This window comes from Methylobacterium sp. 1030, from assembly GCF_040544715.1.
In the GTDB taxonomy this organism is placed as follows: domain Bacteria; phylum Pseudomonadota; class Alphaproteobacteria; order Rhizobiales; family Beijerinckiaceae; genus Methylobacterium.
Window position 1 is genome coordinate 56,476 of record NZ_JBEPKM010000021.1, and the last position, 47,943, is coordinate 104,418.

The 47,943-nt window shown below is 72.9% G+C and carries 44 protein-coding genes and 1 pseudogene (1 of these 45 only partly in view); 19 read left to right on the forward strand and 26 right to left on the reverse strand.

Translation table 11 applies throughout. The features are described from left to right. The 6 genes from ABIC30_RS25940 to ABIC30_RS25965 all read left to right on the forward strand — a co-directional run. Window positions 1-130, forward strand: the 3' end of a protein-coding gene (locus ABIC30_RS25940; protein WP_205833901.1) for a helix-turn-helix transcriptional regulator. It extends 1,331 nt beyond the left edge of the window; the window shows 130 of its 1,461 coding nt (coding positions 1,332-1,461); the start codon falls outside the window, past its left edge; the stop codon is at window positions 128-130. A 95-nt stretch (window positions 131-225) separates the two neighbouring features. Further along, window positions 226-396 (forward strand): CsbD family protein, encoded by a 171-nt coding sequence (locus tag ABIC30_RS25945; protein ID WP_020096302.1) that lies wholly within the window; start codon window positions 226-228, stop codon window positions 394-396. Between the two features lie 90 nt (window positions 397-486). Further along, the gene (locus tag ABIC30_RS25950; RefSeq protein WP_020096303.1) at window positions 487-990 is read left to right on the forward strand and encodes a CsbD family protein; all 504 of its coding nucleotides are present in this window, start codon (window positions 487-489) and stop codon (window positions 988-990) included. Window positions 991-1,067: 77 nt separating this feature from the next. Continuing rightward, on the forward strand, window positions 1,068-1,991 hold the full coding sequence (locus ABIC30_RS25955; protein ID WP_354456324.1) for a PhnA-like protein: 924 nt from the start codon (window positions 1,068-1,070) through the stop codon (window positions 1,989-1,991). Window positions 1,992-2,088: 97 nt separating this feature from the next. After that, complete coding sequence (locus tag ABIC30_RS25960; protein WP_020096305.1) at window positions 2,089-2,292, forward strand: CsbD family protein; 204 nt, start codon at window positions 2,089-2,091, stop codon at window positions 2,290-2,292. Window positions 2,293-2,371: 79 nt separating this feature from the next. After that, entirely contained in the window at window positions 2,372-2,767 is a 396-nt protein-coding gene (locus ABIC30_RS25965; RefSeq protein WP_020096306.1) for a CsbD family protein, read from the forward strand. Between the two features lie 138 nt (window positions 2,768-2,905). Here ABIC30_RS25965 and ABIC30_RS25970 read toward each other — a convergent pair whose 3' ends face one another. From ABIC30_RS25970 to ABIC30_RS25985, 4 genes are all read right to left on the reverse strand, one after another. Beyond that, window positions 2,906-3,235 carry a DUF6285 domain-containing protein gene (locus ABIC30_RS25970; protein WP_020096307.1) on the reverse strand — a complete coding sequence of 110 codons (330 nt, stop codon included), beginning with the start codon at window positions 3,233-3,235 and terminating at the stop codon, window positions 2,906-2,908. After that, window positions 3,232-4,272 (reverse strand): phosphotransferase family protein, encoded by a 1,041-nt coding sequence (locus tag ABIC30_RS25975; RefSeq protein WP_020096308.1) that lies wholly within the window; start codon window positions 4,270-4,272, stop codon window positions 3,232-3,234. Before ABIC30_RS25975 ends, ABIC30_RS25970 begins: the two co-directional genes overlap by 4 nt. Before the next feature lie 17 nt (window positions 4,273-4,289). Then, entirely contained in the window at window positions 4,290-5,468 is a 1,179-nt protein-coding gene (gene bktB / locus ABIC30_RS25980; RefSeq protein ID WP_020096309.1) for a beta-ketothiolase BktB, read from the reverse strand. A gap of 96 nt (window positions 5,469-5,564) precedes the next feature. Next, window positions 5,565-6,770, reverse strand: a complete 1,206-nt coding sequence (locus ABIC30_RS25985; RefSeq protein ID WP_020096310.1) for an acyl-CoA dehydrogenase family protein — start codon at window positions 6,768-6,770, stop codon at window positions 5,565-5,567. A 165-nt stretch (window positions 6,771-6,935) separates the two neighbouring features. Between ABIC30_RS25985 and ABIC30_RS25990 the strand changes: the two genes are divergently transcribed. From ABIC30_RS25990 to rclC, 4 genes are all read left to right on the forward strand, one after another. Beyond that, on the forward strand, window positions 6,936-7,649 hold the full coding sequence (locus ABIC30_RS25990) for a TetR/AcrR family transcriptional regulator (protein ID WP_051123804.1): 714 nt from the start codon (window positions 6,936-6,938) through the stop codon (window positions 7,647-7,649). Between the two features lie 86 nt (window positions 7,650-7,735). Continuing rightward, the gene (locus ABIC30_RS25995) at window positions 7,736-8,719 is read left to right on the forward strand and encodes a cupin domain-containing protein (RefSeq protein ID WP_020096312.1); all 984 of its coding nucleotides are present in this window, start codon (window positions 7,736-7,738) and stop codon (window positions 8,717-8,719) included. A gap of 87 nt (window positions 8,720-8,806) precedes the next feature. Further along, entirely contained in the window at window positions 8,807-9,154 is a 348-nt protein-coding gene (locus tag ABIC30_RS26000; protein ID WP_020096313.1) for a carboxymuconolactone decarboxylase family protein, read from the forward strand. 36 nt (window positions 9,155-9,190) lie between these two features. Then, window positions 9,191-9,814, forward strand: a complete 624-nt coding sequence (rclC, locus tag ABIC30_RS26005) for a reactive chlorine resistance membrane protein RclC (protein ID WP_020096314.1) — start codon at window positions 9,191-9,193, stop codon at window positions 9,812-9,814. A 7-nt stretch (window positions 9,815-9,821) separates the two neighbouring features. On the opposite strand, the gene gph is transcribed toward rclC, so the two are convergent. Next, window positions 9,822-10,520 carry a phosphoglycolate phosphatase gene (gene gph / locus ABIC30_RS26010; RefSeq protein WP_020096315.1) on the reverse strand — a complete coding sequence of 233 codons (699 nt, stop codon included), beginning with the start codon at window positions 10,518-10,520 and terminating at the stop codon, window positions 9,822-9,824. Between the two features lie 120 nt (window positions 10,521-10,640). After that, window positions 10,641-10,985 carry an MliC family protein gene (locus tag ABIC30_RS26015; protein ID WP_020096316.1) on the reverse strand — a complete coding sequence of 115 codons (345 nt, stop codon included), beginning with the start codon at window positions 10,983-10,985 and terminating at the stop codon, window positions 10,641-10,643. A gap of 446 nt (window positions 10,986-11,431) precedes the next feature. Here ABIC30_RS26015 and ABIC30_RS26020 point away from each other — a divergent pair, with 446 nt between their 5' ends. After that, complete coding sequence (locus ABIC30_RS26020) at window positions 11,432-13,351, forward strand: putative bifunctional diguanylate cyclase/phosphodiesterase (RefSeq protein WP_020096317.1); 1,920 nt, start codon at window positions 11,432-11,434, stop codon at window positions 13,349-13,351. Between the two features lie 28 nt (window positions 13,352-13,379). On the opposite strand, the gene ABIC30_RS26025 is transcribed toward ABIC30_RS26020, so the two are convergent. The 4 genes from ABIC30_RS26025 to ABIC30_RS26040 form a co-directional block, all read right to left on the reverse strand. Next, the gene (locus tag ABIC30_RS26025) at window positions 13,380-14,951 is read right to left on the reverse strand and encodes an ABC transporter substrate-binding protein (protein ID WP_020096318.1); all 1,572 of its coding nucleotides are present in this window, start codon (window positions 14,949-14,951) and stop codon (window positions 13,380-13,382) included. Between the two features lie 60 nt (window positions 14,952-15,011). Beyond that, window positions 15,012-15,632: a glutathione S-transferase N-terminal domain-containing protein gene (locus tag ABIC30_RS26030; protein ID WP_020096319.1), complete on the reverse strand. Its 621-nt coding sequence runs from the start codon at window positions 15,630-15,632 to the stop codon at window positions 15,012-15,014. 67 nt (window positions 15,633-15,699) lie between these two features. Then, entirely contained in the window at window positions 15,700-16,722 is a 1,023-nt protein-coding gene (ruvB, locus tag ABIC30_RS26035; RefSeq protein WP_205833905.1) for a Holliday junction branch migration DNA helicase RuvB, read from the reverse strand. Beyond that, complete coding sequence (locus ABIC30_RS26040; RefSeq protein ID WP_020096048.1) at window positions 16,723-16,977, reverse strand: DUF6894 family protein; 255 nt, start codon at window positions 16,975-16,977, stop codon at window positions 16,723-16,725. It abuts the gene before it with no gap. Between the two features lie 226 nt (window positions 16,978-17,203). On the opposite strand from ABIC30_RS26040, the gene ABIC30_RS26045 reads away from it, so the two are divergent. From ABIC30_RS26045 to ABIC30_RS26065, 5 genes are all read left to right on the forward strand, one after another. After that, a complete protein-coding gene (locus ABIC30_RS26045; protein WP_020096049.1) occupies window positions 17,204-18,304 on the forward strand; it encodes an SMP-30/gluconolactonase/LRE family protein in 1,101 nt (366 codons plus the stop codon). Between the two features lie 164 nt (window positions 18,305-18,468). Beyond that, on the forward strand, window positions 18,469-18,825 hold the full coding sequence (locus ABIC30_RS26050; protein WP_026605381.1) for a hypothetical protein: 357 nt from the start codon (window positions 18,469-18,471) through the stop codon (window positions 18,823-18,825). Window positions 18,826-19,060: 235 nt separating this feature from the next. Continuing rightward, a complete protein-coding gene (locus ABIC30_RS26055) occupies window positions 19,061-21,643 on the forward strand; it encodes a PAS domain-containing protein (protein ID WP_234081641.1) in 2,583 nt (860 codons plus the stop codon). 227 nt (window positions 21,644-21,870) lie between these two features. Next, entirely contained in the window at window positions 21,871-22,431 is a 561-nt protein-coding gene (locus ABIC30_RS26060; protein ID WP_020096052.1) for a PAS domain-containing protein, read from the forward strand. Beyond that, a complete protein-coding gene (locus tag ABIC30_RS26065) occupies window positions 22,412-25,888 on the forward strand; it encodes a CheR family methyltransferase (RefSeq protein ID WP_020096053.1) in 3,477 nt (1,158 codons plus the stop codon). The genes ABIC30_RS26060 and ABIC30_RS26065 overlap by 20 nt, the downstream gene beginning before the upstream one ends. A 203-nt stretch (window positions 25,889-26,091) precedes the next feature. Here the strand turns inward: ABIC30_RS26065 and ABIC30_RS26070 are convergent, their stop codons facing one another. From ABIC30_RS26070 to ABIC30_RS26135, 14 genes are all read right to left on the reverse strand, one after another. Beyond that, the gene (locus ABIC30_RS26070; protein ID WP_354456331.1) at window positions 26,092-26,508 is read right to left on the reverse strand and encodes a DUF1236 domain-containing protein; all 417 of its coding nucleotides are present in this window, start codon (window positions 26,506-26,508) and stop codon (window positions 26,092-26,094) included. Window positions 26,509-26,552: 44 nt separating this feature from the next. Continuing rightward, the gene (locus ABIC30_RS26075; RefSeq protein ID WP_020096055.1) at window positions 26,553-26,783 is read right to left on the reverse strand and encodes a hypothetical protein; all 231 of its coding nucleotides are present in this window, start codon (window positions 26,781-26,783) and stop codon (window positions 26,553-26,555) included. A 166-nt stretch (window positions 26,784-26,949) separates the two neighbouring features. Then, window positions 26,950-28,362, reverse strand: coding sequence for an amidase (locus tag ABIC30_RS26080; RefSeq protein ID WP_020096056.1), 1,413 nt, complete (start codon window positions 28,360-28,362; stop codon window positions 26,950-26,952). Beyond that, the gene (locus ABIC30_RS26085) at window positions 28,343-29,275 is read right to left on the reverse strand and encodes a DUF1028 domain-containing protein (protein WP_020096057.1); all 933 of its coding nucleotides are present in this window, start codon (window positions 29,273-29,275) and stop codon (window positions 28,343-28,345) included. The genes ABIC30_RS26080 and ABIC30_RS26085 overlap by 20 nt, the downstream gene beginning before the upstream one ends. A gap of 149 nt (window positions 29,276-29,424) precedes the next feature. After that, on the reverse strand, window positions 29,425-30,168 hold the full coding sequence (locus tag ABIC30_RS26090) for an ABC transporter ATP-binding protein (RefSeq protein WP_020096058.1): 744 nt from the start codon (window positions 30,166-30,168) through the stop codon (window positions 29,425-29,427). Further along, window positions 30,161-31,990, reverse strand: coding sequence for a branched-chain amino acid ABC transporter ATP-binding protein/permease (locus ABIC30_RS26095; protein ID WP_020096059.1), 1,830 nt, complete (start codon window positions 31,988-31,990; stop codon window positions 30,161-30,163). The genes ABIC30_RS26090 and ABIC30_RS26095 overlap by 8 nt, the downstream gene beginning before the upstream one ends. Continuing rightward, window positions 31,983-32,816, reverse strand: a complete 834-nt coding sequence (locus ABIC30_RS26100) for a branched-chain amino acid ABC transporter permease (protein ID WP_020096060.1) — start codon at window positions 32,814-32,816, stop codon at window positions 31,983-31,985. Before ABIC30_RS26100 ends, ABIC30_RS26095 begins: the two co-directional genes overlap by 8 nt. 357 nt (window positions 32,817-33,173) lie before the next feature. After that, window positions 33,174-34,340 (reverse strand): substrate-binding protein, encoded by a 1,167-nt coding sequence (locus tag ABIC30_RS26105; protein WP_020096061.1) that lies wholly within the window; start codon window positions 34,338-34,340, stop codon window positions 33,174-33,176. 37 nt (window positions 34,341-34,377) lie between these two features. Beyond that, window positions 34,378-35,223, reverse strand: coding sequence for a nitrilase family protein (locus ABIC30_RS26110; RefSeq protein WP_354456334.1), 846 nt, complete (start codon window positions 35,221-35,223; stop codon window positions 34,378-34,380). A 175-nt stretch (window positions 35,224-35,398) separates the two neighbouring features. Further along, window positions 35,399-36,025, reverse strand: coding sequence for an ANTAR domain-containing response regulator (locus tag ABIC30_RS26115; protein WP_020096063.1), 627 nt, complete (start codon window positions 36,023-36,025; stop codon window positions 35,399-35,401). Further along, window positions 36,022-37,176 (reverse strand): transporter substrate-binding domain-containing protein, encoded by a 1,155-nt coding sequence (locus tag ABIC30_RS26120; protein WP_020096064.1) that lies wholly within the window; start codon window positions 37,174-37,176, stop codon window positions 36,022-36,024. Before ABIC30_RS26120 ends, ABIC30_RS26115 begins: the two co-directional genes overlap by 4 nt. Window positions 37,177-37,286: 110 nt before the next feature. Then, complete coding sequence (locus tag ABIC30_RS26125) at window positions 37,287-37,781, reverse strand: hypothetical protein (RefSeq protein ID WP_020096065.1); 495 nt, start codon at window positions 37,779-37,781, stop codon at window positions 37,287-37,289. A gap of 10 nt (window positions 37,782-37,791) precedes the next feature. After that, window positions 37,792-38,946, reverse strand: a complete 1,155-nt coding sequence (locus ABIC30_RS26130; RefSeq protein WP_354456337.1) for a zinc-dependent alcohol dehydrogenase — start codon at window positions 38,944-38,946, stop codon at window positions 37,792-37,794. A 100-nt stretch (window positions 38,947-39,046) separates the two neighbouring features. After that, entirely contained in the window at window positions 39,047-39,625 is a 579-nt protein-coding gene (locus tag ABIC30_RS26135) for a DNA-3-methyladenine glycosylase (protein ID WP_234081637.1), read from the reverse strand. A gap of 153 nt (window positions 39,626-39,778) precedes the next feature. On the opposite strand from ABIC30_RS26135, the gene ABIC30_RS26140 reads away from it, so the two are divergent. Then, window positions 39,779-41,503 carry an adenylate/guanylate cyclase domain-containing protein gene (locus tag ABIC30_RS26140; protein ID WP_234081635.1) on the forward strand — a complete coding sequence of 575 codons (1,725 nt, stop codon included), beginning with the start codon at window positions 39,779-39,781 and terminating at the stop codon, window positions 41,501-41,503. A 123-nt stretch (window positions 41,504-41,626) separates the two neighbouring features. Here the strand turns inward: ABIC30_RS26140 and ABIC30_RS26145 are convergent, their stop codons facing one another. Beyond that, window positions 41,627-42,898, reverse strand: a complete 1,272-nt coding sequence (locus ABIC30_RS26145; protein WP_234081633.1) for an MFS transporter — start codon at window positions 42,896-42,898, stop codon at window positions 41,627-41,629. 93 nt (window positions 42,899-42,991) lie between these two features. Here ABIC30_RS26145 and gcvA point away from each other — a divergent pair, with 93 nt between their 5' ends. Both gcvA and ABIC30_RS26155 read left to right on the forward strand, forming a co-directional pair. After that, on the forward strand, window positions 42,992-43,879 hold the full coding sequence (gcvA, locus tag ABIC30_RS26150) for a transcriptional regulator GcvA (protein WP_234081632.1): 888 nt from the start codon (window positions 42,992-42,994) through the stop codon (window positions 43,877-43,879). 198 nt (window positions 43,880-44,077) lie between these two features. Then, a complete protein-coding gene (locus ABIC30_RS26155; RefSeq protein ID WP_354456339.1) occupies window positions 44,078-46,222 on the forward strand; it encodes a helicase-related protein in 2,145 nt (714 codons plus the stop codon). 279 nt (window positions 46,223-46,501) lie between these two features. Here ABIC30_RS26155 and ABIC30_RS26160 read toward each other — a convergent pair. Then, window positions 46,502-47,844: pseudogene (locus tag ABIC30_RS26160) on the reverse strand (ISL3 family transposase); the annotation flags it as partial. Window positions 47,845-47,943 lie beyond the last annotated feature (99 nt).

The following is a 47,943-nucleotide window of genomic DNA, read 5'->3' on the forward strand; positions in this document are numbered from 1 at the left end:
CGGGCTGTCGCGCAACACGGTGCGCAATCACGGCGCCGCCCTGTACCGCAAGATCGGCATCCACAAGCGCAGCGAGGCAGTCGTTTGGGGGCGCGAGAACGGCTTTCCCCTGAACATCTCTGACGGATGAATACCGCCATACTGGTACAACTAAACCATTGATCCGGCGCGCCCGGCGTACATCTTCCGCTCGGCAAGGGTTTTCTCACGCATGACGAGGCGCCCATGACCGAAGACAGGAAGACACCGTCCGCCGAGCACCTCAAGGGCTCGGTGAAGGAGGCCATCGGCAAGCTGACCGGCGATGCCCGGACGGAGACCGAGGGCCGGCGCCAGAAGCGCGACGCGCCCGGATCGAAGGCCGGCTCCGGGCCCGCGGGCTCCGGCCCGCGCTGACGGACGTCACCCGGCGCCTCACGGTGAGGCGCCCCCACCACGAGCGCGATCGCGGAGGCGGTCGCCGACGCGACGACGAAGGAGAACGACATGGTCGATACCAATCGGATCACGGGCGCGGCCCGGGAACTCGGCGGCAAGGTGCAGGGCGCGTTCGGCGACCTGACCGGCTCGCGGCGGGACTCGGTCGAGGGCCGCGCCCGCGAGGCCGCCGGACAGGCCGAGACCCTCTACGGCCAGGCCAAGGACACCGTGCGCGACGCGGCCGACCACGTGGCCGACGCGGCCCGCGACTTCGGTGGTCGGGTTCGCGACGCCGTCGACGATCTCGGGGCCGACGACGTCGAGGCCCGCGCCCGCCGCGCCCAGGGCGCCGCGCAGGACCAGTACGCCCGCGCCGAGCGCGGCGTCCGCCACGCCGCCGAGGAGGCGTACGACTACGCCGAGGACGCCTACGCGCGCGGCAGCCACGCCCTGCGCCGCGGCACCCGCGAGGTCGGCCAGCAGGTCGCCGAGTACCCGCTCGCCGCCCTGCTCATCGCCGGCATCGCGGGCTTCGGCCTCGGCCTGCTCGTCAGCGCCCGCCGCGACTGAGCCGCGTCCCGGCCGCCCCTGGGCCGTCCGGGCCGGCGGCCCCACGAATTTCAGCGATCCACCACCGGAGTGACAGCGTGACCACCATCCAGACCGTTGCAACGCCCTTCGCGCCGGACGCGCACGCCGACACGCGCGCCGTCCTGCTCAACCAAGTCTCCTGGGGCGCCATCTTCGCCGGCGCCGTGACCGCGCTGGTCACCCAGGTGATCATCAACCTCGTCGGCGTCGGCGTCGGGCTGGCCTCGGTCGGCACGACCGCCGCCGACAATCCCTCCGCCTCCACCGTCTCGATGGGTGCGGGCGCGTGGTTCGTCGCCTCGGGCCTCGTCGCCTCGCTGGCCGGCGGCCTCATTGCCGGGCGGCTCTCGGGCAAGGCCCTTCCGGGTGCGGCCGCCCTGCACGGGCTGGTCTCCTGGGCGGTCACCACCCTGGTGGTGCTGTACATGCTGACCTCGGCCGCCAGCGGCCTGGTCGGCGGCACGCTCGGCACCGTCTCGAGCGCGCTCGGCGGCGCCGGCAACCTCGTCGGCGGCACGGTGCAGACCGCCGCCCAGGCGGCGGCGCCGTCGCTGTCGAAGATCTCGAACCCGCTCGACGGCATCGAGGACAAGGTCCGCCAGCAGGCCGCCGGCCAGGACCCGCAGGCCGCCAAGGACGCGGCCGTGGCGGCGGTGAAGGCGGTCCTGACCGGTGACCCGGCCCAGAAGGAGCAGGCCAAGACCCGCGCCGCCGACGCCCTGGCCAAGGCGCAGGGCATCACGCCGGATCAGGCCAAGGCGCAGATCGACGACTACCAGAAGCAGTACGAGCAGGCGGTGGCCAGCGCCAAGCAGAAGGCCGAGGCCGCTGCCGTGACGGCGAAGTCGGCGGCCACGCAGGGCGCGTTCTACGCCGCGCTGGCGCTGATCCTGGGTGCGCTGGCGGCGTATGTCGGCGGCCGGATGGGCGCGCCCAAGCCCGCGACCCTGCTCGGCGCCTACGAGACCCGGCGCGTCTGACACCTCCCTCTGACACCTTCACCGGCCCCCGCGTCGATCGCGGGGGCCACCACCGGCCGGGGAGACCGGCCTCACCAGCGAAGCAGGAGCACACGCGATGAGCAGCACGACCGACAAGATCAAGGGCCTGGCCAACGAGGCGGTGGGCAACGTCAAGCAGGCGGCCGGCAAGGCGACGGGCAACGACAAGCTGGTGGCCGAGGGCAAGGCGCAGGAGCTGAAGGGCGAGGCGCAGAAGACCGTCGGCGACGTCAAGGACGGCGCCAAGTCCGTCGCCGACAAGATCACCGGCAAGCACTGATCCGTCCCGCGGCGCCGGCTCCCCGGCGCCGCCGCCCCCGCCGAGGCGGGGCTCCATTCCCCGACACCAGGAGAGCTGCATGAACCGCGACCAGATCCGCGGCGCGTCCCGCCACCTCAAGGGCCGCGCCCAGACCGCCCTGGGCGGCCTGACCGGTGACCCGGCCCGCCAAGTGCGCGGCGCCGTCAATCAGGTGGCCGGCGGCGCGCAGTACGCCTACGGCCGCGCCCGCGACCGCGCCGAGGACCTCGCGGAGGACCTGGCGGAGGACAGCCGCCATCTGGCCGAGGCCGCCCGGAGGCGGGCCGACCACCTGATCGACGAGGGCCGGGACCGCGCCCGGGACGCGCGCCGCCGCGGCGCCGATTACGGCCGGCAGGCGATCCGCACGGCCGACGCCAACCGCACCAACACCCTGCTGGGCCTGGCCGCCGTCGCTTTCGCGGCGGGATGGCTCGTCCGCCGCACCCGCTGACGGAGGGTTTACCGATGCTGCGCAAGCTCCTGACGGCCTTCATCGTGCCGAAGCTCATCGCCTATCTCGGGCGCCGCTACGACCGGCGCCGGGGCACCGGCCGCACCTACTGACGCCCGGATCCGGAGCCCGGGATCGCTAGCCCGGGGCCTTCCAGATGCCGGCGGCGATCCGTGTCGTCTCGACGAGCGCGGCGTGGAGCGCCGCGTCCCCGTCGCGCCGGCCGGCGCGGAGCGCCGCGACCAGCTCGGCCGGCGATCCGGCGCCGCCCAGCGCCCGCTCCCAGGCCCCGGCCGCCGCGCCGGCCTGCGCGATCTCCCGCATGACCACGCCCATCGCGTTGGCGGCCATCAGCAGGACGTAGCGCTGGCGCCCCGACAGGGCCGGCGCGACCTCGTCGAGGAGGCTCTGCCGGGCGACCGACAGGAGGGCGGCGCCCGCGGGCGCGTCCAGGAAGGATTCGCTCATCGGGCTCCCCACCGCTCGGGCGCGGTCTCGCGCAGGATCGCGGCCTCGAGTTCGGGCACCATCCGGCCGGTCAGCGCCAGCTCCAGCGACGTCTCCTGACCGGAGACGTGGCGGTGGCCCTGCTCCAGGGCGATCACCGCCCAGCGCAGATGCGCCATGACCTCCCAGTAGCGCACCGCCTCCGGCTCGATCGCGCGCCCGCTCTCGGCCTCGTAGCCGCGGTAGAAGGCGGCCCGCGGGGCGATGCCGCCGGCCTCCAGGTCGGGCCGGCCGAAGCGCCAGCAGGCGGCGCAGAACCAGCCGATATCCTGGACCGGGTCGCCCCAGCCGGCGAATTCCCAGTCGAGGATCGCCGTCAGGCCCTCGGCATCGACCATGTAGTTGCCGGTGCGGAAGTCGCGGTGGACCAGGACCGGCCGGGGACAGGGCGGCGCGTGGAGCTCGGCCCAGCGCAGGCCCCATTCGAGGGCCGGGCGCGCGGCGCCGATCCCGTCGAGACTCGCCCGGAGCGCGCGGATCTCGGCCAGGGCCGGCTCCGGCTCGGGCGCGCCGAGGAAGGCGAGGTCGTCCGCCGGGGCGGTGCCCGGGCCGGCCGCCGGCAGGATGCCGTGCGTCCGGGCGAGCTCGCGGCCGAGCCGCTCGGCCAAGGCCGCGCGGTCGCCGCCGAGGCTCGTGTCCTTGACCACCCGCGGCCCCAGCCCGATCCCGGAGACGAGGCCCATCAGCGCGAAGGGCGCCCCGACCACCCCCGGATCCGCGCAGAATCCGACCGGCTCCGGCACCCGCACGCCGGCCGCGAAGGCGGCGCGCAGGATCCGGAACTCCTCCGCCCGCGAGCGGCTCGACGCGATGGTGGCGGCCGCGTCCTTGCGCAGGACGAAGCTCCGGGGCGCGCCGTCGACCCGGCACGACAGCATCCAGTTCTCCTGGATCGAGCCGCCGGTCAGCGGCCGGGCGTCGTCGAGCGCGACCGACCCGGCCTCCAGGGTCCGGCCGATCCAGGCGCAGAGCGCCGTCCTCTGATCCACGTCCAGCATGGTGCCTCAGGGCCGCGTCACGGGACGCGCTCGAGGGCCATGGCGATCCCCTGGCCGCCGCCGATGCACATGGTCACGAGCCCGTAGCGGCCGCCGGTCCGGGCCAGCTCGTAGAGGGCCTTGACGGTGATGATCGCCCCCGTGGCGCCGATCGGGTGGCCGAGGGCGATGGCGCCGCCGTTCGGGTTGACCCTGTCGGGATCGAGGTCGAGGGCGCGGGAGACCGCGCAGGCCTGCGCCGCGAAGGCCTCGTTCGACTCGACGACGGCGAAATCCGCCGCCCGCAGGCCGGTCCGCTCCAGCAGCCGCCGCACCGCCGGCACCGGGCCCATGCCCATCTCGGACGGGTCCACGCCGGCGTGGGCGTAGCCGACGATGCGGGCGAGCGGCGTCGCGCCGTCGCGCGCGGCCCGCGCGGCGCTTGACAGGACGAGGGCCGCCGCGCCGTCGTTCAGCCCCGAGGCGTTGCCGGCCGTGACGCTGCCGGTCTTGGAGAAGGCCGGGCGCAGCTTGGCGAGGTCCTCGGCGGTCGTGGCCTTCGGGTGCTCGTCGGTGTCGAAGGCCACCGTCTCGCGCTTGCGCTGGACCTCGATCGGCAGGATCTGCTCCCGGAACCGGCCCTCGCGGATCGCCCGCGCGGCGCGGGCCTGGCTCTCGGCCGCGAAGGCGTCCTGCGCGTCGCGGGGGACGGCGTAGCGCGCGGCCACGTTCTCGGCGGTGACGCCCATGTGGCCGTTGCCGAACGGGTCGGTCAGCGCGCCGAGCATGTAGTCGACCAGCACGGCGTCGCCCATGCGCGACCCGGTCCGCCCGGTGGTCAGCAGGTGGGGGGCGCGGCTCATGCTCTCGGCGCCGCCGGCCACGGCCGTCTCGGCGTCGCCGAGCAGGATGGACTGCGCGGCCGAGACGATCGCCTGCAGGCCGCTGCCGCAGAGGCGGTTGACCGTCATGGCCGGCACCTCCGCGGGAATCCCGCCCTCCATCGCCGCGACGCGGGCGATGTAGGCGTCCCGGGGCTCGGTCGGGATGACGTTGCCGAGGACCACGTGCCCGACCGTCTCGGGCGCGGTCCCGGCGCGGCGCAGCGCCTCCGCGACGCAGCTTGCGGCGAGGACGGAGGGCGGCGTGCCGGCCAGCGCGCCGCCGAACGTGCCGATCGCGGTGCGCACCGCGCCTGTGATCACGACCTCGGTCATACTCTCGGCTTCCTCTCGGCTTCCCTGTCTGGCTCGGCCTGCCGACGCGCCCCGCGCGGCGGGCGGACGGTGTCGGCCCCGCTCAGGCCCCGACGCTCAGGCCCCGACGTCCCACGACCAGAAGGCGTCGCCCTCGGCCTCGAGATTGCGGTTCAGGACCATCTTGTGGACCTCGTCGGCCCCGTCCACGAGGCGCGCCTGCCGGGCGTAGCGGTAGATCCACTCGAGGGGCGTGTCGGTGGAGTAGCCCCGCGCGCCGTTGATCTGGATCGCCGTGTCGGCGGCCGCGTGCAGGAGGTTGGCCACGTGGACCTTGGCCATCGACACCTCCTTGCGGGCGAAGCTGCCCCGGTCGAGGGCCCAGGCAGCCTTCATCACCAGGAGGCGGCCGATCTCGATCCGCATCGCGAGGTCGCCCAGCATCAGCTGAATGCTCTCCCGGTCGGCCAGCCGGATCCCGAAGCCGTGCCGCTCGGCCGCGTAGGCCCGGGCGATCTCGACGCAGCGCTTCGACAGGCCGAGCCAGCGCATGCAGTGGGTCAGCCGCGCCGGCCCGAGGCGGATCTGGGTGAGCTTCAGGCCGTCGCCCTCGTTCATCAGGACGTTCTCGGCCGGGATCTCCAGGCCCTCGAACAGCAGCTCGCAATGGCCGCCGTGCTCCTCCGGCCCCATGATCGGGATGCGGCGCAGGATCCGCCAGCCGGGCTGGTCCCTGTGGAACAGGAAGGCGGTCAGCCCTTTCCGCGCGTCGTCGGAGGTGCGCGCCATCAGGATGAAGTGCTCGGCCTCCTCGGCGCCGGTGATGTACCACTTGCGGCCGGTGACCACGTAGCCGTCGCCCCGCCGCTCGGCCCGGGTCTGGATCATGCCGGGATCGGAGCCGCCGCCGGGATGCGGCTCGGTCATGGCGAAGGCCGAGCGGACCCGCCCCTCCACGATCGGCGCGAGCCAGCGCGCCTTCTGGTCCGGGGTCGCGACCTTCTCCAGCACCATCATGTTGCCGTCGTCGGGCGCGGCCGAGTTGAACACGACCGGGCCGAAGATCGAGCGGTTCATGGCCTCGTAGCAGACCGCCATGCCGACCTTGTCGAGCCCGGCGCCGCCGGTCTCGGGCCGCAATTGCAGGCACCACAGGCCCTCTGCGCGGGCGAGGCCGCGCAGCCGCGTCAGCTCGGCGAGGCTGATGTTGCCGTGGCCGTCATAGGCGGCCGGATCGGCCTCGAGCGGCAAGATGTGCGCGTCCACGAAGGCCGCGATCCGGGCGCGGTAATCCTCGACGCGCGGGGAGATGGTGAAATCCACGGGCCCACCTCCTGGGTCGGTGCCGACGACGAAAATCGAGCGAGCGCTCGCTTTTTATCGCCTGGATTCGCGCCTGGCAACGGGCTAGACCTCGGGAGCCGCTCCCGGTCGTGGCCACCGCGGGCTGGCGCGACGACGAAACGACGACGGCGCGACGATGGATCGATGAGCCCCGCAGACGCTCTTCCGGCGAACTTTCCGGCACACCTTCCGGTGAAGGACGCCTACGCCACCGAGGCGATCTGCGCGCGGATCCTGGCGCGGCACCGGGACCGGATCAGCGTCCGGAAGGACCATGTCGCCGTCGCCAACCTCGCGCGGATCATCGAGGCGGTGCTGAAGCTGTCGAGCCGGCAGGGCTTCCACGAGACGAGCCTGCGCGACCTCGCCCGGGCCTCGGGGCTCAGCATGGGCGGGCTCTACTCGTACTTCGACAACAAGAACACGCTGCTGGTCATGATCCTCACCGAGGTGGCCGAGACGGCCGAGGCGGTCCTGCGGCAGGCCCCGGCGGGGCTCGCGGCGGATCCGGCCGCGCATCTGCGCTGGCTGATCGAGACCCATATCCGCCTGACCGAGGCGATGCAGCCCTGGTTCGTCTTCGCCTTCATGGAGGCGAAGGGCTTCCCGGCCCCCGCCCGGACGATGGCGACGGAGAGCGAGGCCGCCACGGAGCGCATCTTCGCCGAAGTCCTCGCCCGCGGCGCGGCGGCGGGCGTCTTCGCGGTCGCCGACGTCGACCTCACCGCCGCGCTGATCAAGCCGCTCCTGCAGGACTGGTACGTGAAGCGGGCCAAGCACCGGAAGCGCGGGATCCCGATCCAGCGCTACATCGCCGGCGTGACCGCCTTCGTCGAGAAGGCCATCGCGGCGGGCTGAACCGGCGCGGCGGACGAACACCCCCTGGTCGGGGCCGCCGCGCGCCCTTATGCCGGGCCCGGAGGGCATTCCGGAGCGCGGGGAGCATGGCCGGACCGATCGGGCGCCGCGCGGACGCACACGGAACCGCCGGAATCGACGATCCGCTGAGCGGCCTCGCGCCGCTGCTGCGCGTGCGGCCGCACCTGGACGACGTCTGCCGGTTCGGCGGCGCCTGGGCCGCCCCGCACGCGCCGGAGCCGACGCGGCAGGCCTATTTCCACCTCGTGACGCGCGGCCGCGCCACGCTGCGGCGGCCTGGGGGTGCGCCGCTGCAGGTCGCGGCCGGGGACATCCTGCTCCTGCCGCGCGGCGACGCGCACCTGTTCCACGGCGCGGGGCCGCCGCCGTCGACGCCCCTGCCCGTCGCGGTCCGCCACGCGCACGATCTGCGGTTCAAGACCACCGTCGGGGCCGAGCCGGACGTCGAGCTGATCTGCGGCCGCCTGGCCTTCGAGGCGGCGCCCCAGACCCTGATCGTGACCGCCCTGCCCGACCTCCTCGTCCTGAGCGTCGGCACCGAGCCCCTGGCCACCCGCTTCGCGCCGCTCCTGGCGGGCATCCGCGAGGAGCTGAACGACCTCCGCGCCGGGTCGGTCGCGGTCGCCGAGAACCTCGCGAGCGCGCTGTTCATGATGATGCTCCGCGCGCATCTCGAGGCGTCGGCCCCGGCCGAGGGCCTGCTGCGCCTCCTGGGGCAGCCGCTCACCGCCCGGGCGGTGCTCGCGATGGTGCGCGACCCGGTGCATCCCTGGACGCTGGACGAACTGGCCGCGACGGCCGCCGCGTCGCGGGCGAGCCTCGTGCGCGCCTTCCGTGGGGCGGCGGGCGTCGCCCCGCTGGAATTCCTCACCGACCTGCGGCTCGGGCTCGCCCATCACCGCCTGCGCACCGAGACGGTCCCGCTGGACCGTCTCGCCGCGGAGGTCGGCTACCAGTCCGCGCCCGCCCTCAGCCGGGCGTTCCTGCGCAAGTACGGGATCCGCCCCGGACAGGCGCGGCAGGCCGAGGCGCCCCCGCAGGCGGTTTGATCCGCCCGGTCATCGGCCTGCGCCGCGCGGTCATCGAGGGCGCGGCCGGCCCCGACTACCTTCCTCGTCATCACGAAGGAGGTCGTCATGCACATGATCGATTGGAACAGCTACCGCCAGCAGGTCACCGCCGGCGTCGGACACTTCGCCAAGCTCAGCCCCGACACGGTGCGGGGCTACGGCACCCTCAGCACGGCGGGCCAGAAGACCGGCCAGCTCGACGCCAAGACCCGTGAGCTGATCGCGGTGGCGGTGGCGATCTCCCTGCGCTGCGACGGCTGTATCACGGTCCACACCGACGCCGCCCGCAAGCTCGGCGCCACCGAGGCCGAGCTGGCCGAGGCCCTCGGGGTCGCCACCAGCCTCAATGCCGGTGCCGCGGTCGTCTACGCGACCCGCGCGCTCGACGCCTTCGCGGCCTCCGCCGAGGCGTAGCCCCTCCCCCCATCCGATTGAGCAAGGAATCGTGCCATGAACACGCAGGTTCGCCGCGTCCTCGGCCTCGTCTCCGGGCCGGGCTCGAACCGCCTCGGCCTCCAGGCCATGCGGGTCGCCATCGCGGTCATCTTCCTCTGGATCGGCGCGCTCAAGTTCGTGCCCTACGAGGCCGACAGCATCACGCCCTTCGTCGCCAACAGCCCGGTGATGGCGTTCTTCTACGCCCACCCCGACCAGTACGCGCAGCACCTCACCCACGAGGGCGAGCTCAACCTCGCCGCCCGCGCGTGGCAGACGGCCAACCACACCTACGCGTTCTCCCGCGGACTCGGCACGGTCGAGCTGCTGATCGGCCTGCTCGTCCTCGTCGGGCTGGCGTCGCGGCGGCTGGGTCTGGCCGGCGCGGTGCTGGCCTTCCTCACCCCGGTGGTGACCCTGTCGTTCCTCGTGACCACCCCCGAGGCCTGGGTCGCCGCGCTCGGCGACGCCGAGCACGGCTTCCCCTACCTCTCGGGTGCCGGGCGCCTCGTCCTCAAGGACGTCACCCTCATGGCCGGCGCGTGGCTCGTCCTCGCCGACAGCGCCCGCGCCGTCCTCGAGCGGCAGGCCCGGGCGCCGGGCGCCCCCGCCCGCCTCGACCTCGCGGCAAGCCGCTAGGAGTCCCCTAGGAGGCCGGGGTGCCGCCCGCGGGCAGCGCCCCGATCATCGCCCGCAGGCCGCCGATGTCGTCGAGGACGGCGTCGGCGGTCCGCGCGTCGTCCGGGCGCCCGTAGCCGTAGCGGGCCAGGATGGCGGCGGTGCCGGCGGCGCGGGCGGCCGCGATATCGTGGTGCATGTCGCCGACCATGACGGCCCGCCCGGGCTCGACCCGCAGGCGACGCAGGGCCTCCCGCAGCGGCGCGGGATCGGGCTTGCGCTCGGGCAGCGTGTCGCCGCCCACGACCGTGTCGATCAGCGGCGCCAGCCCCACCGCGTCGAGGATCAGGCCGGTGGCGCGGGCCGGCTTGTTGGTGACGATCGCCAGCGCGTAGCCCGCCGCCCGGAGGTCGCGGACCGCCGCGGCGGCGTTGGGGAACAGGGCGGTACCGGCGGCCGCGAGCGGCTCGTACACGGCCAGGAAGGCCGGCAGCAGGTCCGGCGCCCGCTCCGGATCGCCGCCCGAGGCCCGCAGGGCGCGCCGCAGCAGCGCCACCGCGCCGTCGCCCACCATGGCCCGCATCGCGGCGGTCCCGACCGGCGGCAGGCCCTCCCGCGCCAGGGTGGCGTTCAGGGCCGTCCGGAGATCGGCCAGGCTGTCGACGAGGGTGCCGTCGAGGTCGAGGAGGACGGCGTCGAAGCGCGACGGGGGCGCGGGCGCGGGCAAGGAACGTCTCCGCGTCGCGGGCGACGCGCGGCGGGACGCCGACGCCTCAATCTCCGGGACGGGCGGTTCCTAGCGGGTCCGGCGCTGCCGGGCCAGGGTCCGGCACGCGCCCCGAGCAGCCTAGCGCGGCTTGGCGTCGGCCGGCGTCCGGTCGGTGCAGGTGACCGGCGTGCCGGCGCCGTCGGTCCACGTGACCGACCGCCCCTTGCCCCGCAGCTCGTGCGTGGCGTCGGCGTAGCGGAACCCCGACCCGCTCAGCTGCACCGGCAGGGTGACGGCGGCGCCGTTGTCCGGCCGGACAACCGCCCGCTCCGGCCCCGCGGCGTTCAGGAAGGTGACGGCCAGCGTCCGACCGTTCGGACAGGCGAAGGTCACGTCGATCGTCTCGGCCTGCGCGGGCGCGGCGGCCACGAGCAGCCCGCCGACGAGGATCGCCAGCCGGGCGACGTGGACACGGATTCTCATCGGCCTCTCCTGAGCCCCGCGGCCGCGGCCGCGACGACGATCATCGCCGGGATGTCCTGTCCGGGCAATCGGCGCCGACGGCACGCGAGGCGGTCGGCCGACCCCCATCCACCAGTCCCTGGAAGAGTAGATGGAGCAGCGAGGCAATTGTACGATCCTCGATACAAGTCGAACCGGGGCACTTCCCGCTCAACTTGGGACGGAATCGGTAAATCGTCGGCTCGGCCGCCCGGTGGATTGTCTCCCGAGCGCCGCGATGCGCCGGTCCGGCGCGGGGAATAGAGCCGTGGACGACCGCCGCGACAGCTCGCGGCTTAAATATCTCTTTAATGTTAGGAGTATAATAATACGGCAATCTCTCAGACGCAGCTTCGATGAACCGTCCGAAATATCCTTTCTCGATATTGATCGGGAGGTCGACCGCATCCGCCCCGGGTCTGACGGCCATGCGTCAGCTCGCGGAACTGCAGAAGCATATCCCGTCCCTCTACGGACTGCTCTCGGTCAATGCCGGCGCCCTCGCGGTGACGCATTACGGTCTGGCGCCCGCCTACCTGACCCTCGGCATCCCGGGGACCGTGATCGCGCTGTGCCTCCTGCGCGCGATCCACTGGTGGCGCTTGAGGCCCGAGGCCCTGGACGAGGCGCAGGCCGCCCGCCACCTGCGGCGGACGACGGTGCTCACGGTCTTCTTCTCCGTCGCCTTCGTGATCTGGGCGATGGTCCTGAACACGTTCGGCGGCCCCTACGAGCAGGGCCACGTCGCGATCTTCGTGGCCGTCACGGTGATCGCCTGCATCTTCTGCCTGACCTACCTGCCGCTGGCGGCCTTCCTGGTCACCGGCATCGTCATGGGCGTGTTCCTGTTCTGCTGCGTGACGAGCGGGAACCACGTGTTCCTCGCCATCGCGGCCAATACGGCCTTCGTCACGGCCGTGATGGTCCGCATCCTCAACACCAACTACCGGGCCTTCGTCGCCCTCGTCGCGTCCCAGGCCGTGGCGAGCCGGCTCTCGGAGGAGAACGCGCGCCTCGCCCAGACCGACAGCCTGACCGGCCTCCCCAACCGGCGCTACTTCTTCCAGAAGCTCGACGAGGCGCTCCGGTCGTCCTCCGGGGCGGACATGGCCTTCGCCCTGGCGATCTTCGACCTCGACCGGTTCAAGCCGATCAACGACACCTACGGGCACAATGTCGGCGACCGCGTCCTGGCGGAGGCCGGCCGGCGCCTCGCGGCCTTCGCGGGGGCGGACGTGGTGGTGACGCGGCTGGGGGGCGACGAGTTCGGCGTGATCCTGCGCGCGCCGGCTTCGGCCGCAGCGGCGCTCGCCTTCTGCGACGGCGTCTGCACGGCGCTGCAGCGGCCGATCCGGATCGGCGACATCCAGGTCGTCACCGGCTGCTCGGGCGGGCTCGCCCTGCCCTGCCGGGTCTCGCACGACGCCGACGCCCTGTTCGACCGCGCCGATTACGCGCTCTACCACTCCAAGGAGCAGCGGCGCGGCGCGACGACCCTGTTCTCGCAGGAGCACAAGGACGCGATCCGCGCCGAGCAGGCGGTGGAGACGGCCTTGCGGACGGCGGACCTCGCCGCCGAGATGGTGCTGCACTACCAGCCGGTCCTCGACCTCGCCACGGGGCGGACCGCCTTCGTGGAGGGTCTGGCGCGCTGGACGAGCCCGACGCTGGGCCGCGTCGCGCCGGACCGGTTCATCGCGGCCGCCGAGCGCGGCGGCATGATCCACACGGTGACGCTGCTGCTCCTGCGCAAGGCGCTCGCCGACTGCGCGCAGCTCCCGCCCGGGACCGGCCTGTCCTTCAACCTGTCCGCCCACGACCTCGCCTCGCCCGAGACCGTCCTGTCGATCCTGGCGGCGGTGCGGGGCAGCGGCATCGACCCGCGCCGCCTGACGCTCGAGCTGACCGAGACCGCCCTGATGCGCGACTTCGACCACGCCAAGGCGGCCATCACCACCCTGCGCAGCCTGGGCATCAAGATCGCGCTCGACGATTTCGGGACCGGCTATTCCAGCCTGGGCTACGTCCACCGCCTGCCGCTGGACAAGATCAAGATCGACCGCGGCTTCATGGCCGACATCGACACCGACCGGGGCTGCAGCCTCGTCTCCACGATCCTGGACCTGTGCCGCAACCTCGGCCTCGACGGGATCGTCGAGGGGATCGAGACGGAGGCGCAGCTCGACGTGGCGCGGCGGCACGGCAGCCGCTACGCCCAGGGCTACCACATCGGCCGCCCGATGCCCCTCGGCGACCTGCTGGAGCGGCTGGAGCGCGAGGGCGCGGCGGAAGCGAAGGTAGCGGCAGAGGCAGAGGCAGAGGCCGGCACGGTGCGCCGGAGGGCCTGAGGCGGCACCGGCGCGAGGCGGAGCCGCCTCAGGCGCGCCGGAGGTTCCAGAGGATCGGGAAGCCCGGGAGGCGGCCCGTGAGGTCGCGCCGGTAGGACGTCATCGAACGGTAGGAGCCGACCGGCACGAACACGACCTCCTCGAGGGCGATCCGCTGCATGTCGGCGCAGATCGCCCGGCGCGCCTCCGCGTCGGGGGCCGCGAACCACGCGGTCCGGAGCGCCTCCAGCCGCGGCACCGACGGCCAGCCGAACCACGCGTTCGGCCCGCTGGCCCGGAGCGGCTGCAGGGCGGCGGGGTCGGCGTTGTCGAAGGACGAGAAGGTGGTGAGCAGCACCGACCAGCCGCCCTTCTCGACGGGCTCGCGGGAGACGCGCCGCTGGATCACCGTGCCCCAGTCGCTCAGGGCCAGGTCGACGTTGAAGCCGATCCGGGGGAGCAGGTCGGCCGCGACCTGGGTCAGCGCCGCGGGCGCCAGCAGGTCCGTGGGGCCGATGAGCCGGATCTTCGCGCCGTCGTAGCCCGAGTCCCTGAGCGCCGCGCGGGCCGCCTCCAGGCTGCGCGGCCCGGTGAGCGCCTCCAGGCCGACCTGGCTCGCCATCGGTGTGCCGGGCGTGAAGATCCCGCAGCGGTCGTCGTAGGCCCCGGGATCGTCGCCGACGATCGCCGCCATGAAGTCGCTCTGGACGATCGCCGGCAGCACCGCCCGGCGCACCGCGACGTCGTCGAAGGGCGGCTGCAGGTGGTTCATCCGCAGGATCGCCGGGTTGGTGAGCCGGTCGAGGCCCTCCACCACGATGTCGCGGTTGCGGGCGAGCAGCTGCTGGAGCTCGGGCGGCGGCTGCTCGTACCAGTCGATCTCGCCGTTCTGCAGGGCCGCCGCCGCGGTGGCGCCGTCGGCGATGATCCGCCACTCGATCCGGTCGAAATGGGCGACCTTGCCGCCGGCCGTCAGGCTCGGTGTGCCGGGCGCCGGCACGTAGCCGGGGTGGCGCTCGTAGACCATCAGGCTGCCCGAGTTGAACTCGTCGGCCTTCCAGCGGAACGGCCCGGAGCCGGTGGCGTCGGTGATCTGCTTGTACGGGTCGGTCTGGGCGACCCGCTCGGGCATGACGAAGGCCGGCTGGCTGACGCTCGCCAGCGCCTGCGGCAGGAGCGGGAACGGTGCCTTCAGCCGGAACACGATGTCGGTGTCGCCGTCGTGGGCGAGCTCGTCGGTGGCGGCCATCAGGGTCTGGCCGAAGCCGTTGCGGGCCGCCCAGCGCCGGATGCTGGCGACGCAGTCCCGCGCCAGGACCGGCGTGCCGTCGTGGAAGCGCAGGCCCGCGCGCAGGGGGATCGTCACCCGGCGCCCGTCCTGCTCGACCTTGAGGCCGGCCGCCATCTGCGGCTGCGGCCGCAGGTCGGCGTCGAGGCCGAACAGCGTGTCGTAGACCACGTAGGCGTGGTTGCGGGTCACGATCGCCGTCGTCCAGATCGGATCGATGGAGGTGACGTTCGCCTGGGGGACCATGCGCAGGACCCGGGCGCCCTGCGCCCGCCCGACGGAGGGGGCCGCCAGGGCCGCGGCCCCAGCGGCCAGGAAGGTGCGTCGCCTCATCGTCACTCCCCGAACGGTGGATCCCGGCGTCGCAAGCGCCGGACCAGGGGGCGCCCCGCCTCAGCTCAGCGGGACGGCGAAGCCCCGCTGCACGGCGGGGCGCTCCATCATCCGGTCGTACCAGCGCCGGACCTGCGGGTAGTCGGCGAGGTCGACCTGGTGGCGCTCGTGGCGCCACGCCCAGCCGAGGATCGCGAAATCCGCCACCGAGAGCGGCCCCGCGACGTACGCGACCTGCGCGAGGCGCCGGTCCAGCACGCCGTAGAGCCGGTGCGTCTCCTTGCTGTAGCGGGCGAGCCCGTAGGCGCGGTCGGCCTCCGCGACGGACAGGAAGTGGTGGACCTGGCCGGGCATCGGCCCGAAGCCGCCCATCTGCCACATCAGCCATTCCAGGGCGGCGACGCGCTGCCGCCGGTCCTCGGGCAGGAAGCGGCCGGTCTTCTCGGCGAGGTAGAGCAGGATCGCGCCGGACTCGAACACCGGGATCGGGGACCCGTCCGGCCCGTCCGGATCGACGATGGCGGGGATGCGGTTGTTCGGGCTGATCGCCAGGAAGTCCGGCGCGTGCTGCGCCCCTTGCGTGATGTCGACCGGGATGACCCGGTAGGGCAGCGCCATCTCCTCCAGCGCCACGCTGATCTTCCGGCCGTTGGGGGTGTTCCAGGCGTAGAGATCGATCATCGCGGGCGCCTCCGCTGTGCCGAGGGAAGCTAGGGCCCGTGACGGGATCCGGCAATTCGGCCGGCGCTCAGGCGGCGACCGGGGCCGGCTCCGGCTCCGGCAGGCCGAGATGCCGGTAGGCGTGTCGGGTGAGGACGCGTCCGCGGGGTGTGCGCTGCACGAAGCCGCGCTGGATCAGGTAGGGCTCGATGATGTCCTCGATCGCGTCCCGCGGCTCCGACAGCGCCGCCCCGATCGTCTCGATCCCCACGGGCCCGCCCCCGAACGCGCGCGCGATCAGGCTCAGGTACTTGCGGTCCATCACGTCGAGACCCGCCCCGTCCACGTCCAAGAGCTGCAGCGCCCGGTCGGCGATCGCCCGCGTCACCGTCTCGGCCTCCGCCACCACCGCGAAGTCCCGCACCCGCCGCAGAAGCCGCCCCGCGATCCGCGGCGTGCCCCGCGCCCGACGGGCGATCTCGTTGGCGCCCTCCGCCGACATGCCCAGGCCCAGCACCCGCGCGCCGCGCGCCACGATCTGCTCCAGCTCGTCGATCTCGTAGAACTCCAGCCGGATCGGGATGCCGAACCGGTCGCGCAGCGGCGTCGTCAGCAGCCCCGCCCGCGTCGTGGCGCCGACCAGCGTGAACTTCGGCAGCTCGATCTTGACCGAGCGCGCCGCCGGGCCCTCGCCGATGATCAGGTCGAGCTGGTAATCCTCCATGGCCGGGTAGAGGATCTCCTCGACCGCCGGGTTGAGCCGGTGGATCTCGTCGATGAACAGGACGTCGCGCTCCTCCAGGTTGGTGAGCTGGGCGGCCAGATCCCCGGCCTTGGCGATGACCGGCCCGGAGGTCGAGCGGAAGTTCACGCCGAGTTCGCGCGCCACGATCTGAGCGAGCGTGGTCTTGCCCAGGCCCGGCGGCCCGACGAACAGCACGTGGTCGAGCGCCTGCCCGGTCTTCCTCGCCGCCTCGATGAACACCTGCATGTTCGCCCGCGCCGCGCGCTGACCGATGAACTCGGACAGGCTCAGGGGGCGGATCGTCTGATCCGGCTCCGCGGCCGCCGCACCGGACCCCTGCGCGACCGTCCTGATCGGCGTCGCCATTCAGGCCGCCCTGGCGCGACCCGACGCCTTCTCGAAGGGCTGCACGAAGGGCTGCACCAGAACCCGCCGGCCCGAGAGGTCGTGCACGCTCACCCGCCACTCGGCCCAGTCGGTGCGGTTGGCCAGCGAGCGCCGCACGTCGGAGGCGACCTTGCGGGCGCGGTCGACGAGGCGCGCCGTCGCGCGGACCTCGGTGCCGCGGGCGTCGAACACGCATTCGAGGCCGTTGGTGCAGTGGAACCGGTACTTGGCCATCCCTCGCTCCTCCTCGGCCGCCCCGCGCGGCGCTCACCCTGTGTTCACTATATGTTCTGTTCTCGGCCGGATCCAGCCCCGGCGAAGCGTCGCAGGCGTCCCCGGAACGGACCCGCGCCAGACCCGCGCCGGACTCACGACTGCGGCCGATGGGACCGGACCGGAACACCGCGCGCCCCGCGGGCTTACCGGGCGAGACGCCTCACCGCCGGACCGGGAACCCACCATGCGCGCCACGCTCCTCGCCCTCCTGCTGGCCGCCGGCCTCGGCGCGCCCGGCCGCGCCGCCGAGGCGCCGGCCGGGTCCGACGCCCTGAAGCCGATGGTGGAGTCGAACGACCTCGTCTTCAACGGCATCACCCGGTCCGCGGACGGCCGGCTGTTCTCGCCGTTCCAGCGGCAGAGCCAGGACAAGGGGATCGAGCTCGGCGAGTGGCGGGACGGCAAGGCGGTCCCGTACCCCGACGCGGCCTGGAACGCCTGGAAGACGGGTGACGACCCGGCCAAGGCCTTCGTGGCGGTCAACGCCATCCGGATCGGGCCGGACGGGGATCTCTGGGTGGTCGACAAGGGCGCGCCCGGCATGGGCGCTGCGCCGCTGCCGGGCGGCCCGAAGCTCGTGCAGATCGACCTCGCCACGAACGCCGTGCGCAGGGTCTACCCGCTGCAGGCGGCGACCACCGAGAAGAGCTTCATCGACGATTTCCGGTTCAACGGCGGCCACATCTACCTGACGGATGCCGGCCAGCCCGGTCTGATCGTCCTCGACCGCGAGACCGGCGGCCTCCGGCGGGTGCTCGACGGACACTGGTCGACGATCGCGCAGCGCCCGCTGACCGGCCAGGGCCGCGTGCTCCGGGACGACAAGGACAAGCTGCTCTTCATCCACGCCGACCAGCTGGAAGTCTCGCCGGACGGCAAGACCTTCTACTACCAAGCGTGCACCGGGCCGCTCTACAGCATCGAGACCCGGTACCTCGACGACGCGGCCGTGAGCGACGACGAGCGCGCCCGGCACGTGAAGCTCCACGCCGCCACGGTGGCGACGGGCGGCACCGCCATCGACGCGGGCGGCACCATCTACGCGAGCGACACGGACGGCCTGCGGATCCTCAAGATCGCGCCGGACGGGACGATGAGCACGCTGGTGCAGGACCCGCGGCTCGTCTGGGTCGACGCGATGTGGATCGACGAGCAGGGCGGCCTGTGGATCCCGGCGGCGCAGATGAACCGCACACCGGCGATGAGCGGCGGCGCGGCCTCGACGGTCAAGTTCCCGACGACGATCTACCGGATGCAGATCGACGCCGAGCCGCTGCGCAACTGAGGATGGATCGGCCCGGTCCCAGGGGCGGCCTCGCGTCGGGCGGGCGGCGGCTGACGCCGAACCCGGAACCCGGGTTACAAGTTGGATCGAGGCGGGTGCCGGGCCCGGGACCCTGTACCGGGATCCGGCACCGAGGCCCGGCACGAGGAGAGGATGGACCGACCATGCGCAGGATGCAGTCGTCGCGGTGGGCCGGCGCCTTCCTGGCTGCCGGCCTGGTCGTCGCGTTCGCCCCGCCGGCGCGGGCCGACGCCGCCCTGGTCCTGCGGGAGACCCGGCTGCACACGCCGCCGGACTCGCACGAGCCGCAGCGGGCGATGGTCAACCTGCGCAACACCGGCCCGGACCTCGCGACGAACGTGACCGTGCTGTGCACCTTCACGGGGGCCGGCGGGACGGTGCTCGACACGCAGCAGGCCTCGGTGCCGGAGGTCGTGAGCCTCGCCGACGTGCAGGCCGAGACGATCTACTACGGCTGGCCCCGCGCGAGCAGCGCCACCTGCCGCCTCGCCGAGCCGTAGCCGGCGGCCCCCGTCGCCCGCCGGGCCGGCCGACGCAGCCTTAGCGGTTTCCGCGCGTTATGGTCCGGTCCCGTGGCGTCCCAGGTCCGTTTCCGGCAGAAGGCGCCCACGCCCCGCCCCTCTGTCGCAGCGCCAGCCCCGTGCCCGTATCCCCCGCCCTCCCGATTTTGGCGATCCGCCCCGACCGCCCCGCGCGGCTGGCGGGGGAGTCCATCGCGACGCACGGGCGCTGAGCGTGGACGAGACGGGGACCGAGGCGCTCCTGCGGCGCGCCCGCGCGCTGGAGGCGGAGGCCGCCGGACTCCGGGCGCGGGCGGCCGCCACCGGCGCTGAGGCGGACGCCCCGACGCTCCCGCAGCCCCCCGCCGACCTGTCCGGGGCCGGCCTCGCCCTCCGGGAGGCCGAGGCGCGCCTGCTGCGGGCGCAGGAGGCGGGCGGGATCGGCCTGTTCACCGTGGGGGTCGCGGACGGGCTCCTGCACCCGACCCCGCAATTCTGCCGGCTCTACGGCCTGCCGGAGCGCGACACCTACCCGGCCGAGCTGGTCGAGGCGCTGATCCTGCCGGAGGACCGGGCCCTCGTCTCGACGGCGGCGAGCCGGCGCCGCGGCGACCCCCCGCGGGACGTCGCCTACCGGATCCGGCGGCCGGATACCGGCGAGATCCGCTGGATCGCCCGGCAGGGGGAGATCGAGCGCGACGCCGCGGGGCGGCCGGTGCGGTTCTCCGGGGTGGCGCGCGACATCACCGAGCAGCGCGAGGCCCGCGACGCCCTGCGCGCCGGCGAGGAGCGCTACCGGACGCTGTTCGAGGCCATCGACGACGGCTTCTGCATCATCGAGTTCTTCGACGGCCCGCACGGCCCGCTGAGCGACTACGTCCACGTCGAGGCCAATCCCGGCTACGAGCGCCACACCGGCATCGCCGGCATCGTCGGGCGGACGCTGCGCGACCTCGTGTCGGCCGAGGACGCGGAGGCCTGGCTCGAGCTCTACGGCGGCGTGCTCCGCACCGGTGTCCCGATCCGGTTCGAGCGCTTCTTCGCCCAGGCCGACCGCTTCATCGACGTCTCGGCCGCCCGGATCGGGCCGGCGAGCCGGCGCCAGGTCTCGGTGCTGTTCCGGGACATCACCGCGCGCCGGCAGGCGGAGGACGCCCTGCGCGCCAGCGAGGCGCTCGCCCGGACCAACATCGAGCGCGTGCAGCTCGCCCTCGCGGCCGGCGCCATCATCGGCACGTGGCACTGGGACCTGCCGAGCGACCGGTTCACGGTCGACGAGGGCTTCGCCCGCAGCTTCGGCCTCGACCCGGCGCTGGGCCGGGACGGCATCCCGCTCGCCCGGATCGTCGCGACCGTGCATCCGGACGACCAGCCCGGGCTGGCCGCGGCCATCAACGCGGCCGTCGCCCGGGGCGGCGCCTACGCGCACCAGTACCGGGTCCGCCGGGCGGACGGGCGCTACTACTGGCTGGAGGCCAACGGCCGCGTCGACCACGCGCCCGACGGCACGCCCCTGAGCTTCCCCGGGGTCCTGATCGACGTGGACGAGCGCCGCGCCGTCGAGGCCGAGCGGGACCGCGTCGCCGCGGCGCTGCGCAGCCTCAACGAGACCCTGGAGCAGCGGGTCGCCGAGCGGACGGCCGAGCTGATGCGCGCCGAGGAGGCCCTCCGCCAGTCGCAGAAGATGGAGGCGGTCGGCCAGCTCACCGGCGGGCTCGCCCACGACTTCAACAACATGCTGGCCGGCATCGTCGGCTCGCTGGAATTGATGCAGACCCGGATGCTGCAGGGCCGGGTCGGCGACCTCGACCGCTACATCGGCGCGGCGCAGGGCGCGGCCAAGCGCGCCGCCGCCCTGACCCACCGCCTGCTGGCCTTCTCCCGCCGCCAGACCCTCGACCCGAAGCCGACGGACGCGAACCGCCTGGTCGAGGGCATGATGGAGCTCGTGCGCCGCACGGTCGGCCCCGCGGTGGCGATCGAGTCGGTCGGGGCCGGCGGCCTGTGGCCGACGCTGGTCGATCCGAGCCAGCTCGAGAACGCGCTGCTCAACCTGTGCATCAACGCCCGGGACGCGATGCCGGCGGGCGGGCGCATCGTCATCGAGACCGCCAACCGCTGGCTCGACCACCGGGCCGCCCAGGAGCGCGAGCTGGAGCCGGGGCAGTACGTGACGCTCTGCGTCTCGGACAACGGCACCGGCATGACCCCCGACGTGGTCGCCAAGGCCTTCGACCCGTTCTTCACCACCAAGCCGATCGGCGAGGGCACCGGCCTCGGCCTGTCGATGATCTACGGCTTCGCCAAGCAGTCCGGCGGGCAGGTCCGGATCTACTCGGAGGTCGGCCAGGGCACGATGGTCTGCCTCTACCTGCCCCGCCATCTCGGCGAGGCGGAGGCCGAGGTGATCCTGCCCGACCTCGCCCACGCGCCCCGCGCCGAGCAGGGCGAGACGGTCCTGGTTGTGGACGACGAGCCGACCGTGCGGATGCTGGTCACCGAGGTGCTGGAGGATCTCGGCTACGCGGCGATCGAGGCGGCGGACGGCGCCTCGGGGCTGAAGGTCCTCCAGTCGGACGTGCGCGTCGACATGCTCATCACCGATGTCGGCCTGCCCGGCGGCATGAACGGCCGCCAGATGGCCGATGCCGGCCGCCAGCACCGGCCCGACCTGAAGGTCCTGTTCATCACCGGCTACGCCGAGAACGCCGCCCTCAACCACGGCCATCTCGGCCCCGGCATGCAGGTGATGACGAAGCCCTTCGCCCTGGAGGCGCTCGCGACCCGCATCCGCGGCATCATCGGCGGCGAGGGCTGAGATCCGGACGGCCCCGGGCGGGCGGTGCCCCCGGGGCACACGGCGTCGCAGGGACGTGCGGAACGGGTTCGCCGGCCCGGGCGTCATTGCCATACCGCGGCGGCGCGCCCATGAGGGCGTCCTCGCGGGCACCATCGCGGGCGTCCTCGGCACGGGGCCCGGCGGGCGGGCGGGCCCGGGAGCGGACCGGCAGGGCCGCGCCGAACGGAGGCGACAGGGAAGCTACCGTGGACACGCAGACCATCCCGGCCGAACTCACGACCTTCTTCGAGAAATCCCACATCGCCCTGGCGCTGGCCGCGGCGGGCGACGACAACGTCCTGCTCCTGGTGAACGAGCGGTTCCACCAGCTCACCGGCTACACGGGCGCGGAGGTCGTCGGGCGCAATTGCCGCCTCCTCCAGCGCGACGCCGACAACCGGGAGGCGCGGGCCAAGATCCACGCCTTCCTGGAGAACGACCGTCAGGACACGGTGCGCACGCCGATCGTGAATTTCCGCAAGGACGGGAAGCCCTTCGTCAACCTGCTGTACATGTCCAAACTGAAGGCGCTCTCGGGCGAGGTGCGCTACCTTTTCGCATCCCAATTCGACGTCAGCCGCTCGCAACCCGAGTTGCTTTCCGCCTACGATGCAGAACTGGGCCGGACCCTGTCCCGGCTGACCCCGACGCTTGCGGAGAGTGGGCTCGTCATCGAGGGCTCGCTGATGACGATCGCCAACACGGTCGCCACGGTCGCGCAGGCCAAGCTCACGCTCGCGGATCTCGATGCACCAGGATTTCCTTAACGCCCCCGGAGGCGAGGCCTCGGAGGTCCTGGACGGCGCCGGCACGGTGACGGCGCCGCCCTTCGCCGGGCCGGTCGTGGGCATCGGCGCCTCGGCGGGCGGGCTCGAGGCCCTGCGGGAGATGCTGGCGCGCGCCCGGCCGCCGACCGGCATGGCCTTCGTCATCGTCCAGCACCTCGACCCCAACCACGAGAGCATGCTGGCGCAGCTCCTCGACCGGCAGACGGAGCTGGAGGTGCTCCAGTGCGAGGGCGGGGAGCGGATCGCGGGCGACAAGGTCTACATCATCCCGCCCGGCCGGGGCCTCGTCATCCAGAACTGCGTCCTCGAACTCACCCACTTCGTCCAGCCGCGGGGCCTGCGCCGGCCGATCGACGACTTCTTCCTGTCGCTCGCGGTCGACCAGCAGGCCAACGCCGCCTGCGTGATCCTGTCGGGCACGGGGGCCGACGGCACGACCGGCCTGCGGGCGATCAAGGAGCACGGCGGCGTCTGCGTGGTGCAGCAGCCCGACACCGCCCGCTACGACGGCATGCCGCTCTCGGCGGTCGGGACCAGCCTCGTCGACTTCGTGCGGCCGCCGGGCGAGATCGTCGACTGCCTCACCACCTTCTTCCGCCGCCGCGGCACCGACGCCGTCGACGCCGAGTCCCGCCTCGTCGCCGACCACATCGACGACCTCTGCCGGGTCATCCGCGCGGCGGTGGGCCACGACTTCGCCGGCTACAAGCGGACCACCCTGGTCCGGCGGGTCGAGCGGCGCATGCACGTCCTCGGGCTCGAGTCCGGCCGGGCCTATCTCGGCCGCGTCCGGGCCGACAAGACCGAGTGCGAGGCGCTGTTCCGCGACCTCCTGATCAACGTCACCCGCTTCTTCCGCGACGCCGAGATGTTCGAGCTCCTCCGGGAGCGCGTGGTGGAGCCCCTGCTGCGCACCCGCGATCCCGAGGAGGACATCCGGGTCTGGATCCCGGGCTGCTCCAGCGGCGAGGAGGCCTACAGCATCGCCATGCTGTTCGCCGACGCCGCCCGCCGCCTCGGCCTGCCGCCGGCGGTCCAGATCTTCGCCACCGACATCGACGAGCGCATGCTCCAGATCGCCCGGGAGGCGACCTACCCGGCCGCCGCGCTCGCCGACATCCCGGCCCATCTGCGGGAGCGCTACGTCGTCCTCCACGCCGAGCGCTTCACCGTCGCGGCCGAGATCCGCGACCTGATCCGCTTCTCCAGCCACAGCCTGGTCAAGGACCCGCCCTTCTCGCGGGTCGACCTCCTGTCCTGCCGCAACCTGCTGATCTACTTCGACGAGCGCCTCCAGCAATCGGTGGTGCCGCTGTTCCACTACGCGGTCCGGCCGGGGGGCTACCTGTTCCTCGGCCCCTCGGAGAGCGTCAGCCGCTTCGAGCACCTGTTCCCGGTCATCGACCAGCACGCCCGCCTGTTCGAGCGGCCGCCGGGCGCGCCGCAATACCCGATCGACCTGCCGGGGAGCGCCCGCCGGGGCGAGGCCCGGCGCGGCGGGCGCGAGGAGCGGCGCGGCGAGCCCTCGATCGCCGACGAGACCGTGGCGGTGCGCCGCGTCATGGAGCGCTACGCCCCGCCCAGCATGGTGCTCAACGAGGACGGCGGCATCATCGCCGCCTACGGGCGCCTGAGCCGCTACTTCGACTTCCCGGTGACCCGGACCGGCGGCACCAGCGCCATCACCCTGGCGCGCCCGGGCCTGCGCGACGTCATCGGCCCGCTGCTCCGCCAGACCCGCGACGCGCGCAAGCGCGTGGTCGTCCGCGACGTGGAGATCCGCTCGGAATACGGCGTCCAGCCGGTGGAGCTGATCTGCGATCCCCTGCCCGACGGCTCGATGCTCCTGGTCCTGCGCGACACCGGCGCCTTCCGGGCGGCGGACAACCTCGACCTGATCGAGATGGATGCCGGCGGCGACCACGTCGAGGCGCTGGAAGAGGAGCTGCTGCGCACCCGCTACAAGCTGCGCTCGGCGGTCGAGGAGCTGGAGACGACGAACGAGGAGCTGAAGAGCTCCAACGAAGAAATGATGTCGATGAACGAGGAGCTCCAGTCGACGAACGAGGAGCTGTCCACGGTCAACGACGAGCTGAAGACCAAGGTCGAGCAGCTCACCATCGCCAATGCCGACCTGCGCAATTTCTTCGAATCCACCGACCTCGCCGTCGTGGTGCTCGACCGCGAGCTGAAGGTGCGCAGCTTCACCACGTCGGCCACCACGATCTTCCCGCTGCAGCCGGGCGATCGCGGCCGCCCCCTCGCCGACGTGTCGAGCCGGCTCGCCGGGCACGAGTACCTGCACGACGCCCAGGAGGTCTGCGCCGGCGGCTCGGTGATCCAGCGGCGCGTCGCCACCCGGGACGGGGAGCGCACGCTCTCGCTGCGGGTGCTGCCCTACCGCCTGCAGAACGGCAGCGTCGACGGCGCCACCCTGGTGCTCACCGACATCACCGAGGCGCTGTCGCTGGAGCGCCAGCTCGCCGCGGAGCGCGAGCGGCTGGAACTGGCCGTGAAGGCCGGGGGCATCGGCGTCTGGGAATACAGCCCGGATGCCGGGACCGTCGTGGTCGACAGCATCGCCGGCACGATGTTCGGCCTCGCTCCCGACACCCCGCACCCCACCGCGTCCCTGGCGGCCAGCGTGCTGCCCGAGGACCGTCCCGGCTTCGAGGCGGCGCTGTCCGAGGCGGCGCACGGGCTAAACGAGTTCGAGGCGCGCATCCGCGTGCGCGCCGCCGACCACGCGCCGCGGCACATCCGCAGTTACGGGCGCCTGACCCGGAGCGGCGACCGGAAGCGGATCGTCGGCGTCTGCATCGACGTGTCGCCCGAATACGCGCTCGCCGAGACCCGCGACCTGATGCTGCGGGAGATGAACCACCGGGTGAAGAACCTGTTCGCGATCATCGGCGGCATGATCTCGGCGGGCGCCCGCACGCACCGGGAGATCGGCGTCTTCGCCACCGACATGCGCGACCGCATCTCGGCCCTCGGGCGGGCGCATTCCCTGGCCGACCCGTCCGACGGCCAGGGCATGAGCGATCTCGCGGGCCTGATCGGCGCGACCCTGCGCCCGTACCGCGACCACGTCCCCACGGTGATCGAGGGCCCCCTCGTGGCGATCAACTGGCGGCACGTGTCGTCGCTGGCGATGATCCTGCACGAGTGGGCGACGAACTCGGTGAAGTACGGCGCGCTCGGGGCCGACGACGGCGCGCTGTCGGTCACCTGGGACCGGCAGGAGGCGGGACTCGTCCTGGACTGGTGCGAGCGGATGGCCCGTGTCCCGGAGCCGAGGCCCGGACGAGGTTTCGGGACGATGCTGGTGGAGATGTCCCTGCGCCAGCTCGAAGCGACCGTGACGCGCAGCCACGACGCCGCCGAGTACCGGATCACGCTGCATCTGCCCGAGGCGGCACTCCTGCGGGGCTGACGCGCGCTCAGGGATATCCGTGCGTCGGCCGTCCTTGCGAGCGCAGCGAAGCAATCAAGTCGGCGCCACGCTTGCCGATGCTGCGCGACCCTGGATTGCTTCGCTGCGCTCGCAAAGACGGCGAGGTCTCCCGATCCTTCACCGCGGGTTCGGGAGGAGTCACGATGCCGGAGGGCGCCGGACGAACCGGCGCCCCGCCCCCCTCAGTCGATGACTTCGACGATGCGGTGGCCGCGATCGACCAGGACGGGCTGGTCGTTCACGATGGTGTAGCGGTAGCCCGGACGCACCCGGTACTCGGTGGGCACGTCGTAGTAGGTGACGCTGTCCTCCGGCAGCACGGTGCCGACCTGGACCGGGCCGCCCCAGCTGTAGGAGCGCGCGCCGCGCTCGCGGACGTAGCTGCGGAACCGCGGGCGGTCGTCGACGCCCAGGATGCCGCCGACCGTGCCGGTCGCCGCGCCGACCGCGCCGCCGACGATGCCGCCGACCGGACCGGCCGCGTCGGCGCCGACCGCCGCACCCTCGGCCGCGCCCCGCAGGGTGCCCTGCGCCTGGGCGGCCGCCGGGAGGGCGAGGAGGCCGGCCGTCGCCAGCGACAGAAGAAGCTTGTTGGTCATGCTGAGATCTCCAGGGTCGTCAGGGCGCGGCTGTCCGCCGAGGATCAGTTGCAGCCTTCCTTGTGGACGGTCTTGGAGTTGCCCATGCCGTCCTCCTTGTGGACGGTCTTCGAACCGCAATCGACGCTGCCGGTGGTGACCTCGCGCTTCTCGACGACGGTGTCGCGGTGGTCGACGACGGCGGGCCCGTCGCGGCGGATGACGGTGGTCTCCTCGGCGCTCGCCGCGCCGCACAGGGCCGCGAACAGGGCGCCCGAGAGAATGATGGTCCGCATGGTTGGCCTCCTGACTTCAATCGAAGCCAGCAACGGCAGCGGCGGAGAAAGGGTTCCACGCGCATTGATCGGTAGATCACGCGGATATTCGCGATGCGGCACGGTATTGGTTGTGTACAATCGACCGCCCCGGTCCCGCTTAGCTGTTCGGGACGGGAGCGACGCCTCAGCCGGCCAGGGGCGGCACCCGGGAGCACCACGCGTGCGCCCGCTCGTACTGGTGGGCGACGCGCAGGATCTCGGCCTCGGCGAAGGGCCGGGCGGCGATCTGGAGGCTGATCGGCAGGCCGCGCCGGTCGAAGCCGCAGGGCAGCGCGATGGCGGGCAGGCCCGCGAGGTTGAACGGGTAGGTCAGGCGCCAGGAGGCCGCCAGCACGCTCTCCGCGCGCCCGCCGAGCGTCACCGCCGACTCGTCCGTCCGCCACGCGGTCAGCGGCGAGGCCGGGCCGACGATCACGTCGGCCTCGGCCAGGACGGCGGCCATCTCGTCCATGATCAGGGCCCGCACCTGCTCGGCCCGCAGGTAGTCCGGCCCGGTCACGAGCCGGCCCATCTCCACGAGGTCGCGGACGTCGGCGGCGAAGCCCGCCACGTGGCCCCGGGCGAGGCTGCGGTCGTGGTAGGCGGTCGAGGAGGCGAGCTCGATGGCGTAGATGGCGCCGAGGCCGTGGCGCAGGGACGGCACCGCGACGTCGCGCACCGCGCAGCCCCGGTCTTCGAGGAAGCGGAGCGCCGCCTCGACGGCGGCGGCGACGTCGTCGTCGATTGCGTCGAAGAAGTGGTTGCGGATCACCGCGACCCGCAGGCCCCGGATCGGCCGGTCGAGCCCGGCCGTGTAGTCGGGGACCGGCGCCGCGCTGGCCGCGGGATCGCCGGCATCCGGGCCGGCGAGCGCCTGCAGCATCAGGGCGGCATCGGCCACCGTCAGGGTCAGCGGCCCGGCATGGTCGAGGGACCAGGAATGCGGCACGATCCCCGACCGGCCGACCCGGCCGTAGGTCGGCTTGAGCCCGACGATCCCGCACAGGGCGGCCGGGATCCGGATCGAGCCGCCCGTGTCCGAGCCGAGCGCGGCCGGGCAGAGGCGGCCCGCGACCGCCGCGCCCGAGCCGCCGCTGGAGCCGCCGGGCACCCGGTCGGGGTCCCAGGGGTTGCGGGTCGGCGGCGTGACCATGCCCCAGGCGAATTCGTGCATCCGCGTCTTGCCGAGGATCACCGCGCCGGCCGCCCGCAGCCGCGCCACGGCGTGGCTGTCGGCCGCCGGGAAGGTCAGGGCCTCCACAGCCGTGCCGGCCCGGGTCGGCATGTCGGCGGTGGTGTAGTTGTCCTTGACGGCGATCGGGATGCCGTGGAGCGGGCCGCGCGGCCCCGTCCGGGCGATCTCGGCATCGGCCGCGCGCGCGGCGTCGAGGGCCGCGGGCGAGAGGTGGACGACGCTGTTCAGGGCGCCGTCGAGGCGCGCGATCCGGTCGAGGCTGGCGCCGACGAGCTCGGCGCTCGACAGCTCCCGCGCCGCGATCCGCCGCGCGAGCTCGGTGATCGGGGCTTGCCAGAGGGCGTCAGTCGCGGCGGTCGTCATGGGGCACCCGGCGGTAGGGGAGCGTCGGATCGAACACGACCGGCGGGTGGATGTCCGCGAGGTCGAGGTCGCGCAGCCGCGCGATCTCGGCGAGCACCGGCGCGAACTGCGCCAGCAGGTGGGCGACCCGCTGGGGCTCCTGGCGCAGGCCGACGACGTCGCGCAGCAGGTCGGGGGCTGCATCCCCGGCGGCGCCCGGCCGCTCGGCGGGAGGCCTGAGCAGCATCGCCACGACGTCGTCCGGCAGGGCGCCGGCCGGGCCGTCCTTCCGGGGCATGCCGGCCACGAACGGCACGAGCTGACGGCGGGCGACCAGGAGAACCCGGCGCAGCTCGGCGACGGGCTCGGCGTGCTCGTCGACCCGCAGGTCGAGGTGCGGGTAATCCTCGCCGGCGACGATCTTGAGCGCCGCCGACTGCTTGCCGCGCCGGTCGCCGCCGGCCGCGTCGCCGGCCTCCAGGCTGCGCATCAGCCGCTCGTCGAGATCCTGGGCGGCGCTCCCCTCGAAGGCCGCCGCCATGGCGTCGACCACGCCCGGCCCGGCGAGCATGTTGCCCTGGACCGCGTAGCCGGGCCCGGTGCGGTGGCCGGCCGCCGGCGTGCATCCGGCGCCGGTCCAGGCGGCGGCCCGCCCCTGCCCGTCGACGAGGCCGAGCTGGCGCAGGTCCGGACGGTCGTCGGTGGCGAGGGCCGCCGCCAGCGCGGCGTCGGGATCCTGCCCGCCGGCCAGCCCGTCGAGGATGCGGGCGGCGAGGTAGGGGTTCACCCAGGACTGGGTGGTGACGGCCCCGATCCCGGCCCTGAGGAACGGGCACAGGCCGCCCACCGCCGGGACGGCGCTCGCCACCGCGACGCCGAGCTGGCCGGTCCGCGGGCAGCGGGCGGCGATCGAGAAGGTGTTGAGTTCTCTCATGCGCTTACGGCTTCCTCCTCCCTGCTCCCGATCCACCGCCGTCTTTGCGAGCGCAGCGAAGCAATCCAGCAGCGCCCCGTCCGGGAGCGTGGCGCGACCCTGGGTCGCTTCGCTGCGCTCGCGATGACGGTGGCGGATCCGGGTCGACCTCACACCGCCAGATGGTCGATGACGCGTGCCCGCGCGTCCGGCGCCTGCGCCGGACCGCTGTCGACGATCTCGCCGAGCTTGAGGACGGCGTAGCGATCGGCGAGCGCCAGCGCGAAGGCGACGTGCTGCTCCACCACCAGCATGGACACGCCCGCGGCCCGCTCGGCCTGGAGCACGCCGCGCAGGCGCTCGACCATGGAGGGCTGCACGCCCTCGGAGATCTCGTCGATCAGCAGGAGGCGCGGGCGCAGCATCAGGGCGCGCCCGAGGATCAGCATCTTCTGCTCGCCGCCCGAGAGGGTGCCGGCCCGCTGGGCCAGCCGGTCCTTCAGGAACGGGAAATGGCCGAACAGCCGCTCCAGCGCCTCCGGCAGCATCCGGTCGGAGGGCACCGCGAGGCGCAGGTTGTCGCGGATCGACAGGTCCTGGAACAGGGGCTGCTCCTGCGGCGCGTAGCCGACGCCGAGCGCGTTGAGCTTGGCCGGCGTGAGGCCGGCGAGCGCCTGGCCCCCGACCGTGATGGCGCCGCCGCGCAGGGCCACCATGCCCAGGACGGTCTTGAGCAGCGTGGTCTTGCCCATGCCGTTCTTGCCCAGCAGCGCCACGATCTCCCCCGGCCCGACCGAGAGGGACACGTCCCGCACGATGGCGACGGCGCCGTAGCCGCTCGACACCCCGTCGAGGGCGAGGGCGGCCCCCGCCGGCGCGATCTGCCGTGCTGCCCGCCGTGCTGCCTCACCCATGGGCGCCTCCCGAGTAGATGGTCCGGACCAGTTCGGAGCCCACGACGTCCTCGACCGTGCCGTCCAGGACCAGCCGGCCCTGGTGCAGCACCACGATCCGCGACGAGATCTCGCGCACGAAATCGAGGTCGTGCTCGACCAGCACGGCGGCGATCCGGCCCTCGGCGGTGAGCGCCTTGAGGACGGTCCCGATGGTGGTGCGCTCGGCCTTGGTCAGGCCCGCGGTGGGCTCGTCGAGCAGGATCAGCCGCGGCTCCAGCGCCACCACCATGGCGAGCTCCAGCGCCTGCTTCTGGCCGTGGGACAGGAGGCGCGACGGCTGCGTCAGCTGGCGGTCGAGGCCGGTCATGCGCAGGACGTCGAGGGCGGGCTGCGGCAGGCCCAGCGTCTCGGCCCGCCCGACCGGGCTCAGGCCGTCGTGGGACGCCCGGGCGAGGCGGAGGCAGTCGGCCACCGACAGGCTCTCGAACACGCTCGCCACCTGGAACTTGCGCCCGACGCCGAGGCCGACGATCCGGTTCGGCGTCAGCCCGGTGATCGGCGTGCCGCCGACGGCGATCGCGCCCTTGAACGGCTCGGTGCCGTCGCTGAGGCAGCGCATCAGCGTGGTCTTGCCGGCGCCGTTGGGCCCGACGAGGCTGACGAGCTCGCCCGCCCGGATCTCGAGGTCGATGCCCTCCAGCACCGTCAGGGCGCCGTAGGCCTTAGCGAGGTTCTCGACCTTGAGGATCGGGGTCCCGGTCGCCTCGGTGCCGGTCACCTCCGGCCCGGCCGCCTCGGTCCCGGCCGCCCGCGCGACGAGGCGCGGCGGCGCCGGCTGCCGCCGGCCCACCGGCAGCGCCCGCCAGAGGCGGCCGACGAGGTCGGCGAGGCCGCCCGGCAGCAGGATGATGATGACCACGAAGGCCGAGCCCAGGAGGAGCTGCCAGAGGAACGGCAGGTCGCCCGAGAGATTCGCCGCGAGGTAGTCGATCGCGACGGTGCCGAGCACCGGGCCGAGCAGCGTGCCGCGGCCGCCGAGCGCCACCCAGATGACCAGCTCGGTGCCGAACAGGAAGCCGGCATTCTCGGGCGCGACCACGCCCGAGGCGTTGGCGAACAGGAAGCCCGCGAGCCCCGCCACCGCGGCGAGGGACGCGGTGAGCCGGATCTGCAGGCGCCGCGGGTTGAGGCCGAGATAGGCGCAGCGCGCCTCGTTGTCCCGGAGCGCCACGAGGGCACGGCCGGCATCGGCCCGGACCAGGATCCAGGCCGCCAGCGTGACGGCGATCAGGAACAGGGCCGCGAGGCGGAAATAGCCCTCGGTCTCGAAGGGCAGCACGTCGAAGCCGACGAGGCCGCTGCTGGAGCCGGTCCATTCCCCGCCCGCGTAGATGAGCTGCACGACGACGATCGGGACGACGAGCGAGATCACCGAGGCGTAGAGCGGGGTCGAGCGGTGGTAGAAGGACAGCCAGCCGACCGCGAGGCCGAGCAGGGCCGGCGCGACGAGCGCCGCCGCGATGGCCGCGGCGATCCCGAGCGGCGTCGCCCCGTAGGCGGCGAGGATCATCGCGGTGGCGTAGGCGCCGATGCCGAAGAACGCCGCCTGGCCGAAGGTCAGGATCCCCGCGAAGCCCCAGAGCAGGTCCACCGTGACGGCCAGCACCGCGTAGATCATCGAGCGGGTCAGGACGTTGACCGCGAAGGTGTCGAGGACGAGCGGCGCGATCCAGAGGGCCAGCGCCGCCAGGCCCGCGACCACGAAGGGCGCGGCGCGGGACAGGCGGCGTCCGCGGGGCGCCGCGGCGGCACGCTCGGCGACGGGCAGGGTCTCAAGCACGGGAGAAACCTTTCGGGCTGATCCGCAGCACGAGGGCGGCGAGCACCGCGACGGCGATGCTGCCCAGGATCGGGCTCACGAAGGTGCTGATCAGGACCTGCGCGGCCCCGAAGACCAGGCAGGCCGCCGCGAGCGCCAGGTACGAGGCGTCGGCGACCATCACCAGCATGAAGGCGCCGATCAGCCAGGAGACGCCCATGTTCGGATCGACGCTGGTGAGCGGCGTGAGCAGGACGCCGGCGAGGCCCGCGAAGCCGGCGCCGAGCATGAACACGACGAGGCGCACCCGGCCCGTGTCGATGCCGAGGCTGCGCGCCAGGGTCTCGTTCATGATCACCGCCCGGGCCGAGAGGCCGAGCCGTGTCCGCTCGATGGTGAGCGCGAACAGCGTGCCGATCGCCAGCGCGATGCCGAGCGCCACGAGGCGGTAGGCCGAGTAGTCGACGCCGAGGAACGCGACGGTGCCGGCGTAGAGGTTCGGGGTGAGCTGGACGTCCCGGCCGAAGGCCAGGGTGATGAGCTGCCCGACCACGATGCCGAGCCCCCAGGTGGCGAGAATCGCGTCCAGCGGCCGCCGGTAGAGCGGGCGGATGATGAAGTGCTCGGCGAGCCCGCCGAGCGCCGCGCCGACGACGAAGGCGAGCGGCAGGGCGAGCCACGGATTGAGCCCGAGCCTGGCGGTCACCACCGCGCAGTAGGCGCCGACCGTCAGCCACGCCCCGTGGGCGAAGTTGATGATCTTGAGCACGCCGAAGATCGCCAGGAGGCCGATCGCGACGATGAACAGGATCGCCGCCGTGGTCAGGATGTCGAGGGTGAGCAGCATCGGGGATTCCGGGTGCGCGTGTCGTCGCGGGCTGAGGGAGGGATTTGGCGGGTGACGACGGTCCCCTCCCCCTCTGCGGGCTTGCCGAGTCACGTATCGACCACGGCACCGCGGCTTCCGGACCGGGCGCGGGTCCCCTCTCCCGTGCGGGAGAGGGACAGGGTGAGGGGTGTGACCTCTCCGGAGAAGTCTCGTCCGAGACAGCGCGACGACGGCGCACTCGATCCTGGAGCGTCTAATCCCTCACCCCAACCCTCTCCCGCACGGGAGCGGGGGCACGTGGCGCTCCGTCATCGACGTCGGCGCGAGACGGGTGGATATCGTCGCCCGCCCGGGCGAGGCCTCGTGCCCCGCCCCTCACTGCAGCTTCGGGCACTGCTCGCCGGGATCGACGTCCTTGAAGGTGCCGGCGACCTTCACGGTGCCGTCCTTCTGGATCTGGCCGAGATACATGGTCAGCGGCGCGTGGTGCTGCTTGCTCATGGTGATCGTGCCCCGCGGCCCGGTGAAGCTCACGGTCGGGAGCGCCTCCAGCACCTTGGCGGTCTCGGTCCCGCCCGCCTTCTCGACGGCGGCCTTGTAGAGGTAGATCGCCTCGTATTCCGGCACCGAGAGGTCGTTCGGCGTGCGCAGCTCCGCGCCGAACTTCTTCTGCATCGCCGCCAGGAACGCCTTGTTCTCCGGGCTGTCGATCCCGGTGACGTAGGAGGCCGAGAGGTAGACGCCCTCAGCGTCCGCGCCCATGCTCTTGGCGGTGCCCTCGTCCAGCGCGAGGTTGGCGAAGGGCAGCGACACGCCCGCGCCGCGCAGCTGCTTGGTCAGCGTCACGTTCGGCGCGCCGCCCGCCGTCGAGGTGATCAGCGCGTCGGGCTTGGCCTCCTTCAGCTTGGAGATGATCGCCGTCCAGTCGCTGCCGTCCATCGGCAGGTACTCCTCGCCGACCACCTTGCCGCCGGTCTTCTCGACGTAGCTCTTGGCGAAGCCCAGCATGCCGCGGCCGAAGGCGTAGTCGCTGCCGATCAGGAAGTAGGTCTTGGCGCCCTTCGCCTTGAAGGCGTCCACCACCGGCGGCACCTGCTGCTCCGGCACCCAGGCGTCCACGAACATGTTCTTGTTGCAGGAATGGCCCTCGTAGAACGAGGTGTAGATGTACGGCACCTTCCCCTTGGTGACGGCGGGCAGGCCGGCGTTGCGGGCCGCGCTCGTCTCCATCGAGATCAGGACGTCGACCTTCTTCTGGTAGATCAGGCTGTCGAAGGCCTTCTGGGCGCCGGCCGCCCCCGAGGCGTCGTCGGCCACCTCTAGGACGAGCTTGCGGCCGAGGACGCCGCCCTTGGCGTTGATCTCCTCCACGGCGAGCTCGGCCGACTGCACCACCGAGGGGGCGACGACGCTGTTGGCGCCCGACAGGCCGATCGGGATGCCGATGACGATCGGCTTGCCGTCGGCGGCCTGCGCGGCCGTGGCGGCCTGCGCGGCGGCGAGGGCGAGCGCGGCGGCGCCGACGAGGGACCATTTCACCATGAACGAACTCCTTGGATGACGACGGTGCGAAGCGGGCTCAGCCGTAGATGTCGGCGCGGCGGTCGCGCAGGAGCGAGTTGAACGCGTTGAGGTCCTTGCGCCCGGCCGCGTCGAGGTCGACCAGCGCCGAGACGGTCTCGGTCCGGTCGCGGCTCGCCGGGCCGGCGAGCGGCCAGCCCTTGGGGCCGATGATCAGGCTCTGCCCCTCGAAGGGCTGGCCGCGCTCGATTCCGACCCGGTCGGCGCAGGCGATGAAGATGCCGTTCGAGTGCGCGGCGGCCCGGTGCAGGGTGTTGGCCATGGCGGCCTCACCGTCGGGCTGGTCGGGCATCGGCACCCAGTTGGTCGGGATGCAGACGATCTCGGCGCCGGCGAGCGCCAGCTGCCGGAAGGTCTCGGGGAACCAGCCGTCGTAGCAGATGGCGACGCCGACCTTCCCGAGCGCGGTGTCGAAGACCGGGAAGCCGAGATCGCCCCTGGCGAAGAACACGTTCTCCTGATCCCAGAGATGCGCCTTACGGTAGGTGCCGATGTAGCCCTCCGGCCCGACGATCACGGCGGCGTTGTAGAGGGTCTCGCCGGCGGACTCGGCGATGCCCGCCACGATGTGCACGCCGAGCTCCGCGGCGAGCGCCGCCCAGGCGCGGGTGGTCGGGCCGTCCGGCACCGGCTCGGCCAGCGCGGCGGCCTCCGCGGCGGATTCGAACACGTAGCCGGTGCTCGCGAGTTCCGGCAGCACGATCAGCCGGCCGCCCTCGGCGGCGGCCGCGCGGACGAGGTCCGACGCGCGCGCCATGTTCGCGTCGACCGCGCCGAATTCCGGCTCGAACTGGATGCACGACACCCGTATCGGCGGGCGCGCGGGATCGTTCGCCTGGACCATGAGAGCTCCGAAACGCAAAAAGCCCCTGGGCGCGGAGACAGATCATCCGCGAACCAGAGGCTTCAAAGCCGTGATGTCGTGCAGCACTGCTGCTGCGGGGCAACCTTGCCCGGTTAGACTACGATACGCACCCCGAAACAGACCGCAAGACCATAAATGCGGCAGGCTGCTGCGATCAAGTCTTTTCCGCCAACGCGATGCGCAGGCCGAGTCCGCTCATCGCCTCGTGGGCGGAGACCACGCTCTCGGCCACGCTCGCCATCGGCACACGGGCGGCGGTGGCCCGGTCCCGGAGCATCTTGTAGGCGGCGTCCTCGTCGATCCGGTTCAGGTCCACGAGCAGCCGGACCGCCTTCTCGACGGTGCGGCGGCCCTTCATGGTCTCCTCCAGCCGGTTGATCTTGCTGGTGAGCCGGCCCTCGTAACCGCGCCGGTAGCGGGCCAGGGCGAACTGGGTGAGCACGCCCCGCGGGTGGAGCGGCTTGTTGAGCACGCCGTGGGCGTTGACGTCCGCGATCGCCTTCAGCGAGGTCGGGCTCTCGTAGGCCACGATGGCGATGACCGCCGGCTCGATCGCCTCGATCGACGGCAGCAGGTGCATCACCTGGGCGTCGTCGAGCTGGATGAACAGCGTGTCGATGTCGGCCGGCAGGGCGGCGGGCGGCGGCCACGCCAGGGAGACCGCGCAGCCGAGGCGGCGGAGCTGCTCCAGCAAAGCGGCGGCCTCCTCGTCCCGGGGATGGATGACGAGGGCGCGGGCGCGCCGCAGGTCGTCCAGGATCTTGCGGGCGGGGGCGGTCACGCGGCGAGCCCCTCCTCCAGCCAGTTCGTCTCGAACCGGGACCACGCGAGGTACGGGTCGGGCCGCACCGGCCGCCGCGCCCGCCAGACGACGTCGAACTGCCCGTCCGCGCGGGCGACCCCGATGCCGGGGGTGAGCCAGATGTGGCGCGTCTCGCCGTCGAAGGCGAGTTCGCCCTCCGGCGCCGCGAGGCGCTGCCGCAGGGCCGCCGCGCCGAGGCGCTCGGCGTCGAGGGTGCCGGCCTCCGCGAGCGCCCGGGCGAAGAGGTGGACCTGCGCGTAGGCGGTCTCCGACCACATGCTGGTGGGGCGCTCAGGCCCGAACCGGGCCTGGAAGGCGGCGACGAAGCGCCGGTTCTCCTCGCCGGGCAGCGCGCCGAAATACGGCGCCGCGAGGACGTGGCCGGTGCAGTGCTCGGGGCCGATCGCGCGGATCTGGCCCTCCGCCAGGGTGAGGCTGGCGATCGGGCAGCGGGCGCGGTCGATGCCGGACGCGGCGTAGGCGCGGTAGAGCCGCTCGGCGCCGCGCCCCACCACCGTGGAGAAGACCGCGTCCGGAGCGGCGTCGCGGATCGCCGCGATCATGGCGGCGTGGGCCGCGTCGTCCGCGTCGAGGGCCGCGTACAGCTCGCCCACGATGGTCCCGCCCTTCGCCTCGATCAGGTCGCGCATGACCCGGTTCGATTCCCGCGGGTAGATGTAGTCGGAGCCGATCAGGAAGATCCGCGGCCCGTGCTCCTGCATCAGGTAGTCGGCCAGGGCGAAGACGTTCTGGTTGAGGGTCGCGCCGGTGTAGATGATGTTCTCCGAGTACTCGAAGCCCTCGTAGATCGACGGGTACCAGAGCAGGCCGTTGTGCCGCTCCACGGTGGACATGACCGACTTCCGGCTCGCCGAGAGCGAGCAGCCGAACACCACCTCGACCCCGTCCTCGGCGAGCATCCGCCGGGCCAGGGTGCGGTAGGCGTCGTTGTCGCCGGCGGGGTCGTAGCAGACGGGCTCGATCGGGCGCCCGAGCACGCCGCCCGCCCGGTTGATCTCCTCGATCGCCAGGGCGGTGCCGAGGAAGTGCTCGGTCTCGGTGATGCCGCTCACCCCGCTGCGGGAGAACAGGACGCCGACCCGCCACGTCGCTTCATCCTTGGCCGCCATGGTCCCCCCGGGCTCGCCGCAGGCACCCGGAGGGCTGCGCGCCCCGCTGTCCTAGCCGAGGGAGGACCCGCCGCGAAAGCCGTTCCCCGCGCCGTCGTCCGGGGGCGGCCCTAGCGCCGCTGCGCCCGGGCCAGGCGCGAGACCAGGATCCCGAGCCCGATCGCCGCGCCGGTCAGCGCGAGCTTCGCCGCCAGCCCGGACCGGTTGTGGGCCAGCTCGGCCCGGGCGCCCATCTCGGCCGGGACGTTGGGGACGCGGCCCCGCGCGAGGTCGTCGACCACGCCCTCGACCACGTTCACCCGGTCGGCGGCCATCAGCATCAGCCAGTGCGCCCACTGGGACTCGCTGTAGCGGAACGCCTGCCGGCGGATGACGCCGCTCACGCCGCGCGGCGGGGTCGACGTGCCGACGACCGCCGGCCGGGCGTTGTACTCGATCGAGGTGAGGACCTCGACGCGCGCCCGCTGCTGCGGCGGCCGCGTCCAGTTCATGCCCCGGCTGTCGTCGCGCGCGATGTCGCGCATCGGGTAGGTCGGATCGTTCTGCGGATCCGCGTCGACGCCCCAGCCCGGGACCGTCGACGGATCGATCGGACGGTTTCTCATCGCCCCCTCCTCACGCGCGTGCCGTCGGGGGGACCAGGACCGGCTTGATGCAGCCGTCGAGCTTGGCCGAGAAGAGGTGGTAGGCATCCGCGGCCTCCTCGAGGGGCACCTTGTGGGTGATCAGTTCCTTGGGGTTCAGGCGGCCCGCCTCGATATGGGCGATCAGCTTCGGCAGCAGGCGCTTCACCGAGGCCTGGTTGGCCCGGATGGTGATGCCCTTGTTCAGGACGTTGCCGATCGGGATCAGGTTGCCGGTCGGCCCGTAGACCCCGACGATCGAGACGATCCCGCCCTTCTTGACCGAGTTGATCGCCCAGTGGAGCGCCACCGCCGAGCCGCCCTCGAGCTTCAGCTTGGTCCCCATCAGGGTGTGCAGGGCGCTCCCCGCCGCGTCGCCGCCGACCGCGTCGATGCAGACGTCGGCCCCGAGGGAGTCGGTGGTCTTCTTCAGGAAGACCACGGGATCCCCGATCGAGCGGAAATTGTAGACCTCGGCGGGACAGTACCGCCGCGCGAAGTCGAGCCGGTACTCGACGTGGTCGATGACGATCACCCGCCCGGCCCCGAACAGCCACGCGCAGCGCGCCGCCATGATGCCGACCGGTCCGGCGCCGAAGACCACGACGGTGTCGCCGCGCTGGATCCCGCCCATCTCGGCCGCCTGATAGCCGGTCGGCACGACGTCGGTGAGCAGCACCGCGTCGTCGAGGTCCATCGTCTCGGGGATCTTGCAGGGGCCGACATCGGCGTAGGGCACCCGCACGTACTCGGCCTGGCCGCCGTCGTAGCCGCCGGCGGTGTGCGAGTATCCGTAGATGCCGCCGACCGCGGTCGCCTGCGCGTTCGCCTCGTGGCAGTTCCCGAACAGCCCCTGCTTGCAGAAGTGACAGCGGCCGCAGGCGATGTTGAACGGGACCAGCACGTGGTCGCCGACGGCGAGATTGCGCACGCCGGAGCCGACCTCCTCAACAACGCCCGTGAATTCGTGGCCGAACGTCATGCCGACGCGCGTATCCGGCACCATTCCATGGTACAGGTGAAGATCAGATCCGCAGACGCAGGTCCGCGTAACTCGGATGACCGCATCCTCAACATGCTCGCACACCGGGATCGGCTTGCGATCGACGCGCACGCGGTACGGTCCGCGGTAGTTCATCGCCAGCATGCTGGGGCTCCCTCGTCCACGACCGGGGAACCGCAGGCGGATGCCCAAGTTCCCGGCGGCCGCGGCGGGGCGCGAGGTGGGGCGCGGCGGGCGGCCGCCCTCAGCCGGCGGCCGGCCCCGCCTTCCGCGCCGGGCGGCTCACGAACCGGGAGCCGGCGAGCAGGAAGCGCCAGGGCGTCTCGGCGCCGCGGGTGATGCCGATGCGCCGGTCGCTGACCACGTCGACGCCCCCGGAATCACCCGCAGCGCGGGGCTCGAACCGGAACGGCGCCCGCGCGAGGGGCGCCCCGTCGAGCGCGTCGGTGACGCCGAGGGCCTGGCAGAGGCGGCCGGGGCCGGCGCAGAGGAGGCGCGGATCCTCCAGGCCGCGGCGCGCCCGCATCGCGGGAAGCCCCTCGGTCGGCGCGAGGGCCCGGAGCAGCACGGCGCTGCCGGGCTCGCAGACGAGGTTCAGGCACCAGTGCATCCCGTAGGACCGGTACACGTAGGCGTGGGCCGGCGGGCCGAACATGCTGGCGTTGCGCCGGGTCGGGCCGCGGAAGCTGTGGGAGGCCGGATCGGTGCTGTCGTAGGCCTCGGTCTCGACGATGATCCCGCCGGCCGCGCCGACGAACAGGCGGGCGCCGATCAGGTCAGAGGCCACCGCGGCGGCGGCGCGGGCGAAGAACGTATCCAGCATCGGGGCTCCGGCGCGGGCGGCCCCGCGCGATCCGCGTCGCCGGGATCCGGCGGAGCGCGGGCGATTAGAAATAAATCGGACGCCGCGGAAGTCTTGCTGGTACGAGGGGCCCGTGAATGGCGGGCCCAGAACCGATCCCCTCGGACCTCCAGCATGGTGCGCACAGCCTCGATCGCGACGCTCCGGTCCGCCGAGTCGGGCGCGCAACCCCGGTCCGCCCCGCGCGCCGCGCGGCTCCGCCTGAACCTGCGGCGCCTCCGGCTGGCCAGCGGCCTGATCCTGTTCGGCTACGTGCTGACCCACTTGCTGAACCACGCCCTGGGCAACGTCTCCCTCGACGCCATGGAAGACGGCCTCGACCTCGTCACGGCCGTCTGGCTCAACCCCGTCGGCCTGACGCTGCTCTACGGCGCCCTGGTGGTCCACCTGCTGCTCGGGCTCCAGGCCCTCTACGCGGCCCGCTTCTTCCACTGGCGGCCGTCCGAGACCCTGCAGCTGGTCTCGGGCCTGCTGATCCCGCCGCTGCTCATCAGCCACATCGTCGGGACCCGGGTCTCCTTCGTCACCGAGGGGCTCGACAAGGGCTACGCGCAGGAACTCTACGCCTTCTGGATCGCCTCGCCGATCCTCGGCCTGATGCAGGTCACGGTCCTGGTCGTCGCCTGGATCCACGGCTGCATGGGCCTGTATTTCTGGCTGCGGCTGAAGCCCGGCTTCGACCGCATGGCGCCCTGGCTGCTGGCGCTCGCGGTGCTGGTTCCGGTCCTGTCGCTGCTGGGCTTCGCGCAGGGCGGCCGGATGGTCCTGACCCTGGCGCAGGATCCGGCGTGGCGCGCGGCGGCGCTCCGGCCGGTCCATGTCGGGCTGCCCGAACAGGTGGCGCGGCTCGCCGCGATCCGGGACGGGCTGCTCGGGACCTACGCGGGCCTCGTGGCGGCGGTGATCGCGGCCCGCGGCGCGCGGACGCTCGCCGAGATCAAGCGCGGCACGATCCGGCTCAGCTACCCGGACGGCCGGGTGGTGCGGGTGCCCCGCGGCACGAGCGTCCTGGAGGCGAGCCGGCGCAACCGGATCCCCCACGCCAGCGTCTGCGGCGGCCGCGGCCGGTGCTCGACCTGCCGGATCCGGGTGACGGACGGCAGCGACGGGGCACCGGCGCCCGGCCGCACGGAGCGGGCGGTGCTGGAGCGCATCGCGGCCGGCCCGGGGGTGCGCCTCGCCTGCCAGTTCCGGCCCGAGACCGACATGGCCGTGGTGCCGCTGCTGCCGCCGCAGCCGCGCATGCGCCAGGCCGACCTGCTCGACCGGGCGCAGTCCGGCGAGGAGCGCTTCATCGTGGCGATGTTCGTCGACCTGCGCGGCTCGACGCGGCTCGCCGAGGAGCGCCTGCCCTACGACACGGTGTTCATCATCAACCGCTTCCTGGGCGCGGTCGGCGACGCCGTCCGCGAGGCCGGCGGCTCGACCAACCAGTTCCTCGGCGACGGTCTGCTGGCCCTGTTCGGCCTGGAGACGGAAGCCGAGGCAGCCGCCCGGGAGGCCCTGAAGGCGATCGACCTCATCGCCGAGTCGGTCGACACCCTGAACGGGCTCCTGGCGGCCGACCTGGAGCACACCCTCCGGTACGGGATCGGCGTGCATGCCGGCCCGGCGATCGTCGGCGAGATGGGCGACGCCACCGACGCGCGGTTCACGGCGCTCGGCGACACCGTCAACGTCGCGGCCCGGCTCCAGGGCCTGACCAAGGTCCTCGGCTGCGTGGCGGTGGTGTCGGAGGCGGTCTACGCGGCGGCCCGCGTGGCGCCGGCGGAGATCCGGGACGTGGCGGTGGACGGCCGGTCCGAGGCCGTCAGGGTCAGCACCCTCGGAAACGCCTGACGCAAACGTCTTCGCGAGCGGAGCGAAGCAATCCAGGGTGGCGTCGCGCTGCCGAGAAGTCCCGCTGCCCTGGGTCGCTTCGCTGCGCTCGCGATGACGGGTGATCCGAGCGGACGGCGCGCCTCAGGCCCGCTGCCGGTGCGCCGTCCTCAGGCGCGGCGCCAGGGCCAGCATCAGCGGCACCACGGCGAGCGCCGTCCCGGCCGCCGCCACGGCCGCCCAGTGCGGGCCGGCGGCGTCGCCGAGCCGGCCGTAGAGCAGCGGTGCCGCCAGCGCGCTGCCGCCGAGCGTCCAGGTGTAGAACACCGCGAAGGCCCGCTCGACCCGGCCGCCGGGCGCCAACTCCGGGACGGTCCCGTAGAGCACCGACGAGGTGCCGTTCAGCATCACGCCGAGCAGCGGCAGCAGGATCAGCCCGGGGGCCAGCGGCAGCACGATCACCGCCAGGATCGCGAGCGCGGTCCCGGTCTCGGTGAGGATCACGGTCCGGGTCACGCCGAGGCGTTCCCCGAGGCGCCCGCAGACCGCCTTGCCGAGCGCGCCGCCGACGAAGACCAGCGACAGGGCGAGGCCCACCGTGGTCAGCGCCGCGCCCTTCTCCTGCAGCAGGAACGGCAGGTAGAGCAGGAAGGCCGGCCGCGCGGCGTTGTCGAGCATGCCGATCGCGACGAGCAGGCGGAAGCCCGTGCCGCTCCCCCGCCCGGTCGCGGACGGATGGGGCGCCGGACGCGCAGCGGCGCAGCTGCGTGACGCCGGATCACGCGGCAGCAGGCGCGCGACCGCGAGCGCGACCACGATCCCCGCGCCGGCGATCACCCAGAGCGCGTGCCGCCAGCCGGTCAGGGTCAGCAGCAGGCCGACCAGGGGCGGGACCGCCGCCTTCCCGAGATCGCCGGTGAAATTGTAGGTGCCGAGCGGGCCGCGGGCGCCGGGTCCGTAGGCCCGGGCGATCACCGCCGAGGCCAGCGGATGCTGGGTGCTGCTGCCGGCGCCGCCGAGCAGGAGGCCGATCCCGAGCCCGACGAGGCCGCCCGAGGCGCCGGCGATCGCGTAGCCGGCCGCGCTGAGCACCGTGCCGAGCACCAGCACGGTGCGGGCACCCCAGGCCTGGGCGAGGCGGCTCGCCGGCATCTGCAGCGCCGCCAGTGCGCCGTTGTAGAGGGAGCGCAGGAAGGCCAGGGCGACGTAGTCGAGGCCGAACTCCGCCTGCCAGACCGGCAGCAGCACGTAGATCAGGTCCGTGTAGCCGTCGTGCAGGGCGTGGTTCACGCCGGTGGCCACCAGCGTGCGCCGGGCGTCCGGCAGGGACGCGGCCCGGGAGGACGCAGTTTCGGAAGACGCGGGTTCGGAAGACGCGGGTTCGGAAGACGCGGTCAGATCGGACGCGACGGACATCCAGCCATCCTTCGTGGTGCGGCGGCAGGATGGCGCCCTGGCCCGGAGCTGACAAACGACTTATGCTGACGCTCGCGTGAGGAAACCTGACCTGTGCACCGTCGCCTGCCGCCCCTCAACGCCGTGAAAGCCTTCGAGGCGGCCGCGCGGCATGGGAGCTTCACCCGCGCGGCGGGCGAGCTGCGGGTCACCCACGGGGCGGTCAGCCGGCACGTCCAGACGCTGGAGGGCTGGCTCGGGCTGCCGCTGTTCGAGCGCCACAACCGGCGCGTGGTCCTCACCGAGGCCGGCACGGCCTACGCCACCGAGATCGGCGCCGCCCTCGACCGCATCGCCCTTGCCACCGCCCGGCAGGCCGAGCGCGGCCGGCCGCGCCTGCTGCACGTGAACGCGCTGGCCACCTTCACACTCCGCTGGCTGATCCCGCGCCTGTCGGGCTTCCAGCGGGCCAACCCGTCGATCGAGGTGCGGCTGACCACCTCGAACGTGCCCCTCGCCAGCCTGGCGGAGCCGTTCGACGTGGCGATCCGGGGCGGGCCGGACAGCCGGCCGGGCCACCGCGCGGAGCCGTTCCTGTCCGAGCGGCGCATCCCGGTCTGCAGCCCGGACCTGCTGCGGCGGCTGCCTCTCCGGGTGCCGGCGGATCTCCGGCAACACACGCTGCTGCACGCCGCGACGCTGCCGCGGGTCTGGCCCGACTGGCTGCGGGCGGCGGGCGTCCCGGAGCTGGCGCCGCGGGCCACGGTGACGCTGGAGCACTTCTACCTGACCCTCCAGGCCGCCCTCGACGGGCTCGGCGTCGCCATGGGGCCCGAGCGGCTGATCGCCGACGACGTCGCGGCCGGCCGCCTGACCCTGCCCTTCCCGGGCCCCGCCCTGCCGGCGCGGAGCTACTACACCTACGTCCCGGAGCCACGGGCGGAGGATCCGGCGGTGCGGGCCTTCTGCGGCTGGCTCGCCGAGGCGGCGCGGCATCCGTGAGATTCCGTCTTTGTGAGCGCAGCGAAGCAACCCAGTGTCGCGCAACGCTGGGACCCGTGGCGCTGCTGGATTGCTTCGCTGCGCTCGCAAAGACGATGTCACCGTAGCGCCCGAACGCAGTTCGGCGCATGGATCGGATCCGGAACGCCCCCGACCGCGTCGGGGTTGGCGTCAGACGCTTCTGCCGAAGGTGACCGCATGGCGCGCAAGCGTCTCCGCCCGACGATCGAGAGCCTGATCGAGTCCCTGGGGCGGCTCGGCGTCGCCCCGGAGGCGGTCGACCTCGACCGGCTGCTCGCCCAGCTCGACCTGCCCGATTACGGCGCCGAGGTCGACGACGACCGCGTCGCCCGGGCGCTCCGGGAGATGCGGGCCGCCCGGGCCTTCGCGGAGACCGGCGTCCCGGCGATCCGGAAGGCGATCCCCAACCTCCGGGCCGTGGTCACCAAGGACCACCGCATCACTTGGCTGATCCGGACCGAGATCCCGCTCCTCGACAACGGCCGCCTGGACCTGCGCCTCGACATGGCCCCCGAGCCGGAGGCGGCCGAGATCCTCGCCCGCATGGCCGCCCGGAACGACCCGGCCCACCGGCTGGAGGACCTGCGCGAGGCCGTGGCGCGCACGGCCCTCCAGGCGACCCGCGCCCTGCACAAGCCGGTCGACCGGCTGCGGGCGCAGCTCCTCGTGGACCTGCGCGAGGTCGGGGCTGACGCCGCCGCCTACATCGCCCACATGGACCGCTCGCTCCGGTCGCGGGTCTTCACGTACGGCCCGAAGCTCGCCCGCGGCCTCAACGACACGCTCACCCCCGTCCGCCGCCACGCCAAGGCGGTGGCGCGCGAGGGTTCGCGCCTGCGGCGGCTGCGCGATCAGGTCGGCTTCGGCGCCTATATCGAGCGGTTCACCGCCGCCCGGCGCCTCGACCGGAAGATCGTGTTCCACATGGGGCCGACCAATTCCGGCAAGACCTACGCGGCCCTCCAGCACCTGACGGCGGCCGAGACCGGGGCCTATCTCGCGCCGCTCCGGCTGCTGGCGCTGGAGAACTACGAGACCCTGCGCGAGCGGGGCCTGCGCGCCGGCATGATCACCGGCGAGGAAGTGCTGGGCGAGGCTGACCCGACCCACACCGCCCGCACCATCGAGACCGCCGACCTGACCCGCCCCATCGACGTCGCGGTGATCGACGAGATCCAGATGCTGTCGGACCCCGACCGCGGCTGGGCCTGGACCAACGCGCTGTTCGGCGTCGCCGCCAGGACCGTGATCGTCTGCGGCTCCGACGACGCCCTGTCGTATGTCCGCCGCGCCGCCGAGGCCGCCGACGAGTCCCTGGAGGTGATCCCCTTCACCCGCAAGTCGCCGCTCCTGCTGCTGGAGGAGCCGGTGCCGCTGGAGAAGGTCGAGGCCGGGGACGCGGTCGTGGCCTTCTCCCGCCGGGCCGTGCACGAGAATCGCGAGGTCCTCGTCGCCCGCGGCCACCGGGTCGCGACCATCTACGGCGCCCTGTCGCCGGAGGTCCGCCGGGCCGAGGCCGCGCGCTTCCGCTCCGGCGAGGCCAACGTGCTGGTGACCACCGACGCGATCGGCATGGGGCTCAACCTCGGCCCGCTGAAGCGGATCGTGTTCTCGGCGGTGCGCAAGTGGGACGGGACCGCCGAGCGGGCGCTGACCCATTCCGAGATCCGGCAGATCGCCGGCCGGGCCGGCCGCTACGGCCACCAGGATGTCGGCTACGTGGCGGCGACCGACCCGTGCGGCGCCGAGCCGATCCGCACCGCCCTCTCGGGTGCCCCGACGGCGCCGGCGGCCGACACGCGCTTCTTCGTCCGCCCGGATCTCGGGGCGATCCGCTCGGTGGCCGAGGAGATGCGCACGCACAGCCTGCACGAGGTGCTGACCCACTTCGCCCGGGCGACTTTCTACGCGGGCTCGCCGTTCCAGCCCTCGGCCTTGGATGAGGTGCTGGAGGTGGCCCGGATCGTCGACCGGGCGCGGCTGCCGATCGAGGAGAAGTTCGCCTTCTCGGTCTGCCCGATCGACCGGCGCGACGAGATCGCCATGGGGCTGCTGGAGCGCTGGTGCCAGGCGCGCGCCGCCGGCCTCACGGTCCCGGCTCTGCGCGGCAACCTCTCGGGCGCGCTCGACTACCAGGAGCGGACCGTGAAGCTCGCCAGCGCCTATCTGTGGCTGTCGCGGCGCTTCCCCGAGACCTTCGACGACGTGGACGCCATCCGCCACATGCGCGGCCGGGCCAACGACGCCATCGAGCAGCACCTGCGCGAGACCGCGACCCGCAAGGCCGAGCGGCGCAGCCGGCGACCTGTCGGGGCGCGGTGAGACGCGGCATCGGGCCATGAAAAAAGCCCGCTGCGCGTTCGGCGCAGCGGGCTCTGTCAGATGACGTTGGTTGCGGGTCCCCGCAACACCCGATCTCGGCGCAATCCGGCGATTCGTTCTGAGCACAGATCGTTGATTACGAGGGAATGCAACGCTCTATTCTCGCGACTGATCGAAAGAGTTATACCGAAATTACCGGAGTAGCCTCTCAACCCGAGACAGGCTCAACTTCCTTTTGGACGTGCTTCGGTTCAGTGGCTCTTCGTCATTTCGTGTGGGTCAAGGAGCCAGAAGCACGCGACGGCGTAGAAGGTCGAAGCCGGCCCGGCCGTACATCAGTCGCTTGATCAGCTTCAGTTTCGTAATCTGGCCCTCGGATTGAGCGTAGCTCCACGGCATCGTCAACGCTGCCCTTACCGCGGCAGCATCAACGACGAGCCCGCTGGCGAACGTCTGCGCGGCTCGGATGCCGCTCGCCTTCGCCTCGACGATCCAAGCCCCGAACGCCGCCAGGCGTCGATCGCCATGTGCGGACGATCCGTTCCTTTTCCTCCCGGCCTCGCGTACGAACACGACGAAGCGCTGGATGAGCCTGTGTAGGGTGGCCGCGTCGGGATCCTGCACGATGCGCACGAGAAGAGCGCTATCGGCCGGGCTCAGCCGGTCCGGCGCCACCGTCATGATCCAGGCGAGGACCTTCGATCCCGACAGTTGCTCGCGCCGCGCCGGCAGCTCGGCCGAGCCGGGGCCGTCATGCCGGGGATGGCGTCACGCCAGCGTCGGGGTGTGGTGATCGCGACCTTCGTCCGTCGACTCTGCAGCCATTTGTGGACCTGCCGCGAGCCGCCCGCGTAACCGTGTTCGCGCAGCTCTCGCAGGAGCTGCAATCCGTTCTCGCAGCCCTCGGCACGGCGGCGCTTGAGATAGGCCAGCCAGGGGTCGAGCTGACTCGATCCGATCCGCCGTTCGCCATGTTCCGGGGGCCTATCCATGGAGGCGTAGCGCCGCACCGTTGCCGGTGCCAGAGGGATCGCGCGCGATCGCCATGATCGACTCGCCGGCCGCGCGGCGGCGCTGGACCTGTGCATGACGCACGGCTCTCCAACGTTGTGCCTCCTGCGCGGCAGCTTGATCTGTGCGGCTGCGTGGAAGGCGTGGTCGCGGGCGTAATCAGGAGCGGGAGCCGCCGAGCCGGAGGGGACGGGAATGGCACGCAAGCGGGCATGAGCGCCGACCAACCAGCGCTCCAGCATCTGGCGCGCGTTCAGAAGGAAATGCCAGCGATCTGCGACTTGCTGTGCACGCGGGACGACAGCCTGGGCCGCACGCGGGTCGCCTGTCGAGCGATCTCGTGCGACGATCTACAGATCGGTGTGTAACGCCAGCCAAGCCTCGAAGGTCGCCGAGTTGCGGTCGGGCAGAAGATAGATGGCACGATGATGGTCGAGGTCGACGACGAGCGTGCCCTAGGCGCGCCCACGACGCCAGGCCCAGTCGTCGACACCGATTGCCCGCGCTCGTGCAACGCGCGGCAGGGGCGCGGCGTGCATGAGGCGCAGCAGCGTCGAGGCGCTCGTCGGCATGGAGAGATTTGCCAGCAGGCGCGCACCGGCTCGAGCGTTGATGTGAATCGCCCCGGGATTTTCGGAGGCTCCAACTCTTGAGAGACTGGAGCCATGACGAAGCATACCCCACCCTTTTCCCCTGAGGTTCGCGAGCGG

Bases quoted from the DNA above. Each gene is read 5' to 3' on its own strand.
- ABIC30_RS26070 (WP_354456331.1), bottom strand. From the start codon at position 26,508: ATGACCAACAAGCTTCTTCTGTCGCTGGCGACGGCCGGCCTCCTCGCC.
- ABIC30_RS25945 (WP_020096302.1), top strand. From the start codon at position 226: ATGACCGAAGACAGGAAGACACCGTCCGCCGAGCACCTCAAGGGCTCG.
- ABIC30_RS26015 (WP_020096316.1), bottom strand. From the start codon at position 10,985: ATGAGAATCCGTGTCCACGTCGCCCGGCTGGCGATCCTCGTCGGCGGG.
- rclC (WP_020096314.1), top strand. From the start codon at position 9,191: ATGAACACGCAGGTTCGCCGCGTCCTCGGCCTCGTCTCCGGGCCGGGC.
- ABIC30_RS26090 (WP_020096058.1), bottom strand. From the start codon at position 30,168: ATGGGTGAGGCAGCACGGCGGGCAGCACGGCAGATCGCGCCGGCGGGG.
- ABIC30_RS26075 (WP_020096055.1), bottom strand. From the start codon at position 26,783: ATGCGGACCATCATTCTCTCGGGCGCCCTGTTCGCGGCCCTGTGCGGC.
- ABIC30_RS26040 (WP_020096048.1), bottom strand. From the start codon at position 16,977: ATGGCCAAGTACCGGTTCCACTGCACCAACGGCCTCGAATGCGTGTTC.
- ABIC30_RS26140 (WP_234081635.1), top strand. From the start codon at position 39,779: ATGGTGCGCACAGCCTCGATCGCGACGCTCCGGTCCGCCGAGTCGGGC.
- ABIC30_RS26020 (WP_020096317.1), top strand. From the start codon at position 11,432: ATGCGTCAGCTCGCGGAACTGCAGAAGCATATCCCGTCCCTCTACGGA.
- ABIC30_RS26025 (WP_020096318.1), bottom strand. From the start codon at position 14,951: ATGAGGCGACGCACCTTCCTGGCCGCTGGGGCCGCGGCCCTGGCGGCC.
- ABIC30_RS26065 (WP_020096053.1), top strand. From the start codon at position 22,412: ATGCACCAGGATTTCCTTAACGCCCCCGGAGGCGAGGCCTCGGAGGTC.
- ABIC30_RS25975 (WP_020096308.1), bottom strand. From the start codon at position 4,272: ATGCTGGACGTGGATCAGAGGACGGCGCTCTGCGCCTGGATCGGCCGG.
- ABIC30_RS25965 (WP_020096306.1), top strand. From the start codon at position 2,372: ATGAACCGCGACCAGATCCGCGGCGCGTCCCGCCACCTCAAGGGCCGC.
- ABIC30_RS26120 (WP_020096064.1), bottom strand. From the start codon at position 37,176: ATGGCGGCCAAGGATGAAGCGACGTGGCGGGTCGGCGTCCTGTTCTCC.
- ABIC30_RS26135 (WP_234081637.1), bottom strand. From the start codon at position 39,625: ATGCTGGATACGTTCTTCGCCCGCGCCGCCGCCGCGGTGGCCTCTGAC.
- ABIC30_RS26100 (WP_020096060.1), bottom strand. From the start codon at position 32,816: ATGCTGCTCACCCTCGACATCCTGACCACGGCGGCGATCCTGTTCATC.
- ABIC30_RS26125 (WP_020096065.1), bottom strand. From the start codon at position 37,781: ATGAGAAACCGTCCGATCGATCCGTCGACGGTCCCGGGCTGGGGCGTC.
- ruvB (WP_205833905.1), bottom strand. From the start codon at position 16,722: ATGGCGACGCCGATCAGGACGGTCGCGCAGGGGTCCGGTGCGGCGGCC.
- ABIC30_RS26080 (WP_020096056.1), bottom strand. From the start codon at position 28,362: ATGACGACCGCCGCGACTGACGCCCTCTGGCAAGCCCCGATCACCGAG.
- ABIC30_RS25970 (WP_020096307.1), bottom strand. From the start codon at position 3,235: ATGAGCGAATCCTTCCTGGACGCGCCCGCGGGCGCCGCCCTCCTGTCG.
- ABIC30_RS26050 (WP_026605381.1), top strand. From the start codon at position 18,469: ATGCGCAGGATGCAGTCGTCGCGGTGGGCCGGCGCCTTCCTGGCTGCC.
- ABIC30_RS26110 (WP_354456334.1), bottom strand. From the start codon at position 35,223: ATGGTCCAGGCGAACGATCCCGCGCGCCCGCCGATACGGGTGTCGTGC.
- ABIC30_RS26105 (WP_020096061.1), bottom strand. From the start codon at position 34,340: ATGGTGAAATGGTCCCTCGTCGGCGCCGCCGCGCTCGCCCTCGCCGCC.
- ABIC30_RS26045 (WP_020096049.1), top strand. From the start codon at position 17,204: ATGCGCGCCACGCTCCTCGCCCTCCTGCTGGCCGCCGGCCTCGGCGCG.
- ABIC30_RS25950 (WP_020096303.1), top strand. From the start codon at position 487: ATGGTCGATACCAATCGGATCACGGGCGCGGCCCGGGAACTCGGCGGC.
- bktB (WP_020096309.1), bottom strand. From the start codon at position 5,468: ATGACCGAGGTCGTGATCACAGGCGCGGTGCGCACCGCGATCGGCACG.
- ABIC30_RS25990 (WP_051123804.1), top strand. From the start codon at position 6,936: ATGAGCCCCGCAGACGCTCTTCCGGCGAACTTTCCGGCACACCTTCCG.
- ABIC30_RS26085 (WP_020096057.1), bottom strand. From the start codon at position 29,275: ATGAGAGAACTCAACACCTTCTCGATCGCCGCCCGCTGCCCGCGGACC.
- ABIC30_RS25995 (WP_020096312.1), top strand. From the start codon at position 7,736: ATGGCCGGACCGATCGGGCGCCGCGCGGACGCACACGGAACCGCCGGA.
- ABIC30_RS26030 (WP_020096319.1), bottom strand. From the start codon at position 15,632: ATGATCGATCTCTACGCCTGGAACACCCCCAACGGCCGGAAGATCAGC.
- ABIC30_RS26000 (WP_020096313.1), top strand. From the start codon at position 8,807: ATGCACATGATCGATTGGAACAGCTACCGCCAGCAGGTCACCGCCGGC.
- ABIC30_RS26130 (WP_354456337.1), bottom strand. From the start codon at position 38,946: ATGCTGGCGATGAACTACCGCGGACCGTACCGCGTGCGCGTCGATCGC.
- ABIC30_RS25960 (WP_020096305.1), top strand. From the start codon at position 2,089: ATGAGCAGCACGACCGACAAGATCAAGGGCCTGGCCAACGAGGCGGTG.
- ABIC30_RS26155 (WP_354456339.1), top strand. From the start codon at position 44,078: ATGGCGCGCAAGCGTCTCCGCCCGACGATCGAGAGCCTGATCGAGTCC.
- ABIC30_RS26145 (WP_234081633.1), bottom strand. From the start codon at position 42,898: ATGTCCGTCGCGTCCGATCTGACCGCGTCTTCCGAACCCGCGTCTTCC.